Here is a 57,078-nt window from a genome sequence, read left to right as displayed (position 1 = left end):
TGCCCTTGGGCCGCTGGAGTACCACCTCAACAATAAACCGCGGATCATCCATCGGTGCCATACCCACCAGTGAGGCGGTGTATCCGCAGAACCCTGACTTGCCGTCATCACACGGGGATTCGGAGGTGCCGGTCTTGGCGCCCACCCGGTAGCCGTCGATTCCTGCATCCTTGATCTGGCCCTCGGTGACTGCGCTTTCGAGGATGTCCTGGACCTGCTGTGCCGTATCCTCGGACACGATCTGCCGGGGTTCCGCGGCCGGGACCTTTTCCTCCGTACCATCCGACGAGACATAGGAGTCGATCAGGCGCGGCTGCAGCATCACCCCGTTGTTGGCGATGGACTGGAACGCCCGCACGGTCTGCAGGGTGGATTGCGACACACCCTGACCGAACAGGACGGTGTATTCCTGCCGCCCGTCCCACTGCTGCCAGGGCGTCAGGATGCCCGATGCCGTGGCAGGCAGGCCAACGTCCGGGGCTTCGCCAATACCAAACTTCTTCAGCCAGTCGTAGCGCTGTTCCTTGCTCAGGCGCTGCCCTGCCATCACGGTTCCGGTGTTCATCGAGTAGCCCAGGATGCCGGCGAGCGTCCGCTTCTCGGTGCCGTGCGCGAAGGAGTCACTGAAGGTCTGCCCATTAACCGTGTAGGTCGGGTCCAGGGTGAACTCATCCAGCGGGCTTGCCTTGCCCTCCTCGATGAGCGCGGCAACCGTCATCATTTTTTGCACCGAGCCCGGCTCATAAGCCGCGGTGACCGAACGGACGCCGCGATCTTTGGCGGCAACGCGGCCCGGGTCATTAGGGTCCGGGGAGTTGGTGTCCGCCATCGCCACCAGGTTGCCGGTCTTGGCATCCATCACGATGATGACGCCCCATTCGGCGCCGAGTTTGTCCGACTGGCTTTGGATGGCCTGCTGGGCGAAATATTGAAGGTCGGAATTGATGGTGAGCTTGACGTCCTTGCCGTCCTCCGGTGGTGTCAGTTCATCCACGCCCACGGGGATTCGCAGGCCGTCCGCGCCGATCTCGAAGAGCCGTTTGCCGTCCTTGCCCTTCAGGAGCTCATCCTGCGTCTGCTCGATGCCTGCCTGGCCAGTGGCGCCGTCCTGCAGGAAGCCGATGATTCCGCCGGCCACTGAACCGTTGGGGTAGACGCGTTTGCTCACGCCTTCGGTCACAATGCCCGGAATCTGGAGTTGCGAGATCCGGTCCTCGACGTCCGGTTTTACGTCCTTGGCAACAATGTAGTAGGGCTGCTCCCCGGTGACTGCCTCGCGGATGGCGTCCGTTTCCATGCCGAGTGCGGCGGCCAGTTCCCTGAGCCCCTGCTCGCGGCTGACATCCACCAGCTTCTCCTTGGAGTCGTCCAGCCGCTTGAACGTCTCCGTTTTCGTGTTGACCCTTTGGTCCACCACCACGTTGTAGCGGATCACACTGTTGGCCAGCACTGTTCCGCCCGAGTCCAGGATGCTGCCCCGTTCTGCCGGAAGGACTGTCTGCTTCATCCGGCTGTTCAGGGCCGCTTCCGCCATGCCCCCCACGTCGAGCCCCTGCACCAGGAAGAGTTTGCCGCCCACCACGAGCAGGAGCGTCAGCATAATGCCGAGTCCCAGGCGCAAGCGCTTGGTGGCGTTCGGCACCTTGCCGTTTCCTGCCTTGCCGGTCCTCTGCGCCACCGTTATATCCCTTGCTGCTCGACCCTGCTGCCTGTCCAGACCTGCTGTGTTTACTGCCCGGGGACTTTCTGTTCGGGTGCGGGAACGGATCCGCCGTGGAGCTCCACGGCGGGAGCAGCGGGCGTTGCCGGCGTGGCAGGAGCACCGGCGGCAGGCGCGGACGGAGCTGCAGGCCGGGGTGCTTCCCGCGAAGGCGCCTCCGGGGCGGCCGCTTTCGAGGCCGCTGCGTCAGCCACGGGAGATTCCGCTTCTGCGGGTTTCCGGCTCTGCAGCGGTTCGCCCTTGCTGGCCGGCGGAACCACGATCAGCTGCCCGGCAACTGCGGGCGCAGGAATAACCGCCCCCTGCGCACCACCCTTAACTGCCGGCGTCGCTTTGCCTGTCACGGAAAGGGTGGACAGGTCGATCTGGCCTTTGACGGTGGAGGCCACCATCCCCAGCTCGGAGGCCTTTGCCGCCAGGTTCTGGGGTGCCTCGAAGTTCTGTACCTGCTGGGTGAGGTCCTGGTTTTGCTTGGTGAGCGTGCTCTGCCTGGCGCGCAGCTCCACCAACTGGTACTGGGCAGTGGAGACTGAGATGTTCAACACCAGCACGGCGACCAGCGCCACGGCCAGCATGGCGAAGCACAGCACCACGAAAGGTGCCCGCCGTTTGCGGGGTGCGGTGCGCACTACCGACAGCGGCGTGCGGCCCTTCCGCCGGTCACCCGGGGTGCGTGCGGGCAGGGCAGTACCCGCCGCCGAACTGCCGGAAGCGGCGGGAAAGTTCTTGACGGCAGCGGTGCTCATGCAGCTCTCCTGGCTCTGATTCTTTCCGCCGCGCGCAGCCTTGCTGACGCAGCGCGGGGGTTCTCGGCGAATTCGACGGCGGTGGGCACCTCGGTGCCTTTAGTGAGGACTTTCAGTTCCGGCTTGTGTTCTTCCAGCTCCACCGGGAAGCCGAGCGGAGCGGATGACCTGGAACGCGCCTGCAGGACGCCCTTAACGATCTTGTCCTCCAGTGAGTGGTAGGACATCACCACGATCCGTCCGCCCAGGGCCAGGGAGCCAACGGCGGCAGGTACGGCGCGCTCAAGAACGTCGAGTTCCTCGTTGACCTCGATCCGCAATGCCTGGAAAGTGCGCTTGGCAGGATGCCCGCCGGATTTGGCCGCTGAGGCCGGAACCACTGAGCGGATCTGTTCCACGAGTTCCCCCGTGGTGCTGAAGGGCTTGCTGGCCCTGGCGGCTACGATCCTGTTGGCAATGCGCCCGGCGAACTTTTCCTCGCCCCACTTCCGGATGATCCTGACGAGGTCCTCTTCGCTGTAGTTGTTGACCACGTCAGCAGCGGTCTGGCCACGGCTGGTGTCCATCCGCATGTCCAGCGGCGCGTCGAAGGAGTAGGCGAAGCCACGTTCGCGTTCGTCCAGCTGGAGGGATGACACGCCGAGGTCCATCAGGATCCCGTGAACCTCGCGAACCCCGAGGTCCTCAAGGACGTCTTCAATCTCGTCATAGACGGCATGTACGAGGTCTGTCCGCGCTGCAAAGGGAGCCAGCCGCTCACCGGCCAGGGCAAGGGCTTCCTCATCCCGGTCAATTCCGATGAGGTGCAGGTCCGGAAAGCGCTGCAGCATGGCTTCGGAGTGGCCGCCCATGCCCAGGGTCGCGTCCACTGCCACCGGCGTTTCACCCCTGAGCCTGGCAACTTCGAATCCGGGGGCCAACAAATTAATGCACCGTTCCCGCAGGACCGGCACATGGCGTTCGGACGTGGGCTTTGGGTGTTCGTTCATGCCTCGTCCTTTCTCGCCGTCGCTGTCACCTTGATGCTTCTTGGGCCAGATCCCCATCCGCGCCTATCGCCCTGCCGGCCTGGCTCCGGGGAAGTTGAGCCAGGATGGCCGGCCGATGGGCGGCTGGAGATCTCATCCAAGAAACTGCCTGCTGTCCCTGCCCGGAATTCACAGAATGCCCGGGATGGGGTCATCAGTTTCAGAAAAGGCTGTTTCCTTCTCCGCAAGGTATTCATTCCAAGCCTGGGCGTCCCAGATCTCGGCGCGGGATCCGGCGCCTATCACGGCAAGTTCCCTGCCGAGGCCTGCATATTCCCGGAGCGCCGGTGGAATGGTCACGCGCCCCTGCTTGTCAGGTACCTCGTCCGAGGCTCCAGAGAGAAAGACGCGAATGTAGTCCCGAGCCTGTTTTGAGGAGATTGGCGCCTCCCGCATTTGCTCATGGACCCGTACAAATTCCTTCTCGCTGAAGACGTAGATGCAACGTTCCTGGCCCCTTGTGAGCACCAGTCCGCTGGCAAGTTCCTCGCGGAACTTGGCGGGGAGAATGATCCGCCCCTTTTCATCCAGACGCGGCGAGTGAGTGCCCAGAAACACTGGCCCACCGCCTGTCCGCTGTCAGGAACTGCACATCCCCTATGTTGCAACCACCCTCTTATGCCCTCCACATTACTCCACTTTCCCCCACAGTCAACGCAAACGCGTCCTTTAGGAAAGCTCATTGTGGGAAAAGTGGCCCGAAAAGACGCGGATATTGGCTGGTGGTGGAAAATGGAGGCTTTTTTGCGATCCCCGGCGCACTGCCGGCAGCCCTGGTCAGAACAGAACAAAGAAAAGGGCGAATTTTACGCCCGCCTCCTGGCAGCCCATGAATGGAGCAGCCTTAAAAGCGAAAAGACCCGCCACGGGCGGGTCTTTTCGCAAGTTGCTCTTTGAAGGGGAGCGAAATGGAGGCAGGTGAAACCAGCAGGAAAAGCTGCAGCGTTAGGGCTCGCCCCTCCGCCGTTCATCCCATCGTTCTTCAAGGCTGCTCATGAAGGAGCTTCTCTGCTTGCCCGGCTTCCGGCCCGCCTTCGCTCCTGTCTTCGCGGCTGCAGCACTGCTCCGCATGGTGGCGAAGTAGACACCGCCGCCCATCACCACGAAGCCAAGTACGCCTACGAAGATGTTTTGGAGAGTGACACCCACGAGCAACAGGAAGACGCCAGCCAGGGCACAGAGAACGCCAATCACCACGTGCCTCGTGGACCATGAGCGCCCCGGGTCTGAACCCATGGAATTCGCGAACTTCGGGTCGTCCTCGTGAAGCTGCTTCTCCAGCTGCTCAAGCAGCTTCTGTTCGTGCTCCGACAGCGGCATCACGACCTCCTTTTGTAGGCCAACGTCCGGGCTGATCCCAGCCACAACTTCTGCTCCGTTAACGGCTGCTGTGCCTAAGAGGTTCCCGCTCCGCCTGCAGTGGCGAAAGTCGGTAACCCGGCATGCCGTCGCGGGAGCGGGAGCATGTCCAAGAGGGTCCGGCAGTAAGTCCAGTCACTCGAAAACTATGTATATCTAAGGATAGTTTGTTGGGGGCTGTTCTGAAAGACGGCAATGACTTTCCCGGATGCCTCCAGCCCACCCCTCGAGCGGCCTCTATTCAGAGGTATTTCCGGGTCCCATAAGGCGGGCGGGCAGGACCGACTTGCCGAACTTGCGGCTGACTGCATCCAGCGCCTGCTCAGCGGCGCGCCAGTTCTCGTCCCGGCGGTCGATGCTGAGCTGCAGCGATGTCCGGGCTGCTTCTTCAAGCTGTTCAGCCCGTACCCCTACTAGCCGGACGGTCATGGCCCGCTCCCCCACGGACTCCAGCAGCTGCAGCACCACCGCGTAGATCAGCTGCGCACTGTCCACCGGTGTCTGGAGGGTCCGGCTGCGGGTGATGGTGGAGAAATCCGCAAACCGGAGCTTGAGGGCCACGGTTCGGGCAACCGTTCCTGCCGCGCGCAGGCGTGCGGCAGTCCGGTGCGACAGGCGCAGGAGTTCACGGTGCAGCAAGGCGTCATCAGCGGTGTCCACGGCAAAGGTTTCCTCCGCTCCGATGCTCTTCTCCAGCCGGATGGGAGTGACAGGGCGTGGATCTATCCCCCAGGAAAGCCGATGGACGTGTTCCCCTGTTGCACCCAGCATCTTCTTCAGCGCGGGCACCGGTGTTGCTGCCACATCCGCAACCGTCCTGATGCCCATCCTTGCCAGCACGTCCGCGGTTTTTGCGCCTACGCCCCAGAGGGCGCCGACAGGAAGGCTGTGAAGATAGGGCACAGTTTCATCCGGGCCGATGAGGAGCAGTCCGTCCGGCTTGCAGCGGGTGGAAGCGATTTTCGCCACGAACTTCGTTTCCGCAATGCCCACAGAGGCGGTAATGCCCAGCTCCGAGGCGACCTGCCGCCGGATCATCTCCGCAATGCCCCGGGGCGGCCCGAGCCGGCGTATGGCGCCGGTGACGTCAAGGAACGCTTCGTCCACACTGAGGGGTTCCACGAGTTCGGTGACGGATTCGAAGATGCCCATCAACTGCGCTGACACCTCGTAGTACAGCTTGTGCCGGGGTTCAATGATGACGGCCTGGGGACACATGCGGGCAGCGACGGCCATCGGCATTGCCGATTTCACTCCGAAGGCCCGGGCTTCGTACGAGGCAGAGAGAACCACGGAACGCTCCGCCGGGAAGCCGACAATCACAGGCCTGCCACGGAGCTCAGGACGTGTCCTGAGCTCAACCGATACAAAGAAGGCGTCCATATCCACGTGCATTATGCACTTGCGCCTGCGTCCCGGAAGACGTGCTCCGGGTGGCTCGTTCTTCCCTTCAGGCCCCACGGCTGCAATCCTATCGGTTCCGTGATGTCTAGACTGGAGGCTGAATCCGGCATCACTACCAGGAGGAAATCCCTGTGACGGTCTTTGGAAACCCCAGGCAAGCAGCTTTGGCAGTTCTTGCTGCCGGTGCGGCTCTGGCCCTTGCAGCCTGCAGTCCAACACCGTCGGGAACCACTGACACGTCAGCTCCAGCTTCCGCGTCCGTTCCGGCAACCGCCGGATCCAGCATCACCGCGTCCCCCAGCCCCTCGGCATCGCCCAATACGTCGGCTACGGTCGGCGCTGTAGTGGAGGGCTTTCCGCAGCAGCTTCTTCCGCTCATGCCGGGCTCGACCGTTGTGTCCAGCAGTTTTGATAAGGCATCCGCCCCCGCCACGGCCGCACTCGTGGCCAGCATCACTGCCCCCACTGCATCAATCATCGACTTCTACACGAAAGCGCTGGAGGGTCAGGGCTTCAAGGCGGTGCCCGGTGAGGCCGTGGGAGCAGTGGCTTCGAAGGACTTCGTCCGGGGGGACAGCGAGACTGTAAATCTTTCGGTGGTTGAAGCAGCAGGAGTTGCCACCTTCACCATCGGCGCCAACGTGGCAGCTGAGTCAGCCAAGTGACGGGAGCAGAACAACTGAGGGACGAGCAGGCAGACTTCGTCGCAACAGTTGCCGGCGAACTGACCGCGTTCCTCTCTTCGCGGCAGTCGACCATGTCCACCATCTCCCCGGACATCGAGCCGATCATGGGTTCCATCTCAAATCTGGTGACGGGTGGCAAGCGACTCAGAGCCCTGATGTGCTACTGGGGCTGGCGGGGGGCAGGTGGAGCGACTGCCGCGCAAGAGGTGGTCACTGCCGGGGCAGCCCTGGAGCTGTTCCAGGCCGCTGCCCTGATCCACGACGACATCATCGACCGTTCAGACACCAGGCGGGGCGGACCAAGCGTCCACCGCCGCTTCAGCCAGTTGCACAGCTCCCGGGGCTGGGCGCTGGACAGCGAACGGTTCGGCCAGGCGGCGGCCATCCTGGCGGGGGACCTCTGCCTGTCCTTCAGCGAGGAAGCCTTCACGGAGATAGGCGAGCGGGCGGCGGCGGGCAGCAGGGCAAGGCTGATCTTCAACCTCATGCGGGCTGAGGTCATGGCCGGCCAGTACCTGGACATTCTCGAAGAAGTCGCCGGTCCCGTCCGGGACCGTGCCGGTGCCGTTTCCCGGGCGCAGGCCATCATCCGCTTCAAGTCCGCCAAGTACTCCACAGAACATCCGCTGGCTCTGGGCGGAGCCCTCGCCGGAGCCCCGGACGAGCTGCTGCGGGGCTACTCCGCCTTCGCCCTGCCTTTGGGTGAAGCTTTCCAGCTCCGCGACGACGTCCTGGGCGTCTTTGGCGACCCGCAGACGACCGGCAAGCCGGCCGGGGATGATTTACGGGAAGGGAAACGCACAGTCCTGATTGCCCTTGCCCTGGACCATGCCTCGGCTGCCGAAGCGGCCTTTATTGACACCAGGCTCGGCAGCCCCGATCTTTCCGAAGGCGATATCCAGGAGCTCCGGCGGATCATTGAGGAATCCGGGGCATTGGCTGCCACAGAGGTGCTTATTAACGAATTCGGCGCCGCTGCCTTCGACGCACTTCAGGCCCTGCCAGTGGAGGAATTGCCGAAAACCGCTTTACGGAGGCTGGCTGAAGCTGCCGTCAGCCGAGCCTCCTAGCCGGAAGTGATGGGTCGCGAATTGATGGAACGGCAGAATTCCAGCCGTGCAATTACCAGGCCAGAGTTTGCGCCCTGCGCCTGATTTCCGTTTTGCGGCCTTCCCGCAAAGCATCAATAGGGCGGCCGCGCAATGATTCGTCAGGTGTAAAGAGCCACACGACCAGATCCTCGTCGGAATAGCCCGCATCGGCCAGGACAACGATGGTTCCCTTGAGGCTGTCGACAACCTGGCTGTCCTGGATGAAGTCAGCAGGCACCGAGCGGATATTCCGTTCGCCCACCCGCAGTGCCACCAGGGCGCGTTCATCAATCAGGCTGTGCACCTTAGTGATGGACACATTCAACAAGTCCGCGACGTCGGGCAAGGGCAACCATTCGCCCACCAGGTTTTCTACGTTACTCACGCATCAAGGTTGCCACGCTGCGCGCCCCGCCGCCTAGTCGGACCCTTTATGGGGTTCAGCGGCATACCGGACACTCCCGCAATTCTTCCTTGCGTCCATTACGCGAATTCTTGTGCTATTCCGCAATATATGAGAGATTCTCATTGACCACTTTTGTAACAGCAATAACAGCAGTAACACTAGTATCAGTGATGACAGCGGCATCCCCGCCCGCGCCCGCAGTTGAGAAGAGGATTCTTTCCATGTCGATGTCCCGCTCGTACAAGCAGCCCCCCAAGCCGAGCCTGCCCATGCTCGCCGCCACCACGGCAGCATTGCCAGCGGTTGTCCTGTCATCACTGGCCCTGGCCCAGCCGGCTGCCGCTGAGCAGCCCGCCCGCGCCATTCCCGGAACACTTGCCGCAGCCATGAAGGCACAGGCTGTCAAGGCGACCGGCGGGGTAATTCCCGCCTCCTCGGTGTCCACGTCCATCCCCGCGTCCCTGCGGCCGGCAAAGCCGCAGGTACCGGCGGACTACACCATCGCCCGTGGCGACACCATCAGCGCCGTCGCAGGGAAGTTCGGGCTGAGCACTGCCGAGGTTCTCAAGCTGAACAACCTCCAGCCGAACACCATCATCTACCCTGGCCAGAAGATTAAGCTGCCGGGTACGGCTGGTGCTGCACCTGCAGCCCCGTCCGCAGCGCCGGCGCCGGCAGCACCGGCGCCGGCAGGCACAGCCACCTACACCGTAAAGCCGGGTGACACGCTGGGCGGCATCGCAGCCCGGCATAACGTAGCTCTGTCAGAGGTGTTCGGCTGGAACAACCTCAACATGCGCTCCATCATTTACCCCGGCCAGAAGATCAAGGTCGGCGGGGGAAGCACTGCTCCGGCGGCCGCTCCGGCTCCAGGGAGCCTGGCCTCCACATCCAAACCGACTGCACCGGCACCGGCCAGTCCGGCGCCTGCTTCCGGTTCCTACACCGTCAAGGCCGGCGACACTCTCTCTGCCATCGCCTCCCGCCACGGGGTCAAGCTTTCCGAGCTGCTCTCCGCAAACCGCCTGAGCATGACCAGTACCATCTACCCGGGCAACAAGCTGGCCATCCCCGGAACCTCCGGTGCAGCGCCGCAGCCCGCGGCATCGGTGACTCCTTTGGTTCCCAGTTCTTTCCTTGGGTTCAGCTATCCGGCCGCTGTGGTCAGCTCCGCCAACCAGAACAAAGCACTTCTGAACGCTTCCCCTGTGCCTTCCCGCGCTGAGATGCGGAACATCGTGGCGGACACCGCCCGCAGGATGGGCGTGGAACCTTCACTCGCCCTCGCTTTCGCACACCAGGAATCCGGGTTCGACCAGCGCGCGGTATCCCCTGCTAATGCCATCGGAACCATGCAGGTCATTCCGAGTTCGGGCCAGTGGGCATCGGACCTGGTGGGACGGAAACTGAACCTCCTGGATCCCTACGACAACGCAACGGCCGGGGTGGCGATCATCCGCCAGCTGCTCGCCACCAGCAAGGACAGGGATACAGCCATAGCAGGCTACTACCAGGGCCAGTACTCCGTGAGCAAGTACGGAATGTACGACGACACCAAGGCCTACGTCGCAGCCATCAAGGCCCACCAGAAGAACTTCGGCTAGGCCTCCCGCCCGCTGGCGGCCAGCACCATGGACACGGGTCCGGACCGGTATTGGTTCGGACCCGTTTCGCTGCGGGGACTAGGATCGTAGGGTGCAGGAACACGTGTCAGACCCCCTTCTGGGAACGCTGGTGGACAACCGGTACGCCGTCAGGTCCAGGCTGGCCCGGGGAGGCATGTCCACCGTTTACCTGGCCACTGACCAGCGGCTGGACCGGGATGTGGCATTGAAGGTACTGCATCCACACCTGTCCGCAGATGAAAACTTCCTGGGCAGGCTGGGCCGGGAAGCGAAGGCAGCAGCAAGGCTGTCGCATCCGCACGTGGTGGGCGTCCTTGACCAGGGGAACGACGGCCACACCGCCTACCTGGTCATGGAGTACATCAAGGGCCACACTCTGCGTGACCTGATCAACGAAAAGGGCGCGCTCCCGCCCCGCTTGGCCCTGGCGCTGATAGATCCAGTGGTTGAAGGACTGGGCGCTGCACACGCTGCCGGCTTCATCCACCGCGACGTCAAACCGGAAAACGTCCTGATTTCCGACGACGGCCGGATCAAGGTCGGCGACTTCGGGCTCGCTCGTGCGGTCACCACTTCCACCAGCACCGGCGCCTTGATTGGTACCGTTGCCTACCTCTCGCCGGAACTCGTCCTGGGACAACCGGCCGACGCCCGCAGCGACATCTACTCCGTCGGCATCATGCTGTACGAGATGCTCACCGGCCAGCAGCCCTTCATGGGCGAGGTGCCCATCCAGGTGGCGTACCAGCACGTCAATGGAACAGTTGGCCCGCCCTCCGTCCTGGTCCCCGGGCTGGCGGGCGAGGTGGATGAGCTGGTGCAGTGGTGCACCGCCAATGATCCGGAGAACCGGCCGGTGGACGGAAACGCACTGCTGCAGGAACTGCGGCACATCCGGACCAACCTCACGGACGCGGAACTCGACCTGCATCCGCCGGCCGCTGCTGCCGGGGGTGCGGGTGCGGGTGTTGCAGGATCGGGGCTTCCGGCGCAGCGCGAGCCGCAGCCGCAGCGGCAGGCAAATCCGCCACGGCAGCCCCAGGACGCGGCGCCCATCCCGGGCTTCGCCAGCCCAAACCACGCCGCCCAGAGTCCCACGGAGGTCATCGGCAGGCCGAACAACCCCACCACCGTCCTGCCCTTCGGCAAACCGGCTGCACCCCCATATCGGCCATCGCCTGGACACTCCTCTTCGGGGGACGGTCCACCCGGACAGTTCCCCGGTGCTTCCCGGCACGCGCTCACGCCGCCGGGGGACGAGACAGAAGTTCCCTGGGCTCCTCCGCCTCCCGCCCGGTTGGGCAAGCGCGCGCAGCGCAAGGCGGACAAGGAAGACGAACGGGCCCGGGCCCGGGCCGCGGCAACGCCCTCAAGAACCCTCAGGGAGGGCAGCCCGCGCCGAAGGGGTGTCCTGTGGGTGGCAATCCTCATTATTGCCGCCCTGTTGGCGACGGGTGCCGGGTGGTTCTTCGGAATGGGTCCAGGCTCCGCCGCCACCATCCCCCCGGTGGCGAACAAGACGGTGGCGCAGGCGCAGCAGCTTCTCAGCGATGCGGGGTTCCGGTCCACCACCAGCGACGTCTTCGACGACGACGTACCGTCAGGTCTGGTGGTGGGCAGCGAGCCGGAAGCAGGTACGGAAATCCGCAAATTCCAGCCGATATCCCTCTTCGTGTCAAAAGGTCCCCAACTGTTCCCCCTGCCGGAACTGTCCGGCGGCACCCTGGAGGAAGCCAAGAACGGCCTCAATGCAGCGGAAATGGCGCTCGGCACCGTAACCGAGCAGTTTAACGAAGAGGTGCCCGCGGGCATCGTCCTCTCGCAGGACCCGCCCCCAGGCACGCCTGTCCGCCATGGCACGCCCGTCAGCCTGGTGGTGTCCAAAGGCCCCGAGCCCATACCCGTGCCCTCCGTGGTGGGCCAGGACGAGGATGACGCCGTCGACGCCATCGAGGCGGCAGGACTTGAGGCGGAGGTGGCACGCGAAGAAGTCTTCAGCAGGGGTGTCCCCGAGGGGGCGGTGGTCAGCCAGAATCCGGCCACCGGAACACTCACTCGGGGCGGCACCGTGACACTGACCATTTCAAAGGGACCACGGATGGTGGAGGTCCCCAGTTATATCGGCAGACAGGCCGCGGAGGCCAGGAGGGCGCTGGAGAACCTGGGCTTCCAGGTCCGCGTGAACAATATCCTGGGCGGCTTCTTCGGAACTGTCCGGGACCAGGACCCGGTGGATACGGAAGTGCCGGAAGGTTCAGTCATTACCCTGACGGTGGTGTAGGCGGGCAGACCGCCTGCACCACCGTCAGGGGCGTGAAGTGCGGTATCAGTGCCGGGCGAGGGCGCCGGCCACCAGGAAGGCCATTTCCAGCGACTGCATATGGTTCAGCCGCGGATCACAGACCGACTCATAGCGGTCCAGGAAGGCGTCCTGGTCGATCGGGTCAGCGCCGCCGAGGCACTCCGCCACGTCATCCCCCGTCATCTCCACATGCAGGCCGCCCGGAACCGTGCCCAGCGCGTGGTGTACTTCGAAGAAGCCGCGCACTTCGTCAATGACGTCGTCGAAGTTGCGTGTCTTGTAGCCGTTCGGGGACGTGACGGTATTTCCGTGCATGGGGTCGGTGACCCACAGAACCTGGGCACCGGACGCCGTGACTTTTTCGACGACGGCGGGAAGCTTCTCGCGGATGTTGCCTGCACCCATACGGGTGATGAAGGTCAACCGGCCCGGCTCACGCTCGGGGTCCAGCTTGTCAATCAGGCGAAGGGCGTCGTCACCGGTGGTGGACGGGCCCAGCTTAACGCCGATGGGGTTCCGCACCCGGGACAGGAAGTCGACGTGGGCGTGGTCCAGCTCCCTGGTCCGCTCCCCGATCCAGAGGAAGTGCGCCGACGTGTCGTACGGGAAGCCGGTGCGGGAGTCGATCCGGGTCAGGGCCCGCTCGTAATCCAGCAGCAGGGCCTCGTGGCTGGCAAAGAACTCAACGCGCTTCAGTGCCTCGAAGTCAGCACCGCAGGAATCCATGAACTTGATGGCCCGGTCGATGTCGCGGGCCAGTGATTCGTAGCGGGCGTGCGCCGGGTTCTCGGTGAAGCCCTTGTTCCACTGGTGCACGGAGCGCAGGTCGGCAAAGCCGCCCTGGGTGAAGGCCCGGATCAGGTTCAGCGTGGCAGCGGAGGTATGGTACGCGCGGAGCATGCGGGCGGCGTCGTGGCCGCGGGACTCCGGAGTGAATTCGTACCCGTTCACGATGTCCCCCCGGTAGGCGGGGAGCGTGACCCCGTTACGGGTCTCATCGTTGGACGAGCGGGGCTTGGCGAACTGCCCGGCCATCCTGCCCATCTTGATGACGGGCATGGCCGCACCATAGGTAAGCACCACCGCCATCTGCAGGATCGTCTTGACGCGGGCGCTGATCTTGTCCGCGGTCGCGGCCTCGAACGTCTCGGCGCAGTCCCCGCCCTGCAGCAGGAACGCCTTGCCCTGGGCAGCAGCAGCAAGCCGCTCGCGGAGGATGTCCACCTCACCGGCAAACACCAGCGGAGGGAGGATGGAAAGTTCCTTCACGGAAGCGTCAAAAACTGCCCTGTCCTGCCAGCTGGGCTGCTGCGAAATGGGAAGGTCCCGCCAGTGGTCAAGTCCGGGATAGTCGGCTGCTCCGCTCTGGGCGGTGCTGGACAGCGAAAAGACGGGTTTTGCAGATAGCTCAGTCACCATCTAAGACTAACGGTCGTACAGGTCCCCGTGACACCGCACCGTCACGCTGCAGGCCGACGGCGTCACAACAGCGGGTGCAGGCGGCCTTACTACCCTGCGGCGGCAGCCCCGCCGTCGTCCTTGGAGCCCTGCCCGGCAGCGGGGCGGTCCTGCCCTCCACTGGCCGCTGTGCCCTCGGCAGGGGCGGGCGAAGCGAGCGGTTCAGCTGCCGCTGCCGGTTCCACCGGCTTGCCTGCCAGCCTCAGCTTCACCACCGCCGCGTACTCATCCACGTATTCCTGCCCGGAGAGCCGCATCAGTTCGAACATGATCTGGTCGGTGACTTTCCTCTGGACGTCGCGGTCCTCCGCCTGGTCCCGGTACCCGCTGAAGTCCAGCGGTTCGCCGAAGATCATGCCGATCCTGCGGATGTTGGGCAGCCGCTTCCCGATGGGTTGCACCTTGTCCGTGCCGATCATGGCCACCGGTATCACTGGCACGCCGGCCTGCAGCGCAAGCCTGGCCACTCCTACTTTGCCGCGGTACAGCCTGCCATCGGGGCTCCGGGTGCCTTCGGGGTAGATGCCCAGCAGCCCGCCGTGGTTGAGGACCTCCATGCCCGCACTCAACGAGGCTGCCGAGGCGGCGCCCCCGGACCTGTCCATCGGCAACTGGTTGGTCAGGCGGAAGAACGCCGCTGTCAGCCTGCCTTTAATGCCTGTGCCAGTGAAATACTCCGACTTGGCCAGGAAGACCACGGGCCTGTGGACCATCAGCGGCATAAAGATGGAATCGGAAAACGACAAATGGTTGGAGGCGATGATCGCCGCGCCCTCCGCCGGGATATTGTCCAGGCCCTTGACCCAGGGACGGAAGAGAAGCTTCAGCACAGGACCCAGGAAGATCCTCTTCATGACCCAATAGAACACGTAAGAACCCTCTCCGGAAGACGGCCCCCGGTCCCAGCGTCGGGCCTGGCCAGCAGTTCAATGCAACCCTACTCTAGTGAGATTTGTCCGGAACAGTGACACGATGGAGGCATGAGCGAAAGCAGCAACCCATCCCCTCCTGCCGCTTTCAGCTACCAGGGCCATGGACCGAATGCAGGAATTGGCGTGGCCATTTGCCACGGCTTCACGGGAAGCCCCCTCAGCGTCCTGCCGTGGGCAGAGCACCTCGCCTCGCAGGGTTATGCCGTGACCGTGCCCCTGCTGCCCGGCCACGGAACCGACTGGCGCCAGCTGGCCAGGACCCGTTGGAGTGACTGGTACCGCAGTTTCGAGGCCGCCTACCTGGAACTTGAGGCGAGGACGGAAACGTGTTTCGTGGCTGGACTGTCGATGGGCGGCGCCATTGCGCTGCTGGCTGCCTCCCGGCATGACGTTGCCGGAGTGTCCGTGGTCAACCCGGGCCTGACCTTCTACGACCGGCGCGTCCGGGTGGTTGGCGTGCTCAAGTACTTCCAGCGCACTACGCTGCCCATCCAGGAAGAGCAGCCGACTGCGGCAGTAACCTATGACGGCGACTATTCCCGTACCCCCCTGGCAGCAGTGCACGAGCTGAGGAAGCTCTTCGCGGCCGCGGCCCGCGCGCTTCCCGGCATCACCGCCCCGGTCCAGGTCTTCAAGTCCCGCACCGACGCGGTGGTTCCGCCAACATCCCTGGCGTTGCTCCGAAAAGGGCTCGGCGCGCACCTCACTGAAGTGGTGGACCTTCACAGCAGCGGGCACGTGGCTACTCTGGACGTGGACGCGCCGGAGATCTTTGCGAAATCCAGCGCCTTTTTCCACCCCCTCGCCCGCCAAAAGACAGCATTGGAGACGCGATGACCTCAAGCCTGGACCACAGCCCGTTCAGCAGTACTTTCGCTGGCGCGGGACCCCGCATCGGGGTGGTTCTCTCGCACGGCTTCACGGGAAGCCCGCACGGGCTGCGTGATTGGGCCCAGGCTTTGGCAGCAGCAGGGTTCGCCGTGCGCATGCCGTTGCTCCCCGGCCATGGAACCAGCTGGCAGGAACTCGCACGCACAAGGTGGCAGCAGTGGCACGGCGCCCTTGACGATGCTTACCTTGAGCTGGATGCGGACTGTGACTACGTCTTCTCAGCCGGGCTCAGCATGGGCGGTGCCCTGGCGCTGCGGATTGCAGCCACCCGCCCCGTGGCTGGTGTGATCCTGGTTAACCCGGCCCTGGTGATCGATGATCCGCGGGCGCCGCTCGCCGGAATCCTGAAGCTGGTCATGAGAAGTACGCCGGCCATTGCCAACGACATCCTTAAGGAAGGGATGGACGAGGGCGCTTATCCACGGACCCCGGTTGCCGCGGCGCACGAATTGAACAAGATGTTCCGGGATACCCTGCGGCTCCTCCCCCGGGTCACTGCACCGGTCCTGGGCTACCGCTCTACGGTGGACCACGTGGTGTCCCACTCGAGCCTGGCGGCGCTGCAGCGTGGGCTCACCCACGCTCCCCTGGAGCTGGTCCGGCTTGAAAACAGCTACCACGTTGCCACCCTGGACCATGATGCCGGCCGGATTTTCCATGGCTCGGTTGAATTCATCCGTCAGATCGTCTCCGGCGCAAACCCCCATCAAGCAGCTGCAAGTGCGGTACCGGACCTGGAGGTCACATCCCATGAACAGGCCTGACCCCGGCTCCCCGGACCAGGGCGCCAACCAGGACGACGCTGTATGGCTGGACCTCGTCGCGCGGCTCGAATCTGATTCATCTGCGCCAACCATGGGCGCCGAAGCTGACCCCGATGAAGGGCCGCGCCAGGACGCCCCAGGGCCGGGCAACCGGCCTGCTGCCTTCCGGGACTTCGACCCCCTGGGCCTGGCCGGAGCGGCGCCTTCGGAAATGTCCGCGGCGGAGCGGCAGGCGTCAGCGGACGGCGCCGGCTCCCACCCAGCGGCAGGAGGCGCCCCTGCCGGCCCCCGCGACTACGACGTGGACGAGGAAGAGGGCGCATTCGTCCCCGAAGAACCGCCGAGCCTGGCCGGCACGGAACCGCTGACCATGCTCGCCTGGCTCGCCGCCGTGGGCGGCCCCGTGGCGCTTCTGCTGTCAGCGATGTTTTGGCGTTCGGCACCGCTGCTTGCCATTGTGGGCATTGTTGCGGTCTTCGTGCTCGGGACCGTTTACCTGATCATGAAGCTGCCGCAGGAAAAGGACGAGAACGACGACGGGGCCCGGGTGTAGCGGCCTGGCTTCCCCCGGGTGCACCACCAGGCAGCGCGGCGGTACATTTGCGTCGGCCAGGTCAGCGCCGCGTCCGGCTGCTGACCCTGGACAGGTCGGCAGCACCAATCAGCCCGGCATTCGGGCCAAGGGCCGCCAGCTGGATCCCGGCGGCGGGGCGGAACCCCCGTCCCGTCAGGTTACGGGCGAAAGCCTTTCGGGCCGGCTCCACCAAGAGGTCCCCCGCCGAGCACAGGCCGCCGCCGATGACGAAGAGCCCGGGATCCAGCGCCGCAGCGAGGTTGGCGAGGCCAAGCCCCAGCCACTCTCCCACTTCCTCCACCAGCTCACGGGAGGCTGCATCACCTGCCAGAGCCAGTTCAGTCACGATGGCCCCGGTTATTGCTTCCGCCCGGCCGCCCACGGCGGCAAGCAGGTCCTGGGCCACCGGGGAGTCGGCACGCGCCAGGATCCTGGCTTCACGCCCCAGTGCGTTCCCTGACGCATATTGCTCCCAGCAGCCGCGGTTTCCGCACTCACAGCGGTGCCCGCCGGGCACGATAATCTGGTGTCCGAACTCGCCGGCCACCCCGAACCGGCCGCGCTCCACCCTGCCGTCCATCACCATGGCACCCCCGATGCCGGTACCCAGCGTGATGCACACCAGCCGGTCTTCCCCCTGCCCCGCTCCAAAGCGCCATTCGGCCCATGCCGCCGCGTCGGCGTCGTTGGCCAGGAGCACCGGCCGGCGGAGGAGCTGCTGCAGGTTTGCCCTCAGTGGTTCGTTGCGCCAGGCCAGGTGCGGACTGAAAAGCACCGTGCCGCCGTCGAGGTCCATCCACCCGGCGGCGCCGATGCCCACCGACCAGATCCGGTGCCCCTTGCCGAGTTCTTCAACCAGCTCCACGATAACCTGCTCCACAGCCCGGGGATCGCGGCCTGGCGTCGAACGCCGCGCCTCGCTGAGGATCCTGCCGTCGGCATCCACGACGCCCGCGGCCACCTTGGTGCCGCCGATGTCTATTCCGATAGCCAGGCCCTTGCGGCCGAGGCGCAGGTGCTGGCGGAAGCCCTCGCCGCGCTGTGCGCGGGCCCGGCGGGGGGCTGGCCGCCTCCGCCACGAGGCAGGTCTTGTCAGTGGCCCGGCCTGCTCGCCGGGAGGCGGTGCGTACATAGTTCCCAATTCTAGATGGGCGGGTTTCCCCGGGCGTGCTGCCTGCCGGAGATGCCTGCCCGAGATGCCGCAGCACCGTTGACGGCGAAGTTACCGCTAAGTAACTTTAGAGCCTGCACGGTTCCGCACTGGCGTACTAGTCTTTAGGCATACCCCTGTGCGGGACCTCGGATATCAAAGGAGCTATAGTGCGTGAATTCAGTGTTCCGCCTCTTGTTGTTGTCCCACCGGAAACCAACATCACCGACCTGGTGCTGCGGCAGGCAACCAAGGCAAGCAACCCGGCGCTGTTTTCACGTCTGGATGCTTCCGGGTCCTGGCAGGACATTTCCGCCACAGATTTTCTTGCCGACGTCAGGGCACTGGCTAAGGGGCTCATGGCCAGTGGAGTAGGTGCCGGCGACCGCGTGGGCATCATGTCGCGCACCCGCTACGAATGGTCCCTGGTGGACTTTGCCATCTGGTTTGCCGGCGCCGTTTCGGTCCCCATCTATGAAACGTCCTCACCGTCGCAGGTTGCTTGGAACCTCGGTGATTCCGGCGCGGTAGCCGCTTTTGGCGAGGCAGCACATCATGAGGACGTCATCCGGCAGGCTGTGACAGCGGAGGCCCTGACCTCGCTGGAGCACATTTGGCAGCTGGAGGGGAAGGGACTGGATGCCCTCCGCGAAGCCGGCCGCGGGGTCAGCGATGACGATCTCGAGGCCCGCAGAAAGGGTGCCGGGCTTGGCGATACAGCCACCATCATCTACACCTCCGGCACCACCGGCCGCCCCAAAGGCTGCGAACTCACCCACGGGAATTTTGTGGAGCTTTCGGACAACGCCCTGGCCATCATCGGTGAGATCGTCCACGAGAACGCCAAGACCATCATGTTCCTGCCGCTGGCACACGTCTTCGCCCGTTTCATCTCAGTCCTTGCCATGGCGGCCGGCACCACCGTGGCGCACACGCCGGACATCAAGAACCTCCTCAGCGACCTGCAAAGCTACGAGCCGACGTTCATCCTGGCCGTGCCGCGCGTCTTCGAGAAGGTCTACAATTCTGCCCTGACCAAGGCAGAGGATGGCGGCAAGGGAGCCATTTTCCACAAGGCAGCCGATACGGCGATCGCCTTTTCCAAGGCCCGCCAGGAGGGCCGCGTCGGACTCGGCCTCAAGCTGCGCCACGCCCTGTTCGACAAACTGGTCTACAGCAAATTGCGCGCCGCGATGGGCGGTCACGTGGCCCATGCGGTGTCCGGCGGCGGACCCCTGGGCGAGCGGCTGGGCCATTTTTTCCAGGGCATCGGCCTGCAGGTCCTCGAAGGCTACGGCCTGACCGAAACCACTGCTCCCATCTCCGTCAACACACCATCCCGGATCAAGATAGGGTCCGTGGGCAAGCCCCTGCCCGGCAATGCGGTCCGGATCGCCGACGACGGCGAAATCCTCGCCAAGGGCGTGTGCGTCATGCGCGGCTACTACAAGAGGCCTGACCTCACCGCCGAGACGTTCGACGACGGGTGGTTCCGCACCGGGGACATCGGCCGGCTCGATGACGACGGCTTCGTATGGATCACCGGGCGCAAAAAGGAGATCATTGTCACCGCCGGCGGCAAGAACGTGATTCCTGCCCTGCTGGAGGACCAGATCCGGGCTGACGCCCTGGTGTCACAGGTGCTGGTGGTCGGCGACAACCGGCCGTTCATCGGCGCGCTGGTCACCCTGGACCAGGAGGCGCTGCCCGGCTGGCTGCAACGGCACGGCCTCCCGGCCGACACCACCCTTGACGAAGCCGCCAACAACCCGGTGGTCAAGGCGGCGGTCCAGGACCTCATCACGGCCGCCAACACGTCGGTATCCCAGGCTGAAGCTATTAAGTCCTTCCGGATCGTGCCTGCCGAGTTCACCGAGGCCTCGGGTCACCTGACGCCGTCCATGAAGGTCAAGCGCGCCCAGGTGATGAAGGATTTCGAGACGATCATCGAAGAGATGTACGCAGCCCCCCGCTCCTGACTGCCTCCGGAGCAGTCGGTTCCGCTGTCCTCTGCGTGCTATTCCCCACGCCCCGCTGAGGCCGCTTCGCGGCGAGCGGGGGCGCAGGGCCCCTTTTACGCACGCTGCCGGACAGCGGAACCGACTGTAGCCCTTGTTTGGTCCGGCAGCGGCGCCTGTTTGGAAAGGGAAAGGGTCCTCGCACTGAACTGCTGTTCAGTGCGAGGACCTTTCGTTGTCTTACTCTGCGCCCGTGATTACTGTTCGACCACCAGCAGCAGGTCGCCGCCTTCCACCTGCTCCACCGAGGAGATGGCGAGCCGGGAGACTTTGCCGGCCACCGGCGTCGTAATGGATGCCTCCATCTTCATGGCCTCGATCGTGGCCACGGTGTCACCCGCCTTGACCTCGTCACCGGTCTTGACTGTCACCGTGACAGCGCCGGCAAACGGCGCCGCGACATGTCCCGGCTGGGCCGGGTCTGCCTTCTCGGCGGCTTTGACGTTGCTGACCACTGAGCGGTCCCGCACCACTACGGGACGGGACTGGCCATTGAGGGTGCACATAACGGTGCGCATGCCCTTTTCGTCCGGCTCGGACACCGCTTCAAGGGAGGCGATCAGCCGCACGCCCTTCTCCAGCTGGATCTCATGTTCCTTGCCCCGCTGCAGGCCGTAAAGGTAGTCGCGGGTATCCAGGACGGAGATGTTGCCGTAGGTTTCCACGCTCTTCAGGTAGTCCTTGGTGGGTCCCTCGAAGAGGAGCCGGTTCAAGGTGTGCTGGCGGGTCCTGGAATCGGACTTCAAGGCGGCACTGTCCTCGGCGCTGAGTTCCACGTCTCGGACCTTCACGCTTCGGCCCTGCAGCGCTTTGGTGCGGAAAGGCTCCGGCCAGCCGCCCGGGGGGTCGCCCAGTTCGCCGGAAAGGAATCCGATGACCGAGTCCGGGATGTCGTACTTCTGCGGGTTCTCCTCGAAGTCCGCGGGATCGGCGTTCAGGCCCACCAGGTGCAGGGCGAGGTCGCCCACCACCTTGGACGACGGCGTGACCTTGACCAGGTGGCCCAGGATCCGGTCTGCAGCGGTGTACATGTCCTCGATCGCTTCGAACCGCTCCCCCAGGCCAAGGGCCATGGCCTGCTGGCGGAGGTTGGACAGCTGGCCGCCCGGGATCTCGTGCTTGTAGACGCGCCCAGTGGGGCCGGGCAATCCCGACTCGAACGGTGCGTAGACGCGGCGGACCGCCTCCCAGTAGGGCTCAAGGGAGCTGACGGCATCCAGGCTCAGGCCGGTATCCCGCGGAGTGTGCGCCAGGGCTGCGACCAGTGCCGACGCCGATACCTGGCTGGTGGTTCCGGCCAGGGATGCGGCGGCCACATCCACGGCGTCCACGCCTGCGTCGACGGCAGCCAGGAGGGTTGCCAGCTGTCCTCCCGCGGTGTCATGGGTGTGCAGGTGGACCGGCAGGTCGAAGCGTTCCCGGAGGGCTGCCACCAGCTTGGCCGCAGCTGCGGGACGCAGCAGGCCTGCCATGTCCTTGATGGCCAGGATGTGTGCCCCGGCGTCGACGATCTTCTGCGCCAGCTCCAGGTAGTAGTCCAGCGTGTACAGCGTTTCTTTGGGGTCCAGCATGTCGCCGGTGTAGCACAGCGCCACCTCGGCGACGGCGGTGCCGGTGGCCCGGACGGCCCGGATGGCAGGTGCCATCTGGCTCACGTCGTTGAGGGCGTCGAAGATCCGGAAAATGTCGATGCCCGTGGCGGCTGCCTCGTTGACGAACGCTTCGGTGACCTCCTCCGGGTAGGGCGTGTAGCCCACCGTGTTGCGGCCGCGCAGCAGCATCTGGATGCAGACGTTCGGCATCGCCTCGCGCAGCGCTGCAAGGCGGTCCCAGGGGTCTTCACCGAGGAACCGCAGGGCCACGTCATAGGTGGCGCCGCCCCATGCCTCCACGGACAGCAGCTCCGGCATCAGCGCGGTCACCGCGGGTCCGGCCGCCACCAGGTCACGTGTCCGGACACGGGTGGCCAGGAGCGACTGGTGCGCGTCCCTGAACGTGGTGTCCGTGACCGCCACCGGGTTCTGTTCGCGCAGTGCCCTGGCAAAACCCTCCGGGCCTAGCTCAAGGAGCCTCTGCCGGGAGCCCGGCCTGGCCTCCCTGTCCTTGACGGACGGAAGCTTGCTCGCCGGGTTTGAGTGCACGGTGAGTTCACCGTTGGGCTTGTTGACCGTGACGTCGGCCAGCCAGGTAAGGAGCTTGGTGCCGCGGTCCGCGGAGACCCGGGCCTTCAGCAGCTGGGGACGTTCGTCGATGAAGTTGGTGGCGACGTCGCCGGCGATGAAGTCGGCATCGTCCAGCACCGCCTGCAGGAAGGAGATGTTGGTGGAAACACCGCGTATGCGGAACTCGGCGAGGGCGCGGCGGGCGCGTGCCACTGCTGCGGGGTAGTCCCTGCCGCGGCAGGTGAGCTTGACCAGCATGGAGTCGAAGTGCGGGCTGATTTCGGCACCCGAGTACACGGTGCCGCCGTCGAGCCGGACTCCCGCGCCGCCGGCCGAGCGGTAGCCGGTGATCTTGCCAACGTCGGGCCGGAAGCCGTTGGCCGGGTCTTCGGTGGTGATGCGGCTCTGCAGTGCCGCGCCCCTGAGACGTACGCTGTCCTGCGAGAGGCCCAGGTCGGCGAGGGTCTCACCTGAGGCGATGCGCATCTGCGCCTGCACCAGGTCGACATCGGTGACTTCTTCCGTGACCGTGTGCTCCACCTGGATGCGCGGGTTCATCTCAATGAAAACGTGCTGGCCGGCGCGTTCACCGACGGTGTCAACGAGGAATTCCACGGTGCCGGCGTTGACGTAGTTCAGGGCCTTGGCGAACTTGACGGCGTCCCGGTACAGCGCCTGCCGGATGCCTTCATCAAGGTTGGGGGCAGGGGCAATCTCGATCACCTTTTGGTGGCGCCGCTGGATGGAGCAATCCCGCTCGAAGAGGTGCATCACGTTACCCTCGGCATCGGCCAGGATCTGCACCTCGATGTGCCGCGGCCGCAGGACTGCCTGCTCAAGGAACATGGTGGGGTCGCCAAAAGCGGCGTCCGCCTCGCGCATCGCGGACTGCAGGGCTTCCGGCAGCGCTTCGCGGGTGTCAACCCGGCGCATGCCGCGGCCGCCGCCGCCGGCGACGGCCTTGGCGAAAATGGGAAAGCCGATCTCGTCAGCTGCCGCCAGGAGTTCGTCCAGGTCCTTGGAGGGAGCGCTGGACTTCAGGACAGGCACACCGGCGTCACGGGCGGCTTTGAGCGCTGCCACCTTGTTGCCGGCGAGTTCCAGCACTTCAGCCGGCGGACCGACGAAGGTGATGCCGGCTGCCTTGGCTGCGCGGGCCAGGTCCGGATTCTCGGAGAGGAACCCGTAGCCGGGGTATATGGCGTCCGCGCCGGACTCCTTTGCCACCCGCACTACTTCCTCAACATCCAGGTAGGCCCGGACGGGGTGGCCTTCCTCGCCGATCAGGTAAGCCTCGTCGGCTTTCTGGCGGTGAATCGAGTTTCTGTCCTCATGGGGAAAAACGGCAACGGTCTTGGCACCAAGCTCGTAGCCGGCACGGAAGGCCCTGATCGCGATTTCGCCGCGGTTGGCCACCAGAACTTTGGAAAACATACTTCTCCTGCATCATTGCGGGTGGATCGGTGAGTGGTCACAGTGTCTAGGACCTGCAAGGACAAACACAAATCTTTGTGGCCACGGTCACAGATTTTCCCGTCATGTCCCGAACCCTTCTGCCGGTCCGGGCGTAAACCGCCCCCCGCAGCACAGTCGGTGCCATGCCGACGCCCAATAAAGCAGGATTCGCCGACGCATCAACATATGATGAGTGGGGCGGCAGGACCGTCCGGCTTCGGCACTGCCGGAGCAAACATTACCCCCAACACGGCATCCGGCGTTAGGTTTTGGTCTCTCAAGTGCAAGTAGTCAGCATCAGCAGCCTCAAGGGTGGAGTCGGCAAGACTTCCGTCACCACAGGATTGGCGTCTGCGGCGCTGGCCGCAGGCATCAGCACGCTGGTGGTGGACCTTGATCCCCACGCAGATGCCACAACCGCCTTGGGCGTGCAGCCCGGGGATCAGCTGGATATTGGCAGGATGCTGAAGAGCCCGCGGCGGGCGAAACTGGCGGAAAACGTGGTGGGCAGCAGCTGGACGGCCAGGGCACAGACCAACGGTTCCGGCCCCGCCGTCCTGGATGTCGCCATCGGCTCCGCCTACACCGGCATCTACGACCGGCCGGATCTTGGCCGGCGCGACCTTCGCAGGCTGTCCTCGGTGCTTGCCACCGGGGGCGACTACCAGCTTGTCCTGGTGGACTGCCCGCCTTCCCTCAACGGCCTGACCCGGATGGCCTGGTCTGCGAGCGACAAGGTGGCTCTCGTTGCCGAACCTGGTTTGTTCTCCGTGGCCGGGACGGAGCGGACCATGCGGGCCATCCAGCTTTTCCGCCAGGAGTTCGCCCCCAACCTCTCACCCGCCGGGATCGTGGCCAACCGCGTGCGGACCGGCTCTTCCGAACACACCTACCGCCTCGCCGAAATGGAGTCCATGTTCGGGGACCTTTTCCTGAACCCCCGCATTCCCGAGCAGGCGAACTGGCAACAGATCCAGGGCGCTGCCCATCCGGTGCACCACTGGCCCGGGGATTCAGCGAAGTCGGCTGCGTCCCTGTTTGATGAGCTGCTGGCCAACCTGATGGCGGCGGGGAACGGGCTTCGAAGCCGCGCCAGGTAAATGGTCTCGACAACTTAACAAAGCAGGAGCCGCCCCCGTATGGAGGGCGGCTCCTGCTGTTAGTTTTTCAGTTCCCGGGACTCAGCCGGTCTTGCGGGCAGCCCGGCGCTTGCTCAGTTCGTCATCCGGAAAGGACTGTTCGGCTGCATGTTCGCTGGGCAGGGAAGCCAGGCTGCCTTCCACTTCACGCCACACCCTTCCGACGGCGATGCCGAAGACGCCCTGTCCGCCCTGCACGAGGTCGATCACCTCGTCGGCGGAGGTGCACTCGTAGACGCTCGCGCCGTCGCTCATCAGGGTGATCTGGGCAAGGTCCTCGACGCCGCGTTCGCGCAGATGCTCCACTGCGGTGCGGATCTGCTGCAGCGATACTCCTGTGTCCAGCAGCCGTTTGACCACCTTGAGGACAAGGATGTCGCGGAAGCCGTACAGGCGCTGCGATCCGGACCCGGCGGCACCGCGGACTGCGGGCTCCACCAGGCCGGTGCGGGCCCAGTAATCCAGCTGGCGATAGGTGATGCCGGCCGCCTTGCACGCAGTGGGGCCGCGGTAGCCCGCGTCCTCGTCCAGCACGGGGAGGTCCTCGGTAAACAGGAGGCCCTGGGCACCGCTCGCGGGCACAGCAACACCAGCCGTGGGCTGCTTCAGCCCGCCTGCTTCGCCTTTGGGACTCACCTGGATCCTCCTTGTCATACGCTCCCGGGGAATTACTGCAGCAGCCGTGCATGAAGGCCATGCATGTAATTTTCGCGGGGCGCACTTTCCAGTGTGACTTGCGCGGCTGCCGTAAGCAATGGGAACTCGATACTTCGACGTTAGGCCTGGCGGCCTGCAAGGTCAAAGACCCTGCAGGCTTTCACGGGGCGTGTCGAAAGATTCAGCCTTAACTTTAACCTTAACGTGACCTTTAGCCGTCGAAGTCCTCGGGTTCCACATCGTCCAGGAACTCCCGGAAACGCCGCAGTTCCCGCTCTTCGTCCACGGTGGGGCCGGGCTCGGTGTCCTCACCCTCATCATGCTCGGTGATGCGCACCCCCGCCTCATCCATGACGGAGTCCGCGCACCAGATCCGGCATTTTGCGCGCAAGGCCACGGCCAGCGCGTCCGATGCCCGGGAACTCACGGTGGTGCCGTTTTCGAACTGGAGCTGGCCGTAGAAGATGTTGTCCTCGACCGCCACGATGTTCACGCTGACCACCGAATGCCCGAGGGACTCCACCACGTCGACCAGGAGGTCATGCGTCATGGGGCGGGGCGGGACCACGCCCTGCTGGGCCAGGGCGATGGCGCTGGCTTCCGGTGTCCCGATCCAGATGGGAACGTGCCGCTCCCCATGCATTTCCCGGAGCAGGACCAGGGGCTGGTTGGAAGGCAGTTCGATGCGAACGCCTACAATCTCGACTTCAATCATCAGATGTCCATGCGTGAGATGTGGTCCTGCACCAAGGCCCGGTGCAGGGTGAGGCAAAGGTCGCTGATTTCACGGGCAGCCTCAGCTGCCCGTGCCTGTGATGCCGAGTCCTTCCGGGACGCCAGCGGTGCCACCGCACGTTCCACCAGGCCGAACTCGCGTTCCGCAGCCGCCTGGAAGGGGCGGAGGTGGCGCGGTTCCAGCCCGTGGCTTTCCAGCTGGACGCAGGCGCGGGCCACCTGGAGGGCGTGCTCGTCGAACTGGCCGTTGCTGTGGCTGATCAGGCCGAAGCTCAGGAGCGACTGCAGCAGCGGCACACTGGCCCCGGATTCGGTCCGAAGCTGTTCCTCGCTGAGTTTGCGCCCACGGTTCTGCAGCTCGGCAGCCAGTTCATCGGAAACGATACGGGGGGAAACAACGACGCCGGGCGGCAGGTTCTCCGGCCTCTCGCCCCTGTCGATGGCATCAAGGTAATCCTTGATGACTTTCAGGGGAAGGTACTGGTCCCGCTGCAGGGCAAGGACAAAGCGGAGCCGCTCGACGTCGCCTTCTGAATACTGGCGGTATCCGGCCGGCGTACGGCGGGGATTAATCAGCCCTTTTTCCTCAAGGAACCGGATCTTGGATGCGGTCATGCCGGGGAAGTCCCCGCTGAGCTGGGCGAGGACTTCCCCGATGTTAAGGACTTGGGGTCCCCGGCGTTCCGGTTGTGCCATTGCCACAGGCAGTGGTCCCGGGTTCAGCCGCGGCCTGCAGCGCCGGCAGGGCTGAGGTAGAAGGTAAGGCGGAACTTGCCGATCTGAACCTCGCTGCCGGACTTGAGCTCCACCCTGTCCACGCGGTCGTGGTTGACGTAGGTGCCGTTCAGGCTGTTCATGTCCACCACTTCGAAGCTCCGCGCCGTGCGCCGGAACTCAACGTGCCGGCGGGAAACAGTGACGTCATCGAGGAAGATATCGGCGTCGGGGTGGCGTCCCGCCGTGGTGACGTCGGAGTCCAGCAGGAACCGGGCGCCTGCGTTGGGGCCGCTGTGCGCAACCAGCAGTGCCGATCCCGCCGGGAGGGCCTCAACCGAGTTGCGCTCTTCGGACGAGAGCTTGGGGGCGATCGTGGGCTCATCCCTCACCGGGGTGAGATGGATCGAGGTGGTCTCCGACGCCCTGGCCGCACCCGAGCCGTATTCCCCGTCGGCAGGGTTCTGTGTGTGGCCAGCCATGGACTCCTCCTCTTCCCGCTGCCGCCCTCAGGCGTGCAACCAACATATGCCGTCCGGACCTGCAACGCGGGCCCGGTACCGGCCGCCGATCCGGCCGCTGACGTGCGAAGACATTCTGTCTGCGCGGCGGTGCCGGACCGGAATTACCGGTTAGCTTTAGCCTACCTGCTGTTCGTACTCCGATGCACTGAGCAATGACTCAACGGCGTCAGCTTCGGCCAGCTTGACCTCGATAAGCCACCCGTCCCCGTAGGGATCCGAGTTGATGAGCGCCGAATCGGTGTCGAGGGACTCGTTCCGGGCCACCACTTCCCCCGTGACAGGTGCGTAAATGTCACTGACGCTCTTGGTGGACTCCACCTCGCCCACCACTTCGTTCGCGGTGATTCTGGTGCCGACCTCGGGCATCTGGGCATACACAACATCCCCCAGCGCGTCCTGGGCAAAATCGGTAATGCCCACCCGTACCACGCCGTCGGCATTGGGGGCGGAGACCCACTCGTGTTCGGCGGTGTAGGACAGGTCTTCGGGAATGTTGCTCATCAGGGGCCTTTCATCGGGTCGAACACCAATGTCAACGCGGCCCGGGAAACGGGCCGCGTTGAAAGTATAGGCACAACTGCCGAAGCCGACGCCTGCGTTTCTGACAAGATGGACGCATGAGCGAATGGGCGGTTGGCGGGCACGGAAGACACGGCAGGTAGCGGATGCCTGAGCTGCCCGAAGTAGCCGGCCTGGCCGGGTTCCTTGCCGGCCACCTGCAGGGAACAGTGGTGTCAAAGGTACAGATCGTTTCCTTCGCCGTGCTGAAGACTGCCGATCCTCCGTTCACAGCCCTTGAGGGCCGCACGGTCACCGGCGTGAGGCGTTTCGGGAAGTTCATCAGCATCGACACTGGTGCAGTTTCCTTCGTGTTCCATCTTGCCAAGGCAGGCTGGATCCGCTTCACGGACTCCCCCACTGATGCCCAGCTGAAGATGGGCAAAGGCCATATCGCTGCGCGCCTTGCCTTTACCGGCGCTGACGGGCCGCGTGGTTTCGACCTTACCGAAGCCGGCACTAAGAAGAGCCTGGCCGTCTACGTGGTGCGCGATCCGCAGGAGGTACCGGGCATTGCCACCCTGGGACCGGACCCGTTCGTCGAGGCGTTCGACGCCGACATGCTGGCGGAGATCCTGGCCGGAAGCTCCCAGCAGATCAAGGGGCTCCTGAGGAACCAGGGCGTCATTGCCGGGATCGGCAACGCCTACAGCGACGAAATCCTGCATGCGGCGCGGATCTCCCCCTTTGCCACCGCGAAATCCCTGGACCGGGATACGGTGCAGGTGCTGTACGACGCCATCCACAGCGTTCTGGGCGCGGCGCTGGCTGAGGCAAAGGGCAAGCCGCCCAAGGACCTGAAGGACACCAAGCGGAGCCTCATGCGCGTACACGCCCGGACCGGGCAGCCGTGTCCCGTCTGCGGGGACACGGTGCGGGAAGTCTCCTTTGCCGATACCGCCTTGCAGTACTGCCCCACCTGCCAGACAAAAGGGAAGATCCTGGCGGACCGCAGGACCTCCAGGTTCCTGAAGTAGGCGGGCATCCGGGCTGCCCAAAGGACCAACGACAGAAGACACGAAAAAGCGGAAGCGCCGGAGTGAGTCTCCGGCGCTTCCGCTTTTTGGTCGGGCTGACAGGATTTGAACCTGCGACCCCTTGACCCCCAGTCAAGTGCGCTACCAAGCTGCGCTACAGCCCGCTGGTCCGCCGTTCTCCGCTGAGCTTGATCCACGAATCGCTCCGGGATTTCCACCAGCAGTCCGGCCGAACCACCTAGAAGAGCTTACACGATCCCGGAGGGTGCCTGTGACACTTTCCGGGATTCGGCGCCCTGGTGTGTCGGAATTAACGCTTCCTGCCGCGCTTTTCCCGGACACGCATGCTGACTTCAATGGGAGTGCCTTCGAAGCCGAACGTTTCCCGGAGCCGGCGGGTGATGAAGCGCCGGTAGCCGGGGTCCAGGAACCCGGTGGTGAACAGTACGAACTTCGGCGGCCGGGAGGAGGCCTGGGTGCCAAAGAGGATACGCGGCTGCTTGCCGCCCCGGACCGGGTGCGGGTGGGCGGCCACGAGCTCGCCAAGGAAAGCATTGAGCCGCCCGGTGGCGATGCGCTTGTCCCAGTTCTCCAGGGCAAGGTCCAGGGCAGGAACCAGCCGGTCCTTGTGCCAGCCTGTCTTGGCCGAAATGTTGACCCGGGGCGCCCAGTTCACGTGGGCGAGGTCCTGCTCGATTTCACGCTCGAGGTAGCGCCGGCGTTCGTCGTCGAGCAGGTCCCATTTGTTGAACGCCAGCACCAGGGCGCGCCCTGACTCGATGGCGAGCTGCAGGATCCGGACGTCCTGCTCGCTGAGGACTTCGTCCACGGCAAGGAGTACGACGGCGACCTCCGCCTTCTCGAGCGCGGCCTGCGTCCGGAGGGAAGCGTAGAAATCAGCGCCCTGGGCCATGTGCTGGCGGCGGCGGATACCTGCGGTGTCCACGAACCGCCAGGTGCGTCCGCCGAGCTCAATGAATTCGTCCACGGGATCACGGGTAGTGCCGGCAGTGTTGTCCACCACCACGCGCTCCGTACCGGCCAGCTTGTTCAACAGCGATGACTTGCCCACGTTGGGGCGGCCGATCAGTGCGACGCGGCGGGGACCGCCGGAACGCTCCACACCCTCGATGGTGGAGAATTCCGGAAGCACGTCCATCACGTGGTCGAGAAGATCAGCGACGCCGCGGCCGTGCAGTGCCGATACCGGGTAGGGCTCGCCGAAGCCGAGGCCCCACAGCACAGCTGAATCAGCTTCCTGGGCAAAGTCGTCAACTTTGTTGGCCACCATGATGATGGGCTTCCTGCTGCGGCGCAGCATCTTCATCACGCCTTCATCGGTGGCAGTGGCGCCGACAGCCGAGTCGACAACGAAGAGGACCGCGTCCGCGAGCTCCACCGCCATCTCGGCCTGTTCCGCCACCCGGGCGTGGATGCCGCGGGCGTCGTGCTCCCACCCGCCGGTGTCCACCAGGGTGAAGTTCCTGCCGTTCCAGTTGGCCGAGTACATTACGCGGTCGCGGGTAACACCCGGGGTGTCCTCCACCACGGCTTCGCGGCGGCCCAGGATGCGGTTCACCAGTGTGGATTTACCGACGTTCGGGCGGCCAATGATGGCCAGGACGGGGTCGAGCCTGACGGGTCCCTCGAACTCCTCGTCGCCGTACCCGCCGCTGAGCAGGGCGGCGTCGTCCTCGTCGAGGTCGTAGTCCTCCAGGCCTGCCAGGAGGGACGCCGCGCGGAGCTCCGCTTCCTCGTCGTCAATAGCCGCCAGCCGTTCGGCCACCTGGTCCGTGCCCGTGGGCGTGTAGTCGTCTTCGCCGGCGCCGGAGTGGCCGGGAGTTTGAGTCGTATCGCTCATTGCACTGTCCTTAGTGGTCATCTGCCGGCGTCCCGGCTACTGCTGTTAAATCTTTGGGGGCTTCTGCATACGGCAAGGGCTGCCCGCTGAGTTGGATGGAGTCCTGGACGTGGCCCGCCAGCGCTGCGCGGATTTCCAGCGCCGCCCTGTCCATTGAAGCACGGCCGCTTTCCCCTGCACCGCGGGCAAGGGTGAGGGCCTTTCCGAAGCTGACATGGAAGCGCCGGCCCGGAGGTGGCACCGAGTCCAGATGCTCGTTGCCGCGGCGGGTGCCCAGGATGGCAACGGGCACCACAGGCGCGCCGGTATTGAGCGCCAGCCACGCAACACCTCCATTGATGCCCGCCGCTTCCCCGCTCCCCCGCGTCCCTTCCGGAAGAATCCCGACGCAACGGCCGGCGTCGAGCACTTGCTTACAGCGCTGCAGCGCCGCACGGTCACCGGAACGGTCCACCCGCAGCTGGCCGGAGGCGGTCAGCACCCCGCCCAGCAACCCCTTGAACATCTCCTGCTTGACCAGGATGTGCATGCGCCGGGGCGCGGCACCGAACATGACGGGCCCGTCCAGGAAGCTGATGTGGTTTCCGGCGAAGATCACCGGCCCGCCGGTGGGCACATTCTCCGTGCCCGTGACGGTGGTCCGGTAGACCACATGGTCGAGGATCCAGCCCACCGGCCTGCTCCAGGCCATGGTCCAGCCGGACGGAATGTCCGCCTGACGGTCAGTCACGGTTGAGGACCTTCGTCACGATCACCAGCGCTGCGGCAACGGTCTGTTCAAAATCGAGGTCCGACGAGTCCAGCGTGACCACGCCGGAAGCTGCCTTCGTGAAATTCACCACTGCCGAGTCCTTGGCGTCGCGGTGGGTTACCTGCGCCGCGAGTTGCTCCGCATCCTGCGTGCCGCCGAGCTGGATGCCGCGGCGGCGCAGCCTGGCTTCCTCGCTGGCGGTCAACAGCATGCGCACCTCGGCCCCCGGCGCGACAACGGTGGTGATGTCCCTGCCTTCCACCACCATGCGGCGGTGGTGCTTTTCAATCAGTTCCCGCTGCCGGCGGATGAGCTCCGTCCTGGCTCCCAGCGTGGTGGCCACCGCGCTGACGGCGGAGGAAATGGCGGGCTGGCGGATGGCGTCGGTGACGTCGACGCCGTCCACCCGGACGTACTCCTCCAGCGGACTGGTGCTCAGTTCCAGGACCAGGTCCCTTGACGCCTGCTCCACGGAGGCGGCGTCCTCGAGGTCAATGCCCTCTTCAACGCAGTACCACGTCAATGCGCGGTACATCGCTCCGGTGTCCAGATAGGCCAGCCGGAGCCTGCGGGCAACTTCCTTGCTGACGCTGGACTTGCCGGACCCCGACGGGCCGTCGATGGCAACCACCAGCGGCCGGCCGAGGCGCAGCGCGGGCATGGTATCGAGAAGTTCCTGTGTCATTACTGAAGTACCCGCCATCCGCGGTCGTTTAATGCTTCGATCAGGTGGTCGTGCTTGTTGGGCAATACAGACAATTCCACCATGCCAACGTTCTGTCCGGACGAATGGTCCAGCCGCAGGTCTTCAACGTTTACCCCGATTTCACCAATCTCGGTGAGGAGCCGGGCAATCTGCCCCGGCATGTCATCCACCAGGACCGTCAGCCAGGAATAAGCCTGCGGCGGACCGCCGTGCTTACCGGGAATCCGCGCCTGGCCGGCGTTGCCCTCACTCATGAGCTGCGCCAAATCCAGCCTGGCACCCGGAGCCGTGGGCTGTTCCAGCGTCCCGATAAGCCGGTTGAGGTCTTCCCTGACACCGTAGAGAATCTGGACAACCTTTTCAGCGTTCCCGCCGAGGATCTGCACCCAAAGCGTAGGGTCGCTCGCGGCGATCCGCGTGACATCCCTGAGTCCGTTGCCCGCGAGGGACAGCGCATGCAGCGGAGTCCCCTGCAGCCGGCTGGCCAGCAGCGACGACATCACCTGCGGCAGGTGGGACACCAGGGCCACTGCCTCGTCATGTTCGTCCGGCGTGAACTGCGAAACCACAGCCCCCAGGTCCGCGGCAAGCGACCGGGCTGCCTGGAGGGCTGCACCCGAGGTCTCCTCGGATGGGCACAGCACCCACGGCATTGACGTGAAGAGCTCGCCCCGCGCCGCCACCGGCCCTGATTTCTCCCGTCCGGCCATGGGGTGGGTACCCACGTACCGGGAGAGGTCGGCCCCGCCGGCACGCAGCCGGGCGAGGATCTCCGCCTTGACGCTCGCTATGTCCACCACCACGGAGTCCGGGTAGTCGGACAGTGCTCCTGCAACTACGTCAGCGGTCACGTCCGGAGGAGCGGCGACCACCACCAGCTGGGGAGTCCTGCCGCCCAGCTCTGCGAGCGGCCGCCCGGCCCCGATGTCAACCGCCACTGCCTGGTTGGTGGGCGAGGGGTCGGACAGGTAGACCGGCACTCCCCGCCCACGCAGGCCCAGGCCGATGCTGGTACCAAGCAGGCCGGTGCCGATGACCACCACCGGACCATCCAGGTGCCCGCGGCCCTGGCTTTTGAAGGCGGACATGCCTCAGAGTCCTACGGATGCCAGCAGATGGCCGACTTCCTGCTTGCCGAGGTTGCGGATGCTGCCCTGGCGCTGGTCCCCCAAACCGATGGGACCCACCTTGACGCGGACAAGCCGCTGTACCGGGAATCCGACGGCGTCGAACAGGCGGCGGACAATGCGGTTCTTGCCTGAGTGCAGCACCACCTCGATCAGGACGTGACCCGGGGTTGAATCGACCAGCCGGAAAGAGTCGACGGAGGCAAAACCGTCCTCCAACTCCACACCTTCCTTGAGCTGGGCACCGATGCCGTGCGGGAACGGGCCACGGACCTGCACCAGGTAAGTCTTGGGCACTTCATAGGAGGGGTGCGTGAGGCGGTTGGCGAGCTCGCCGTCGTTGGTCAGCAGCAGCAGGCCTTCGGTGGCGACGTCGAGGCGGCCCACGTGGAAGAGCCGCTCGCCCTTGTTCTTGGTGTTCTTGAGGTAGTCGCTGATGCAGGGGCGCCCCTCCGGGTCCTCCATGGTGGAAACGACGCCCTTGGGCTTGTTGAAGACCATGTACACGAGGTTCTCGTCCAGCTGGATCCGGAGTCCGTCAACGTGGATGACGGCAGTCTTTGGATCCACGCGGACACCGAGTTCGGTGACCACCTGGCCGTCAACTTCCACCCGGCCCTCTGCAATCATCTCTTCGCAGACACGCCGTGAGGCAACACCAGCCGAGGCCATGACCTTCTGCAGGCGGACGCCGTCGGCATCATGGAGCTCGGACTGGGGGACGTCGCCGCGCTGCCCCTTTTTGCGGGACGGCTTCCGCAGCGGCCCCAGGTTCTGGCCAAACCGTTCGCTCCCGAAGGCCCGCGAGGCAGCGGTGCCGGGCGCCCCGGTGCGTGGCTTGGGTTTGGGCGCTCCCGGCGTTCCCGGGGCTTTCTTTGCGCCTGGCTTTCGTGCGGCCGCCTTACGCGGGGAACCCTTCGCGGACCTTTCAGCGGCAGGACGCCCCGGCTGGGTTCCTGCCTGGTCCGGGTCAATAAAGCGTTCCTCCCGCGGCTTGGGCGCCCGGTGTGGACGCTCGCCGCCGAACGCGCCGCCCTTGGCCGCGCCGCCCCGGGAACCGCCGCCCGGAATGTTTTTGCGTCCGGAGCTGTTGCGTCCGGAATTGCTACGTGGTGAACCCTGGCGTCCCGCCTGTGTCATGACCCGTCCTTCGACATATTGACCGGAAAGGTGTCCAAGGACAACCTTAACCAGCCGTGCAGAAATAATCTGCCCTGATAAATACTCTTGCGTGCAGCCGGGCGAACCCTGGCTACAAGCCTTCCGCATCGTAGAACTCGGCAATGCCGTCCAGTCCCGGAAGATGTGGAGACAATTGCGGCAACTCGGCCACCGAGCCGATCCCCATCCGTTCCAGGAAATACGACGTGGTCCGGTAGAGGAGGGCGCCGGACTCGGGGTCTGTTCCCGAGTCCTCGATCAGCCCGCGCTGGGCGAGAGTCCGTACGACGGAGTCGACATTGACTCCCCGAATTGCGGCTACCCTTGCCCTGGAAACGGGCTGACGGTATGCGATCACAGCCAGCGTTTCCAAGGCAGCCTGGGTCAGCCTGGCCGTCTGGCCCTCCAGGACATATTTCCCCACAATGTCCGCGTAGTCGGCCCGCGAATAGATCCGCCAGCCGCCAGCGATGTTCCGCAATTCAAAACCCCGGGGGCTGGAGCCGAAACCAGCAGGGCTGGCGTGATCCATATCCGGGGCTTTAACAGTATAGCCGTTATACTCGCGCTGAAGTTCGGCCAGCAGCGAGCCGACTGTTTCAACGGTGAGGTCCAGGCCGGCAGCAAGTTCCTCTTCTGTGGCGGGTTCGTCGATGACCATGAGGACAGCCTCAAGGGCCGCCTTGGCTCCGCCGGGACGGTCGGGTGGGTGCGGCCCGCCCGGAGCGGGCTGTCCTGTCTGCCCGTCCTCCGCAGCATCCTTCGTCACAACTGCTCCTCGAATTCTTCGCTCAGGTTTTCGGCCGACCACTGCCGGCTGTCGGCGGTCCAGTGGACCGCGAGGTCAGCCAGCGGTGACAGCTGGTCAAAGGAGACCGCCCTGTCCCGGAACAGCTCCAGCAGCGCCAGGAAGCGGGCAACCACCACCAGGGTGGATTCGGCGTCGGCGATGATGGCCCGGAAGGTCAGCGGTGATTCGCGCTGCAGCCGCAGCGCAACAAGTTCGGCCTGCTCTTTGACGCTGACAGTGCCGCCGTGCAGGTGGCCGAGTCCGACTTCCGTGGGCTTTGGCGCTTTGGGCCGGAGTGCTGCCTCGGCCAAAGCGGCAAACTGTTCCGGCGTGTGTTTCCACACGAGTTCGGGAAGCATGGCGGCAAAGTGTTCCTCAAGGGCCACCTGGCGGGGGAAGCGCTGTGCTTCCTGGTGCAGGGTTTCGCCCAGGAGGCGGGCAACCTGCCTGAAGGCCTTGTATTGAAGCAGCCGGGCGAACAGCAGGTCCCGCGCCTCCAGCAACGCGATGTCCTCCTCGTTCTCCACTTCCCCGGCAGGGAGGAGCCGCGCAGCCTTGAGGTCCAGCAGCGTGGCAGCGATCACCAGGAATTCGCTGGCCTCATCCAGGGCCCATTCGCCACCCTCTTCCTGCAGCTTCCGGATGTACTTGATGAATTCATCGGTCACCGCGGCGATGGCCACCTCGGTGATATCCATCTGGTGCTTGGCGATCAGCCCGAGCAGGAGGTCGAACGGTCCCGTGAAATTGGCCAGCCGCACCTCGAAGCCGGGCTTGGAGTCGGCCACGGCGTGGCTAGGGTGCGCCGCCGCGCGAGATCAGCTCTTTGGCCAAGCGGCGGTAGGCGTCTGCGCCCACATGGTTTCCGGCGTAGCTGGTGATCGGTTCCGCAGCCACCGTGGCGTCTGCGAACTTGATCGAGCGCTTGATGACGGTTTCGAAAACCTTGTCCCCGAAGGCTTCCACGAGGCGGGTGATGACCTCGCGGCTGTGGAGTGTGCGGGCGTCGTACATGGTGGCGAGCACCCCGTCCACCTGAAGGCGCGGGTTGAGCCGGTCCTGGACTTTGTCAATGGTTTCCACGAGCAGCGCCACGGCGCGGAGGGCGAAGAACTCACAGATCAGCGGAATGATGACGCCGTGCGCGGCGGTCAGGGCGTTGACGGTCAGGAGTCCGAGGGAGGGCTGGCAGTCGATGAGGACGACGTCGTAATCGTCTTCCACCTTCTTCAGGGCGCGGTCCAGGACCTGTTCGCGCGCCACCTCGTTCACGAGCTGGACTTCCGCAGCGGAGAGGTCGATGTTGGCCGGCAGCAGGTCAACATTCTCGACGCCGGTCTGGTGGATTGCCTCACGGATGTCCACCTTCCGGTCCATGAGCACGTTGTAGACGGTGAGGTCCAGCTCGTGCGGGTTGACCCCAAGCCCTGCGGACAGCGCGCCTTGGGGATCGAAGTCGACCAGGAGCACGCGTCGGCCGTACTCGGCCAGCGCCGCGGCGAGGTTGATGGTGGAGGTTGTCTTTCCGACGCCGCCCTTTTGGTTCACCATGGCGATGACGCGGGCCGGACCGTGGGAGGACAGCGGCGCGGGTTCCGGGAACTCCCGGTACGGGCGCCCGGTGGGGCCCATCACCGCGTTGTCCAGGTCAAATTCCGTGCCCTCCAGAGTTGCTGAACCCTGTTCGCTGCTCACGTATTTATCCACACTTTCAATGACGGTGATTTCCTGCCGCTGGTTGCCAGCGCCGTTCCTTCTTCCTACCAAGGTTACAGGGACCGACACGGGAGTCGAGGGAACTTGACTTTCCGCGGATGTTGAGCCTTGACCCTCTAGCTGAGGTAGAAGGTTATTGCTTCCCGGAATAAAACAGAACCGCCCCCGGCGGGGCCGGTGGCGGTTCTGCGGGCTGTGACAGCCGAGGCTACACGGGGGCGGAGACGGCCTTTTCAGCTTCTTCCTTCGGTGCCACCTCGCCGTGGTGGTGGGCGAGCATGGTGGCTTCGTCAAAGGGTTCCTCGCCGGACAGGACGCTGGCGACCTGGTCGCCGTCGATCTCCTTGACCCAGGTGCCGATCAGGACGGTGGCTACGGCGTTGCCGGTGAAGTTGGTCAGGGCGCGTGCCTCTGACATGAACCTGTCGATGCCCACGATCATGCCCACGCCGCCCAGCAGCTCCGGCTTGTGGGCCTGCAGGCCGGCAGCGAGCGTGGCAAGGCCGGCGCCGGTGACACCGGCTGCACCCTTGGAGGCAATGATCATGAAGATCAGCAGGGAGATCTGAGCGCCGAGGTCCAGCGGGGTGCCCATGGCGTTGGCAACGAAGAGGGAGGCCATGGTCAGGTAGATGGCGGTGCCGTCGAGGTTGAAGGAGTAGCCGGTGGGCACCGTGACGCCGACAACGGGCTTGGAGACACCGAGGTGTTCCATCTTGGCGATCAGGCGGGGCAGGGCAGCTTCGGAGGATGACGTGGAGAAGATGAGGAGGTATTCGCGGCCCAGGTACTTCATCAGCTTGAAGATGTTGACGCCGGTGACCACCTTGAGCAGTCCGCCCAGGATGATCACGATGAACAGTGCGCAGGTGATGTAGAAGGCGGCCATCAGGGTGAACATGCTGACGATGGCCTGGACGCCGGTGGCTCCCACGACGGCGGCGATGGCACCGAAGGCACCCACGGGGGCCAGCCACATGATCATGATCAGGATCCGGAATACGAGGACCTGGCCGTGGCCGATGGCCTTGAGGATGGGAGCGCCCTGCGGGCCCATCTTCTGCAGCGCGAAACCGACGAGGATGGCTGCAAAGAGGGTGGGGAGGACAGGAATATCTCCGGGAATGATGCCGAGGAGGAAGGCAACGGTGCTGTCTACTTCCGCCTTCTTGGACGGATCGTACGGAGCAAGCTTCAGGCCCTCGCCTGGGTGGATGAGGTTGCCCACCACCAGGCCGATGCCGAGCGCAAACGTCGACATCAGGACGAAGTAGCCAAGCGCCAGGCCGCCCACCTTACCCACGGTCGCCGCCTTGGCAATGGAGCCGATCCCCAGGACGATGGTGCAGAAGATAACCGGTGCGATCATCATCTTGATGAGCTTGATGAACCCGTCGCCAAGCGGCTTGAGGGACTTGCCAACCTCGGGGAACATCAGGCCGACCACGGCACCGAGGATGACGGCGGCGATAACGGCGATGTAGAGGTAGTGCGATTTGTCGATGCCCTTGCGCCGCGCTTTCACGGTGTCAAGCGACTCTCCTCGTTGAGAAGCCATGATGTGTCTCCTTATATGGATAATCTGATAGACGCTGCGGCACAGTCTCTGGGCTCAACACGTCCTCCGGTGTGACATCCATCATTAGGCACCCCGTGATCCAGCTCACCGTTGCGTTCATATTGGTCGCGGCACACATTCGGCTGCTGAAGGTGCTGGGAGGTACTGATGATCCATCCGTGGAGTATCGCCCGTCGGCTGTTCGTGGCGAACCTGCTGATCGTGGTGGTGTTCATCGCCATTGTCGGCACCGCAACCTACGTCGATGCCCGCGACCGTACCTATGAGGAGGCCGGTCGGCGCATGGCCGGGATCGCCGCATCCATTGCTGCCAACCCGCTGGTGCTCCAGGCAGCAGTGGCCCCGGATCCGGCGTCCCTCCTCCAGCCTTACGCCCGGGACGTCATGGCGGCGGCAGACGTCGACTTCGTCACCATCATGGCGCCGGACAGGACCCGCTGGACGCATCCGCGCGATGAGGAGATCGGCCGCCCCTACATCGGTTCCGTTGACGAGGCGCTGAAAGGTGGACAGCTCACTGAAGTGACGGCCGGCACCCTGGGCCCGTCAGTCCGCACCATTGTTCCGGCCAAGGATGAAGCGGGCGGGGTAAAGGCACTGGTCGCGGTCGGAGTGACAGTCCGCACAGTGGACGTGGCCTTCGCCGGACGCCTGCCTGCCCTGCTGGCGGTGGGACTTGCCCTGCTGGTGGGAGGTTCGCTTGCCTCCTGGTTCCTGGGCAGGTATCTGCGTGGGGTCACCCGAGGGTGGGGGCCGGAGCAGCTCTCGCAGCTGTTCGCCTATTACGAGTCTGTGCTGCACTCGGTGCGGGAGGGGCTGATCCTTATCGATACGAAGGGCCGTGTGGTGATGTACAACGACCAGGCCGCCGAACTGCTGGGCCTCGAAGGTGCCGGCAGCAAGGATCCCACCCGGCCGCCGTCACTGGCGGAGCTGCCCTTGGAGGAGGAGCTCCGGGACCTGTTCGAGTCCGGGCGGCCGGCCAAGGACGAAATTGTCCTCACCGGTTCCCGGGTCCTGGTGGTCAATCAGGGACCGGCCAAAGGTCCGGAGTACTCCGGCAGCCGCGGCAGGACGGCGGTGCCGGTCTACGGCACAGTGGCTACGCTCCGCGACCGGACGGAGATTGAGGCCCTGGGCAATGAGCTGGAGACCATGCGCACCCTGTCGGGGGCGTTGCGCGCCCAGACGCATGAACATGCCAACCGGCTCCACACCATGGTTTCACTCCTGGAGCTGGGCCGGACCCAGGAAGCCCTGGACTTTGCCACCCGGGACCTGCAACTGAGCCAGCAGCTGACCGATGAGATGGTCAGCTCCGTGGACGAGCCGGTCCTGGGCGCGCTGGTGGTGGGGAAGGTGGCCGAAGCGCATGAACGCGGCGTCCAGCTTGATGTTTCCACGCAGGGTACCGGTACGGTGGCGGGAGTAGCGGTGCAGGACCTGGTAACGATCCTGGGCAACCTGCTGGACAACGCGATCGATGCTGCCGCCGAAGCTGCTCCGCCCCGGCGCGTGGAACTGAGTGTCGAGTCGGACGAGGAAGGGCTGGACATCGCCGTTCATGATTCCGGGGCTCCAATCGACGCCGGAGCGGCCGAGAACATCTTCCGTCACGGCTTCAGCACCAAGCCCTCCGGCCCCGGCGGTCGGGGCATCGGGCTGGCGCTGGTCCGGCAGGCCGTGCAGCGGCTCGGGGGTACATTGACCATTAACGGACGGCGCGGAGCGAAGTTTGAAGTGTTTCTTCCCGCAGCGGTGTCCCCGCAGAAGGAGCAAACTCCGTGAGCAACATCCGGGTCCTCGTCGTGGAGGACGAAGCGATCGCCTCGGCAGCCCACGCCGCCTATATCGGGCGCCTGCCGGGCTTTGAGCTGGCCGGAAGCGCGCCGGACGGCCAGTCGGCCCTTCGCCTGCTGGGAGAATTTTCGGCCGCAGGCAACCCGGTGGAGCTTGTCCTCCTGGACATGAACCTTCCGGATCTCCACGGCCTGGACATCGCACGCCGGATGCGGGCTGCCGGCATCCTGGCTGACATCATCGCCATCACTGCAGTCCGGGAGCTGGCGATTGTCCGGAGTGCAGTGGCCATCGGCGTGGTCCAGTACCTGATCAAGCCGTTTACGTTTGCGACCTTTGCGGACAAGCTGGAAAGTTACCGGCAGTTCCGGCAGCAGCTCGCAGGCGCGGACGCGGGATCCGGAAAGGCCGGGGCGTCCCAAAGCGAAGTGGACCAGGCCTTCGCCAGCCTGCGGGCGCCCTCGGAACTCCCCCTGCCCAAGGGACTCTCGGTCTCCACATTGGGCTCGGTGCAGGACTTCCTCAGGCAACAGCGTGCTGCCGTTTCCGCCACGGAAGTCATGGACGCCCTGGGCATGTCCCGCGTCACTGCCCGCCGTTACCTGGAGTACCTGGCCGATGCCGGGACGGTTTCCAGGACCGCCCGCTACGGAACGCCCGGCAGGCCCGAGAACGAGTACCGCTGGAGCGGGCGATGACCCCTTGACGGGGTGCTGGCTTCGGCAGCCGCACCTACCAGTGTCGGGGGGAGGGCGCCCATCAGCTGCTCGATCAATCCGGCATCTTCGACGGTTGGCGGCACGTGTACTCCTGCGGCGGGAATTTTCGGCATGTAGATGACCACGCGGCTGTTGGTACCCATCAAATTGCACCCTGTCCACGACAACGTGATGCCGCAATGCTCGCCCGCACCCTGGCTGGAACAAGAGTTTTGTATACAAAAGTTGGAGGAGGCGGCACGTTTCTTCCACATGCTGGCCAATTCGGAGCTCAATGTATACAGTGGGAGCATTCATCCAGAGGAGGTAACGATGCGCGCCAGCGACAGGGCCTACGCCGCTTTGCGCGACGACATCACGGAGTGGCGCCTCCTGCCGGGCACTGTGCTGGGGGAAGTGGAGCAGTCCCAACGCCTTGGCGTCTCACGCACTCCGCTGCGGGAGGCGCTGGGCCGGCTGACGGCAGAAGGACTGACGACGACGGCGGGCGGCCGCGGCGTCGTCGTCACTGCTGTGTCACTTGAGGACATCGACGAACTCTTTGAACTTCGCGAAACCCTGGAGCGCAGGGCCGCAGCCCTGGCCGCGGAACGGGGCGATTCCGCCGTCTTCCTCCAGCTCCAAAAGGAGCTCCTCGAGGCGCCCGCCCTCATTGACGGCACGGACACCGGGCGGCATGCCTACTACGAGCTCGCGGGTCGCCTCGACGCAGCCATCGATGCCGCAGCATCCAACTCCTACCTCGCCCAGGCCATCCGCGGCCTGCGCGTGCACCTCGTCCGCGTGCGCAGGCTCGCTGCCGACGACGCCCGGCGCCTCACTGCCGCCGCGGCCGAGCATGCCGCCATCGCGGAAGCCATCGCCGGTCGCAACCCCCGGCTGGCTGAAGCGGCCACCACCCTGCACCTGCACCGCAGCCTCTCCCACGTCAAGAACACCCACACGCCCCACGACAAGGAGCACCATGGTTAAGGAACACCACGTCCGCGTTTACAAGAGCGAGGAAAGCCTGCCCCGCGAGGAGCAGCTCGCGTACAAGATCGCCAAGGTGGCCACTGATCCGGTCGCAGTCAGCCCGGAGGTCACAGAGATGGTGATCAACCGGGTGATCGACAACGCCTCGGTGGCCATCGCCTCCCTGAACCGCAGCCCCATAGTCTCTGCCCGGGCCCAGGCCCTTGCGCACGGCCCCAGCACCGGCGGCCAGGGCGCCAGGGTCTTTGGCATCGGCGAGCGCGTCTCGCCCGAATGGGCGGCATGGGCGAACGGGGTTGCGGTGCGGGAACTGGACTACCACGACACCTTCCTGGCCGCCGATTACTCCCACCCCGGCGACAACATCCCGCCGATCCTTGCCGTCGCCCAGCACGTTGGTGCAAACGGTGCCGACCTGGTGCGGGGCATCGCCACCGGATACGAGATCCAGGTGAACCTGGTGAAGGCGATCTGCCTGCACAAGCACAAGATCGACCATGTAGCGCACCTTGGCCCCTCGGCAGCCGCCGGCATCGGCACCCTGCTGGGGCTCGACGTCGAGACCATCTTTCAGTCCGTGGGCCAGGCGCTGCACACCACCACCGCGACCCGGCAGTCGCGCAAGGGTGAGATCTCAACCTGGAAAGCGCACGCGCCCGCGTTCGCAGGCAAGATGGCGGTGGAGGCCGCGGACCGCTCGATGCGCGGGCAGACCTCCCCCGTGCCGATCTATGAGGGCGAGGACGGGGTGATCGCCTGGCTGCTGGACGGCCCGGACGCGTCCTACCTGGTACCGCTGCCGGAGGCCGGGGAAGCGAAGCGCGCCATCCTGGACACCTACACCAAGGAGCATTCCGCTGAGTACCAGGCGCAGGCGTGGATCGACCTCGCCCGGAAACTGAACCGGGAGCACCCCGAAGCCACCGATCCCGCCAACGTGAAGTCCGTCCTGATCAGGACCAGCCACCATACGCACTACGTCATCGGCTCCGGCGCCAATGACCCGCAGAAGTACGATCCCACGGCAAGCCGGGAAACCCTGGACCACTCCATCCCGTACATCTTCACCGTTGCGCTGCAGGACGGGTCCTGGCACCACGTGGATTCCTACTCCCCCGAACGCGCCGGCAGGCCGGACACAGTGGACCTGTGGCAGAAGGTGTCCACCGAGGAAGACCCCGAGTGGACACGGCGCTACCACTCCCTGGACATCTCGGAGAAGGCCTTCGGCGGGTCAGTGGAAATCACCCTCGCGGACGGCACGGTCATCAGGGACGAAATCGCCGTGGCGGACGCCCATCCGCTGGGTGCCCGGCCCTTCGGACGGGCACAGTACATCAACAAGTTCCACACCCTGGCCGCCGGCCTCGTGGAGGAAGCCGAAATCGGAAGGTTCCTCGCCGCCGTCGAACGCCTCCCGGAACTCGCAGCAGGGGAACTTGACCAGCTGAACATCACCGCCGCCCCCGGCGTGATCGACCTTGGCGCTGCCCCCAAAGGACTGTTCTGATGCTGTACTCCAAGGTCACGCCCGAACAGAAGCGCATCCGGTTCCGGGAACTCCTGGCCTCCGGCAGCATCCAGCAGTTCCCCGGCGCGTTCAACCCGCTTTCGGCCCGGCTCATCGAGGAAAAGGGGTTTGGCGGCGTCTATATCTCCGGCGCGGTGCTGGCCAATGACCTTGGCCTGCCGGACATCGGGTTGACCACCCTCACCGAGGTGGCCACCCGAGCCGCGCAGATTGCCCGCATGACCGACCTGCCGGCCATCGTGGATGCGGACACCGGCTTCGGCGAGCCGATGAATGTTGCCCGCACTGTCCAGGAGATCGAGAACGCGGGCCTGGCCGGGCTGCACATCGAAGACCAGTTCAACCCCAAGCGCTGCGGCCACCTGGACGGCAAGAACGTGGTGGACCTGGAGACCGCCACCAAGCGGATCAGGGCTGCTGCGGACGCGCGCCGGGACCCCAACTTCCTGATCATGGCGCGGACGGACATCCGCGCGACGGATGGCCTGGCTGCAGCCCAGGACCGGGCGAAGGCACTGGTGGAGGCCGGAGCGGACGCGGTTTTCCCGGAGGCGATGGCCTCGCTGGAAGAGTTCCAGGCCATCCGGGACGCCGTGGACGTCCCCATCCTGGCGAACATGACGGAGTTCGGAAAGAGCGCCCTCTTCACGGTTGAGCAGCTGGCGGCGGTGGGCGTGAACATGGTGATCTATCCGGTCACACTGCTCCGTAGTGCCATGGGCGCTGCTGAGCGTACGCTGGACTCGATCAAGGCTGAGGGAACGCAGGAGGCACAGGTGGGCAGCATGCTGACCCGTGCGCGGCTGTATGAGCTCGTTGACTACGAGGCCTACAACCGCTTCGACACCGGGGTATTCAACTTCCAGGTCCCCGGGAAGCACTAGAAGGACCACCGCCGGCTCCGGCCGGTATCCGAAAGGCGACAGGAACAAGGGAGTTTCAGCATGGCTGAACAGGACATCAAAAAAGGTCTCGCCGGCGTCGTAGTGGATTACACGTCCGTCTCGAAAGTTAACCCGGACACCAACTCGCTGCTGTACCGCGGCTATCCTGTCCAGGAGCTCGCCGCGCGGTGCAGCTTCGAGGAAGTGGCCTACCTGCTCTGGAACGGCGAACTGCCCACCGCAGAACAGCTGGCGGAATTCACCGCACGGGAACGGGCCGGGCGGGCGCTGGACCCGGTGGTCAAGCAGGTTATCGATGCCCTGCCCGCCAGCTCGCACCCGATGGACGTGTGCCGGACAGCGGCCTCGGTGATGGGAGCCCGGCACCCGCTGACCGGCGACTCCTCACGCGAAGCCAACATGAAAAAGGCAGTCGACCTGTTCGCAGCGATGCCGGCAGTGGTGGCCTACGACCAGCGCCGCCGGCACGGGCAAACCGCTGTGGAGCCCCGTGGGGACCTGGGCTACTCGGCCAACTTCCTGTGGATGGCCTTTGGCGAGGAACAGGTGCCGGAAGTAGTGGAGGCCTTCAACGTCTCCATGATCCTTTACGCCGAGCACAGCTTTAACGCCTCCACCTTCACCGCACGGGTTATCACGTCGACGCTCTCGGACCTGCACTCGGCGGTCACCGGGGCCATCGGGGCGCTGAAGGGCCCGCTGCATGGCGGAGCCAACGAGGCCGTCATGCATACCTTTGACGAGATTGGGATCCGGCCGGAGGAGTCGCTGGAGGAAGCAGCCGCCCGGGCGAAAACCTGGATGGAGAATGCCCTTGCCCAGAAGAAGAAGGTCATGGGCTTCGGCCACCGCGTCTACAAGCACGGCGACTCGCGGGTGCCCACCATGAAGGCGGCCCTGGACAAGATGATTGCGCACTACGGCCGGCCGGAACTCCTGGGCCTGTACCAGGGCCTCGAGGCCGCCATGGATGAGGCCAAGGCCATCAAGCCCAACCTCGACTATCCCGCCGGGCCCACCTACCACCTGATGGGGTTCGACACCGAGACGTTCACGCCCCTGTTCGTGGCCAGCCGCATCACGGGCTGGACGGCGCACATCATGGAGCAGCTGGACTCGAACTCACTGATCCGGCCGCTGAGTGAATACGTGGGCCCGGAAGAGCGCCATCTCCCCTAGGTGCCGCTAACCAAGGAAGTACGACGGCGCCCTGACCACCCCGGTGGGCCCGGCCGCCGTCGCTTTTCGCGTGTTAGGAGAGGAGGCTTTCGGAGGAGGCAACCGCTTCGTTGTCGTCATCCATGGTGACTACGATGTTCACCCTGCCGCCTTCCAGGATCACCGGCAGCCAGTGGTCGGCGTCCTGCCACATCCGGTCCACGGGCAAGGTTGCGGTGTCGAACCAGGCGGGAGCGATCTCGGCGCTTTCGATGGGTTCGCCCTCCCACTTCACGGTGGTGAACAGCCGGGTGTCCATGTTCCACTCCGGCCTGGCAGGAAAGACAAAGCGCACCACGCCTGCGTCCCTGAGGTCCTCGTGCCGGATACCGACACCGGCTTCCTCCCGCACCTCGCGGACGGCGGCTTCCGCATCGCTTTCCCCCGGTTCCACGTGGCCGCCGATGCCCACGATCTTGCCGCGCCCGAAGCCGGTTTTCTTTAGCCCGAGCAGGACCTGGGAGACCCCGTCCACCTCGCGGAGCAGGAAGCACAGCGCCACTGCAGCGGCAGCCATGCTCAGCCCAGCGCCCGGGGATGGGCCGCCGCGTAGATCTCACGGAGCGTGTCGGCCGTGACCAGCGTGTAGACCTGGGTGGTGGTCACCGAGGCATGCCCCAGCAGTTCCTGGACCACCCTTACATCGGCTCCGCCTTCGAGCAGGTGCGTGGCGAACGAATGCCTTAGGGTGTGCGGGGACACGTCCTTGGTGATGTTTGCCTTGTCTGCCGCTGCCTTCAGGATGGTCCAGGCACTCTGGCGGCTGATCCGGCCGCCGCGGGCGTTGAGGAACAACGCGGGGGTGCCTTTTCCCTTGGCGGCCAGCAGCGGCCGCCCCCGCACCAGGTAGGCGTCAAGGGCCCTGGCACCATAGGAGCCCAAAGGTACCAGCCGTTCCTTGGACCCCTTGCCGAAGAGACGCACGATGGCGGGTCCGGACTCGGCGGCGTCGAGGGAAATGTCATCCACGTCCAGGCCGACGGCCTCGCTGATCCGGGCTCCCGTGGAGTACAGGAATTCCAGCAGGGCCCGGTCCCGCAAACCCGTGGCCGTGTCCGTTCCGGCTGCTTCAAGGATGCTGGTCACTTCATCCACGCTGATGGCCTTGGGCAGGCGCTTGCCCGGCATGGGCGGATGGACCTCGCTTGCGGGATCGGCAGGTGTGTATCCTTCCAGCGCCCAGAACTTGTGGAGTCCGCGCACCGCGACCACCGTCCTGGCCGCGGACCTGACGCCCAGGGCCGAGCCGCCGTCGGACCCGTCCGAAAGCGCCCGGACGTAACCCGTGACGTGATGGCGTGTAATCTCCCCAGGACGCCTGCAGCCAGCCGCTGCAAGGTACCGGGAGTAGCGGGCAAGGTCCCGCCGGTAGGCGGCCAGGGTATTTGCTGCCAGGCCCCGCTCCACGCCCATGTGCTGGAGGTAGTCCGTGATGCCGCGGTCGATGGCAGACGGGGCCGCTGAAGGGGCGGCACCGGCGGCCCCGGCCTCAGGAAGTGCTTCAACCGGGGCTGCAGCTTCAGCGGACGGAGCCGGACCCATCAGCGCTGGCTGGGGTGCGCCGGCCAGGGTGCGTCCGCTGGGCGGAGCCCGGCGTACCCTGTGCTGCGCGCGGCAGCGGCGGCAAGGATTCCGACGACGGCAGACGGGTTATGGAGGCGGCCCGCCAGCACGGACTCCACGGCGTCATCCAGGCTGATCCAGTGGAACTCGATCTCGGCTTCCTCATCCGTCCGCTCGTGGCGTTCGTGGTGCGGTACTTCCACCAGGTCCCGGGCAAGGTAAATCCGGATGGCCTCGCTGGAGGACCCCGGCGAATTGAAGAAGTCGGCCAGGACGTTCCAGGTGCCGGCTGCCAGGTCCGCCTCTTCGGCGAGTTCACGCGCCGCGCCCACTACGAAGTCCTCGCCCTCGATGTCCAGCAGTCCGGCCGGGATTTCCCAAAGGTCCATGCCCACGGGGTGCCGGTACTGCCTGAGCAGGAGGATCTCGCCGTCGTTGTTCATGGGGAGGACCGCCACGGCACCGGGGTGCTCGATGTAATCCCTGGTGAGGGCTTCGCCTGTCTCCTGCAGTTGAAAGCTGTCGCTGACCACATCCCAGATCCGGCCTTCGTACACCTTCTCGGTAGACAAAAGACGGCGTGGGCTCGGTGCATCCGAAACCTGGACTACATGGGTGGCTTCGTGGGTACCGGGCATCGCGCCGTCCTTTTTCTGTTGTGCAGGAACTACTTAGCCGCTACCGTACCCGACTCCTCCGCCTGCGCAGCAGCGGGGGCAGCCGTGTCGGAGCCCGTCTGGTGGTTGAGGGCTGCCTTGACCAGGCCGGAAAACAGCGGGTGCGGACGGGTGGGCCGCGAGCTCAGTTCGGGGTGTGCCTGGGTGGCCACGTAGTACGGGTGGACGTCGGCAGGCAGCTCGACGAACTCCACGAGCTTGCCGTCCGGGGACGTACCGGAGAAGACGAGGCCTTCGGCGGCAATCTGCTCGCGGTACTTGTTGTTGACCTCGTAGCGGTGGCGGTGCCGTTCGCTCACGGTGGTCTTGCCGTAGGTTCCAGCGATGACGGAACCGGCGTCAAGCTTGGCTTCGTAGAGGCCCAGGCGCATGGTGCCGCCCAGGTCGCCGCGGCCCTCGACGAATTCCAACTGCTCTTCCATGGTGGCAATGACCGGGTACTTGGAATCGGGCTCGAACTCGCTGGAGGAGGCGCCTTCCAGGCCCACCACGTTGCGTGCATACTCGATGACCATGCACTGCAGGCCAAGGCACAGGCCCAGGACGGGCAGCTTGGTCTCGCGGGCGAATTTCAGCGCGCCCAGCTTGCCCTCAAGCCCGCGAATGCCAAAGCCCCCCGGCACGCAGATCGCATTGACGCCGTCGAGCGCCTGGACGGCACCGTCGCGGGTTTCGCATTCGTCCGACGGGACCCAGCGGATCTTGACCTTGGTGTCGTTGGCGAAGCCGCCGGCGCGCAGGGCCTCGGTCACGGACAGGTAGGCGTCCGGCAGGTCGATGTACTTGCCCACCAAAGCGATTTCCACATGGTGCTTGGGGTTGTGGACTGCCTCGAGCAACCTGTCCCAGCTGGTCCAGTCCACATCCTTGAAGGGAAGGTCCAGTGCGCGCACGATGTAGGAGTCCAGGCCCTGGGTGTGGAGGGTCTTGGGAATGTCATAGATGCTGGGAGCGTCAGCGGCGTTGACCACGGCGTCGATGTCGACGTCGCACATGCGCCCGATCTTCTCCCGCATGGCGTCAGGCACCTCACGGTCGGAGCGGATCACGATCGCCTCGGGCTGGATACCAATGGAGCGCAGCGCAGCGACGGAATGCTGGGTGGGCTTGGTCTTCAGCTCCTGGGACGGTCCGATGTACGGGACCAGCGAAACGTGGAGGAAGAAGACGTTGGTCCGGCCGATGTCCTGGCGGACCTGGCGGGCCGACTCCAGGAACGGCTGGGACTCGATGTCACCCACGGTGCCGCCGATTTCCGTGATGATGACGTCCGGGGCGTTCTTGCCTTCGGCGGGCAGGCGCATGCGGCGCTTGATCTCATCCGTAATGTGCGGGATCACCTGGACGGTGTCGCCAAGGTATTCGCCGCGGCGTTCCTTGGCGATGACGGTGGAGTACACCTGACCCGTGGTCACGTTGGCCGAGCCTTCGAGGTTCTCGTCGAGGAAGCGCTCGTAGTGCCCGATGTCCAGGTCCGTTTCGGCGCCGTCGTCGGTGACGAAGACCTCACCGTGCTGGAAGGGGTTCATGGTGCCCGGATCCACGTTCAGGTAGGGATCGAGCTTCTGCATAGTTACAGACAGGCCACGCGCACGCAGCAGATGACCGAGGCTTGATGCCGTCAGTCCCTTACCGAGCGAGGACGCCACACCACCGGTCACGAAGATGTGTTTGGTCGTCTTGGATGAACCCGGGAACCGGGAATTTACACGGGAATTTGATCGCTGCACCACGGAATTCGAGCTTATCATCAAATGGACCTTTCACGGATCGGGAACTTCTCCCCCAAACGTTCCAGTGTGCAGCTAGGCCGGCCCGCCGGGCAAGCGGTCTCCCCCGCCCGGACCCGTGGCAGCCGGTCCCTCAGGCGCCCTGCGGCAGGAGTTTAGCGTCGTCCAACAGTTCCCGGGCGTGGGCCTGCGCGGACTCCGAGTCCTCCTGGCCGGCCAGCATGCGGGCCAGTTCGCGGACCCGTTCCGGCCCGTCCAGGAGGCGCACATCACTGGAAGTGAACCCGGTGGCGGTGCCGCCGTCGGCCCCCCGGACCGATGTCTTGGTGACAGTGATGTGCTGGTCTGCAAAGGCCGCCACCTGCGGCAGGTGCGTGACCACCAGCACCTGGACGTGGCGTGCCAGCATGGCGAGCCGGCGGCCGATTTCGACGGCGGCGCGGCCGCCCACTCCGGCGTCCACCTCATCGAAAACAAATGTGGGGACGGGGTCCACTGCAGCAAGCACCACTTCGATGGCCAGCATGACGCGGGAAAGTTCGCCACCGGACGCGCCCTTGCCGAGCGGCCGGGCGGGCGCTCCGGAGTGCGGTTGGAGCAGGAAGCTGATGTCATCGGCGCCGTGGGGTGCCAGTTGGCCGGCGGAGTCGATGTTGATCACGAGGGTGGCGTCCGCCATGGCCAGCGCCTTGAGTTCGGCGCTGACCCTTGCCGAGAGGTCCTTCGCGGCTTTGGCCCGGATTTTGCTGATGGCCGCGGCCTGCTTCTGCAGCTCGACCTCTGCCTTGACTACCTCGGCGTCCAGTGTTTCGATCCGGGTTGAGTCGTCCTGCAGCTCGTCGAAGCGCACACGGGCGTTTTCCGCCCAGACCAGGACTTCGTCGATGGTCGGGGCGTACTTGCGGACCAGCTTGGCCAGGCTGGCCCGCCGGTCCTCAATTTCCGCAAGCCGCTCGGGGCCTTCGGAATCTAGTCCGGCCTGGTAGCTCGCCAGCTCGGTGGCGATGTCGTTCAGCAGGAAGCCAACCTCGGCCAGCCGGGCGGCAGCGGAACCGAGTTCGGCGTCGTGCTCTGCCACGTGTTCCAGCGTCCGCTTGGCGGCGTCCACCAGCGTGGTGGCGTCGCCCGCTTCCCCGAAGTCCTCGGCGATGAGGGCCTGGTGGGCAGCGCTGGCGGCAATCCGCAGCTCTTCGACGTTGGCAAGCTTTACAGCCTCGGCCTTGAGCAGCTCGTCCTCCCCCGGCTGTGGATCCACCTCATCGATCTCCGCCAGGGCCTGCTCCAGTGATTCCGCCTCCCGGAGCCGGTCCCGGGCGGCGCTGCGGAGGGTGTTGAGCTCGGCCTGGCTGGACTTCCAGTGGCTGTACAGGTCCTGGTAGGCCGCCAGCGGGTTAGCCAACGTTTCGCCGGCAAACTTGTCCAGGGCACCGCGCTGTGCGGCTGCCCCCTTGAGCCGGATCTGGTCCGACTGGCCGTGCACCACCACCAGCGTCTCGCCGATTTCGGCAAGGACACCCACGGGGGCGGCCCTGCCGCCCAGGAAAGCACGGCTGCGCCCGTCCGCGCCCAGGCGGCGGGCAAGAATCAGTTCCGCGCCGCCGTCGAACTCTTCCGCCTCGGCCCCTGCGTCCACTGCCCGCGCAACGGCGGGATGGCCGGCGTCGAGCTTGAGCACTGCCTCGGCTGTGGCGCTTTTTGCGCCGCTGCGAACAGCGCCCGCGTCCGAGCGGGCGCCCAGCAGGAGTCCGACGGCGGTCACCACCATGGTCTTGCCCGCGCCGGTCTCGCCGGTCACCACGCTCAGGCCCGGTCCCAGCGGCAGCGTTGCGTCGGTGATGACGCCCAGATCGCGGATTCTCAGTTCTTCAAGCATGACTTCACTTTGCGGTTGAGGGATCGGAATCTACATCGGGCAGGCCAGCGTGCGGCACCTGGAGCGGTGGCATGGGCCGCGGCGTCCTGACAACAGGGATCGGGCCGGTGTGCACGGACTCCGCCTTGGGAACCGGGCCCCGCCAGCCGTGGATGGGCAGCTCGAACTTCCGTACCAGCCGCGCGGAGAACGGGGTCTGATGGGTACGGGCGAGCCTTACCGGAGTAACGGATTTCGTCACTTCCACCCGGGCGCCGGGCGGCAGATCCACCGAACGCCTGCCGTCACACCACAGCACGCCCTGCGCGGCGGTCCGGCCCAGGACCTCGACAGCCAGCCGGGACCGCGGCGAAACCACCAAGGGTTTGGCGAAGAGGGCGTGGGCGCTGATGGGAACAATGACCAGTGCTTCCACCTCGGGCCAGACCACCGGACCGCCGGCGGAAAATCCATAGGCCGTGGACCCGGTGGGAGTGGCGAGCACAATGCCGTCGCAGCCAAAGGACGTGAGGGGACGTTCGTCCACTTCGGTGACCACCTCGAGCATGCGCTCGCGGTTGGCCTTCTCAATGGCGGCCTCGTTCAGCGCCCACGTGTGCCAGATCTTTTGGCCGCGCACCCACACCTGGACGTCGATGGTCATCCGCTCTTCCACCGTGTACTCGCGGCTGGCGATCCATTCAACGGTCTGCGCCAGGTCCGCCCGCTCGCTCTCGGCCAGGAAGCCCACGTGTCCCAGGTTGACACCCAGCAGCGGCACGTCCACTTCCCGTACCAGTTCAGCCGCGCGGAGAATGGTGCCGTCACCGCCAAGGACCATGACCAGTTCAACGTCGGGAAGCTGGACATGGTCGTGGAGGACCTCGACGGGCTGGGCCAGGTGGCCGAAAAACCGCTCCATGTCCCCGAGTTCCGATTCCTGCATCACGGGAACAATGCCCGAGGCATGCAGGAGGGCGCACGCCTCCCAGGCGGCCTTCAGTGAATCCTCACGGCCGGTATGCGCGAGGACCAGTACACGCCTGCTCATCAGGTTCCGCTCTCTAGTGGTTCGGCCAGATACGTCCGAGCAAGGCAGCGGCCGCTGCCTCCCGCTCTTCGATCTTAGGCAAGTCTTGGCTGATCCTGCGTTTTATCCACAGGAAGTATTCAACGTTTCCGTCCTGGCCCGGCAGCGGACTGACCGCCAATCCACACAGGTCCAGCCCGGCGTCGAGCGCTGCCTTGGCTACTTTCTCCACCGCCAGCCGGCGCTCCCGCTCCGACGTCACCACTCCGGTGCGACCCAGCCGGTCCTTGCCGATCTCGAACTGGGGCTTGACCATCAGTACCAGGTCCCCGCCGGGTTCGGTGCACTGTGCCAGCGGCTGGACCACCAGGGTGAGGGAGATGAAGGACAGGTCAGCCACAGTGAGGGCTGCGGCTCCTCCTATCTCTTCGGGAGCCATGTAGCGCACGTTAAGTCCTTCGTGGACCTCTACGCGCGGATCTTCCCGCAGCTTGGGCACCAGTTGGCCGTGCCCGACGTCGACCGCCACCACCTGCGCGGCACCGCGCCTCAGGAGGACGTCGGTGAAGCCGCCGGTGGAGGCGCCGGCGTCCAGGCACCTTTTCCCTTGGGCGGAGATCCCGGGGAATGCGTCCAGCGCTCCGGCCAGTTTGTGTCCCGCCCGGCTGACGTAGGTGTCCTGTTCGTCATGCCGGACGGCGAGATCCCTGTCCTCGTCCACCTGGAATGATGCCTTGGCCAGGACCTGCCCGGCGGATGTGACCTTTCCCTCCGCAATAAGGGCGGCTGCATGCGTGCGCGACCGGGCGAGGCCGCGCGCTACCAGGGCCTGGTCGAGGCGCACGGGCATCAGGCGCCGCCGTTCGCTGGGTTGCCGGCGGCCGCGTCGGTGTCCGTAGGATGGCTGTCTGCCGGATCGCTGTTGAGGGCTGCCAGCAGCTCGTCGTGAACGTCGTTATAGGCACTTTCGTGCTCCGCCACGGGGACCCGCGGCAGGGACCCAAGCCGGGCCAGTGCCTGTGCCACGACCGGGTCGCTGACATTTACATCGCCGGTGTCAGGCCATTCCGGGGAGGGCTGGGCTGCTGCATTGCCAGGTTCGGTCAGCTCAGTCATTCCACCAGTCTAGTGATCAAGCCAAACGAGTTTGGGAGCTTGGGACGCGGCGGCGCCGGGGGTGGCCGCCCACCACGCCGCACATGCTGCCCGCCAGGAGTTGAGGTTGTCCTGGCTGCCAATGATGCCCACTGCGCCGTTGGCTACGCGTGCCGTGGCGTCGCCGCACGTGTAGGTGCCGTCGTCGTAAGTGACCTTCGGGTATGCGGTGTGCAGCTCCGCCAGTGAACTGATGATGTAGTCCGGGCGCTCGGCGGCGCGGGCAGCCAGAATGGTCTGGCGGGTGTCGACGCCGGTCAGGACTGCCACTGTGGCGAAGCCTGCGTTGTTCCCGCCCAGGATGTCGGTGTCCAGCCGGTCTCCGACCACCAGCGGCCGCTCTGCGCCCAGGCGCTTGGCTGCGGAGTGGAAAAGCGGTGCTTCCGGTTTTCCTGCCACCCGCGGGGTCTGTCCTGTCGCAGCAGCGACGGCAGCCACCAGTGTGCCGTTTCCCGGGGCGATACCGCGTGCCTGCGGTATGGACATGTCGGTGTTAGTGGCAACCCAGAGAGCCCCTGCATTCAGCACGTACGTGGCTTCGGCCAGGTCCTTCCACCCAATCTCCGGGTTGAATCCCTGGACCACCGCTACCGGGTCCTCGCCTTGGCTGTAGACAGGCACCAGGCCCACGAGTTCGATCTCCGCGGCCAGTGCCGGACTGCCTGTGATGAGGACCCTGGAGCCCGGGGCCAATTCACCGGCAAGGAGCTCGGCGGCTGCCTGCGAGGAGCTGACCACCTGGTTGTTCTCGGCCGGCGCGCCGAGTTCCCTTAGATGGGCAGCCACCTGGGCCGGGGACCGGGACGCGTTGTTGGTCACGTAACCCAGCCCGATGCCAAGGCCTTCGAGCTGTTTCAGGGAGTCAACCGCACTGGGAATGGCGTGCGGCCCGGCGTAAACCACACCGTCCAGGTCCGCCAAGAGGGCATCGAACAGCGAAATCAGGGGAACGTCAGCCATGCGTCAGTCTTCCCGCCGGTCCTGCTGGTCTCCGTTGGCGTATTCCACACCCTCTTCCGGCTCCTGGCCGGTTCCGCCATCGTCGGTGCTGCTCGCGTCGGACTCCAGCTCATCCGGCTCCACCGAGTCTTCGTCCGACTCTGCGTCGTCGGAGACGAAGTAATCCCCCTCCTGGTCGTCAATGCTTGCGTCCTGGGCTTCCGCGGTCCCATCAGTTGCAGCTTTTTCGCCCGCGTTGGTGCCTGCGGCTGCAACCGGGGCGGCGTGCGGGGTTCCGGATGCCGTCGACGCCCTGTCAAGCAGGCGGCGGCGCTCGGCTTCCTCCCTGGCCTCTTCCTCTTCGTCCCAGCCGAGGTCGATGATGTCGGGCTCTTCGTCGACGCCCTGGCCCAGTGCGTTTTCGGCCACCACTGCCTGCTTCCGCCATTTCTCGGCTTCGGCTTCGCGGCCCACGGCCGCGAGGGCATCAGCGTAGGCACGGAAGAGGCGGGGGCTGTAGGAGAACGCCCGGTTGATGTCCAGCTGCGGGATTTCCAGTTCGGCTACAGCGGCATCCAGCTGCCCGAGGTCACTCCTGGCGCCTGCCGCGACGATGGCGAGCTCGGCCTTGCCGGGGGCGTCCAGGTCCTGGGCTTCCTCAGAGCGTGCAACGTCAAGAGCACGGTCTGGCCGGCCAAGTCCACGCTCGCAGTCAGCCATGACCGGAAGGTGGACGTTGGAACCGCTGATGCGGCGATAGGTCCGGAATTCGCGCAGTGCCTCGCCATAGTGGCCGGCCGCGTAGGCCGTGAGGCCTACAGCTTCGCGGACTGCGGCAAGCCTCCCGCCGCGCCGGCTCGCAGCCAGGGCATGCTGGAAGGCCAGCTCCGGTTCCTCATCGATCAGCCGGCCTGCCATAACCAGATGGCGGGCAACCCACTCTGCGCTCTTCGATTCGAGGGTCTTGATCTGGTGCTGCGTTGCGCGGTCCAGTTCCTTGCCCGTAACGTCCTCGTCGATCTCCGGCGACCGCTCCCGATCCGGGCGGTTCGCGCTTCGGAGGTCGCGTACATTCGGCACGCGGGCGGGACGGTCTTCCTGGCGGTCCCGCCCGAAAGTGCGGGGCCCTGAATCGCTGCGGGCTGCGTCACCGCGCCCCGGGCCACGGTCAAAACTCCGGGGTGCACGGTCCTGACGGTCACCGCGGCCGGCCCGTTCACTCCGCTCGCTCCGGTCACCAAAGGGCTTGCGGTTTTCGCCCCCGCCGAAGCCCCGGCGGTCACCCTCGCCGTCACGGCGCGGACGGTCACCGTAGGGCTTGTTTTCACGGTCACCGAACGGCTTACGGTCACGATCCCCGAGCGGCTTACGGTCACGATCCCCAAAGGACCGGCGCTCTCCCCCGCCGAATCCGCGCCGGTCACCCTCGCCGTCACGGCGCGGACGGTCACCGTAGGGCTTGTTTTCACGGTCACCAAACGGCTTACGGTCACGATCCCCGAACGGCTTACGGTCACGATCCCCAAAGGACCGGCGCTCTCCCCCGCCAAATCCGCGCCGGTCACCCTCGCCGTCACGGCGCGGACGATCACCGAACGCACGCCGGTCGCCCTCACCGTCACGGCGGGGACGGTCGCCGTAGGGCTTGTTTTCGCGGTCACCGAACGGCTTACGGTCGCGGTCACCAAAGGACCTGCGTTCTCCGCCGCCGAACCCGCGCCGGCCTCCCTCGCCGTCGCGGCGCGGACGATCACCAAAAGACCTGTTTTCCCGGTCACCATAGGGTTTGCGGTCACGGTCCCCGAAAGGTTTACGTTCCCCGCCTGCCGACGAACCCCTGGATGTGTCATTGTTGTCCCGGTTGCCGCGGGATCGGAATCCGCGGGGATCGCCGCCGGAGTTGTTGTTTCCGCGGTACGCGCCGCGTTCGTTGCCGCCCCGGTTGCCCCCGTTGTGCTCAGCCATGTGGATTCCTCCTGTTGTGAGCCGACCACTGGCGCAACTGCAGCCGCTCGTATCCGTGTTTCGTTTTCCTACGCAACCCGAAATCAAGCGCTTCGAAGTCCGTACATCTTCATCAATTCTAGTGGAGTCACCCCGACCAACAGGACGATGGATAGCCCGGACCACGGCATCGTGGTCATCTTCACACCCGACGCTCTCCCATGTCCTGCAGCCTCTCCCCGGACGCTCAATCAGTTGATGTGTGTTTTCCTGC

The 57,078-nt window shown here is 65.3% G+C and carries 52 protein-coding genes and 1 tRNA gene (1 of these 53 only partly in view); 17 read left to right on the top strand and 36 right to left on the bottom strand.

Annotated elements, in window-relative coordinates; translation table 11 throughout:
• From FDW84_RS16455 to mraZ, 4 genes are all read right to left on the bottom strand, one after another.
• Positions 1-1,678, bottom strand: the 5' portion of a protein-coding gene (locus FDW84_RS16455) for a peptidoglycan D,D-transpeptidase FtsI family protein (RefSeq protein WP_138610583.1). The gene continues 119 nt to the left of window position 1, outside the view; 1,678 of the gene's 1,797 nt are visible here — the first part of the coding sequence; its start codon is at positions 1,676-1,678; its stop codon lies beyond the left edge, outside the window.
• 50 nt (positions 1,679-1,728) lie between these two features.
• A complete protein-coding gene (locus tag FDW84_RS16450; RefSeq protein WP_138610582.1) occupies positions 1,729-2,466 on the bottom strand; it encodes a cell division protein FtsL in 738 nt (245 codons plus the stop codon).
• Positions 2,463-3,455 carry a 16S rRNA (cytosine(1402)-N(4))-methyltransferase RsmH gene (rsmH, locus tag FDW84_RS16445; protein WP_138610581.1) on the bottom strand — a complete coding sequence of 331 codons (993 nt, stop codon included), beginning with the start codon at positions 3,453-3,455 and terminating at the stop codon, positions 2,463-2,465. The genes FDW84_RS16450 and rsmH overlap by 4 nt, the downstream gene beginning before the upstream one ends.
• A gap of 168 nt (positions 3,456-3,623) precedes the next feature.
• A complete protein-coding gene (gene mraZ / locus FDW84_RS16440) occupies positions 3,624-4,052 on the bottom strand; it encodes a division/cell wall cluster transcriptional repressor MraZ (RefSeq protein WP_138610580.1) in 429 nt (142 codons plus the stop codon).
• A gap of 126 nt (positions 4,053-4,178) precedes the next feature.
• On the opposite strand from mraZ, the gene FDW84_RS16435 reads away from it, so the two are divergent.
• Positions 4,179-4,391 carry a hypothetical protein gene (locus tag FDW84_RS16435; protein WP_138610579.1) on the top strand — a complete coding sequence of 71 codons (213 nt, stop codon included), beginning with the start codon at positions 4,179-4,181 and terminating at the stop codon, positions 4,389-4,391.
• Between the two features lie 48 nt (positions 4,392-4,439).
• Here the strand turns inward: FDW84_RS16435 and FDW84_RS16430 are convergent, their stop codons facing one another.
• Entirely contained in the window at positions 4,440-4,814 is a 375-nt protein-coding gene (locus tag FDW84_RS16430; protein ID WP_138610578.1) for a DUF3040 domain-containing protein, read from the bottom strand.
• Between the two features lie 276 nt (positions 4,815-5,090).
• Positions 5,091-6,248: a DNA polymerase IV gene (gene dinB, locus FDW84_RS16425; RefSeq protein WP_138610577.1), complete on the bottom strand. Its 1,158-nt coding sequence runs from the start codon at positions 6,246-6,248 to the stop codon at positions 5,091-5,093.
• A 140-nt stretch (positions 6,249-6,388) separates the two neighbouring features.
• On the opposite strand from dinB, the gene FDW84_RS16420 reads away from it, so the two are divergent.
• Positions 6,389-6,922, top strand: a complete 534-nt coding sequence (locus FDW84_RS16420; protein WP_138610576.1) for a hypothetical protein — start codon at positions 6,389-6,391, stop codon at positions 6,920-6,922.
• Positions 6,919-8,013 (top strand): polyprenyl synthetase family protein, encoded by a 1,095-nt coding sequence (locus FDW84_RS16415; protein WP_138610575.1) that lies wholly within the window; start codon positions 6,919-6,921, stop codon positions 8,011-8,013. The genes FDW84_RS16420 and FDW84_RS16415 overlap by 4 nt, the downstream gene beginning before the upstream one ends.
• A gap of 52 nt (positions 8,014-8,065) precedes the next feature.
• On the opposite strand, the gene FDW84_RS16410 is transcribed toward FDW84_RS16415, so the two are convergent.
• Positions 8,066-8,419 (bottom strand): Rv2175c family DNA-binding protein, encoded by a 354-nt coding sequence (locus tag FDW84_RS16410; RefSeq protein ID WP_171046815.1) that lies wholly within the window; start codon positions 8,417-8,419, stop codon positions 8,066-8,068.
• 242 nt (positions 8,420-8,661) lie between these two features.
• On the opposite strand from FDW84_RS16410, the gene FDW84_RS16405 reads away from it, so the two are divergent.
• Together FDW84_RS16405 and FDW84_RS16400 are read left to right on the top strand one after the other, a co-directional pair.
• Positions 8,662-10,044 (top strand): lytic transglycosylase domain-containing protein, encoded by a 1,383-nt coding sequence (locus FDW84_RS16405; RefSeq protein ID WP_138610573.1) that lies wholly within the window; start codon positions 8,662-8,664, stop codon positions 10,042-10,044.
• 91 nt (positions 10,045-10,135) lie between these two features.
• Complete coding sequence (locus FDW84_RS16400) at positions 10,136-12,346, top strand: Stk1 family PASTA domain-containing Ser/Thr kinase (protein ID WP_138610572.1); 2,211 nt, start codon at positions 10,136-10,138, stop codon at positions 12,344-12,346.
• Between the two features lie 45 nt (positions 12,347-12,391).
• On the opposite strand, the gene FDW84_RS16395 is transcribed toward FDW84_RS16400, so the two are convergent.
• Both FDW84_RS16395 and FDW84_RS16390 read right to left on the bottom strand, forming a co-directional pair.
• Entirely contained in the window at positions 12,392-13,786 is a 1,395-nt protein-coding gene (locus FDW84_RS16395) for a class II 3-deoxy-7-phosphoheptulonate synthase (protein ID WP_138610571.1), read from the bottom strand.
• A gap of 89 nt (positions 13,787-13,875) precedes the next feature.
• Complete coding sequence (locus FDW84_RS16390) at positions 13,876-14,694, bottom strand: lysophospholipid acyltransferase family protein (RefSeq protein WP_138610570.1); 819 nt, start codon at positions 14,692-14,694, stop codon at positions 13,876-13,878.
• A gap of 111 nt (positions 14,695-14,805) precedes the next feature.
• Between FDW84_RS16390 and FDW84_RS16385 the strand changes: the two genes are divergently transcribed.
• The 3 genes from FDW84_RS16385 to FDW84_RS16375 are packed head-to-tail and all read left to right on the top strand — an operon-like array spanning position 14,806 to position 16,965.
• Positions 14,806-15,594 carry an alpha/beta hydrolase gene (locus FDW84_RS16385; protein WP_138610569.1) on the top strand — a complete coding sequence of 263 codons (789 nt, stop codon included), beginning with the start codon at positions 14,806-14,808 and terminating at the stop codon, positions 15,592-15,594.
• The gene (locus FDW84_RS16380; protein ID WP_138610568.1) at positions 15,591-16,412 is read left to right on the top strand and encodes an alpha/beta hydrolase; all 822 of its coding nucleotides are present in this window, start codon (positions 15,591-15,593) and stop codon (positions 16,410-16,412) included. The genes FDW84_RS16385 and FDW84_RS16380 overlap by 4 nt, the downstream gene beginning before the upstream one ends.
• A complete protein-coding gene (locus FDW84_RS16375) occupies positions 16,399-16,965 on the top strand; it encodes a hypothetical protein (protein ID WP_138610567.1) in 567 nt (188 codons plus the stop codon). Before FDW84_RS16380 ends, FDW84_RS16375 begins: the two co-directional genes overlap by 14 nt.
• A 61-nt stretch (positions 16,966-17,026) precedes the next feature.
• On the opposite strand, the gene FDW84_RS16370 is transcribed toward FDW84_RS16375, so the two are convergent.
• The gene (locus FDW84_RS16370; protein ID WP_138610566.1) at positions 17,027-18,118 is read right to left on the bottom strand and encodes an ROK family glucokinase; all 1,092 of its coding nucleotides are present in this window, start codon (positions 18,116-18,118) and stop codon (positions 17,027-17,029) included.
• Positions 18,119-18,306: 188 nt separating this feature from the next.
• Between FDW84_RS16370 and FDW84_RS16365 the strand changes: the two genes are divergently transcribed.
• Positions 18,307-20,115, top strand: coding sequence for an AMP-dependent synthetase/ligase (locus FDW84_RS16365; RefSeq protein ID WP_138610565.1), 1,809 nt, complete (start codon positions 18,307-18,309; stop codon positions 20,113-20,115).
• Positions 20,116-20,351: 236 nt separating this feature from the next.
• On the opposite strand, the gene FDW84_RS16360 is transcribed toward FDW84_RS16365, so the two are convergent.
• Positions 20,352-23,750, bottom strand: coding sequence for a pyruvate carboxylase (locus tag FDW84_RS16360; protein ID WP_138610564.1), 3,399 nt, complete (start codon positions 23,748-23,750; stop codon positions 20,352-20,354).
• Between the two features lie 302 nt (positions 23,751-24,052).
• Here FDW84_RS16360 and FDW84_RS16355 point away from each other — a divergent pair, with 302 nt between their 5' ends.
• A complete protein-coding gene (locus FDW84_RS16355; protein ID WP_138610563.1) occupies positions 24,053-24,871 on the top strand; it encodes a ParA family protein in 819 nt (272 codons plus the stop codon).
• 81 nt (positions 24,872-24,952) lie between these two features.
• Here the strand turns inward: FDW84_RS16355 and FDW84_RS16350 are convergent, their stop codons facing one another.
• The 5 genes from FDW84_RS16350 to gcvH all read right to left on the bottom strand — a co-directional run bounded on the left by FDW84_RS16350 (position 24,953) and on the right by gcvH (position 28,041).
• Entirely contained in the window at positions 24,953-25,546 is a 594-nt protein-coding gene (locus FDW84_RS16350) for a MerR family transcriptional regulator (RefSeq protein ID WP_138135017.1), read from the bottom strand.
• Between the two features lie 232 nt (positions 25,547-25,778).
• Positions 25,779-26,282 (bottom strand): bifunctional nuclease family protein, encoded by a 504-nt coding sequence (locus tag FDW84_RS16345; protein WP_138135016.1) that lies wholly within the window; start codon positions 26,280-26,282, stop codon positions 25,779-25,781.
• Positions 26,282-26,998 (bottom strand): transcriptional regulator FtsR, encoded by a 717-nt coding sequence (locus FDW84_RS16340; protein WP_138610562.1) that lies wholly within the window; start codon positions 26,996-26,998, stop codon positions 26,282-26,284. Before FDW84_RS16340 ends, FDW84_RS16345 begins: the two co-directional genes overlap by 1 nt.
• 23 nt (positions 26,999-27,021) lie before the next feature.
• Entirely contained in the window at positions 27,022-27,498 is a 477-nt protein-coding gene (locus FDW84_RS16335) for an FHA domain-containing protein (RefSeq protein ID WP_138135014.1), read from the bottom strand.
• Positions 27,499-27,654: 156 nt separating this feature from the next.
• Positions 27,655-28,041 carry a glycine cleavage system protein GcvH gene (gene gcvH, locus FDW84_RS16330; protein WP_138610561.1) on the bottom strand — a complete coding sequence of 129 codons (387 nt, stop codon included), beginning with the start codon at positions 28,039-28,041 and terminating at the stop codon, positions 27,655-27,657.
• A gap of 164 nt (positions 28,042-28,205) precedes the next feature.
• On the opposite strand from gcvH, the gene FDW84_RS16325 reads away from it, so the two are divergent.
• Entirely contained in the window at positions 28,206-29,075 is an 870-nt protein-coding gene (locus tag FDW84_RS16325; protein ID WP_138610560.1) for an Fpg/Nei family DNA glycosylase, read from the top strand.
• A gap of 87 nt (positions 29,076-29,162) precedes the next feature.
• Here FDW84_RS16325 and FDW84_RS16320 read toward each other — a convergent pair.
• The 10 genes from FDW84_RS16320 to FDW84_RS16275 all read right to left on the bottom strand — a co-directional run bounded on the left by FDW84_RS16320 (position 29,163) and on the right by FDW84_RS16275 (position 38,745).
• Positions 29,163-29,239, bottom strand: a tRNA-Pro gene (locus tag FDW84_RS16320).
• Positions 29,240-29,385: 146 nt separating this feature from the next.
• Positions 29,386-30,936 (bottom strand): ribosome biogenesis GTPase Der, encoded by a 1,551-nt coding sequence (gene der / locus FDW84_RS16315; RefSeq protein ID WP_138610559.1) that lies wholly within the window; start codon positions 30,934-30,936, stop codon positions 29,386-29,388.
• Positions 30,937-30,946: 10 nt separating this feature from the next.
• On the bottom strand, positions 30,947-31,627 hold the full coding sequence (locus FDW84_RS16310) for a lysophospholipid acyltransferase family protein (RefSeq protein ID WP_138610614.1): 681 nt from the start codon (positions 31,625-31,627) through the stop codon (positions 30,947-30,949).
• Between the two features lie 31 nt (positions 31,628-31,658).
• Positions 31,659-32,372, bottom strand: a complete 714-nt coding sequence (gene cmk / locus FDW84_RS16305) for a (d)CMP kinase (protein ID WP_138610558.1) — start codon at positions 32,370-32,372, stop codon at positions 31,659-31,661.
• Positions 32,372-33,481, bottom strand: coding sequence for a prephenate dehydrogenase (locus tag FDW84_RS16300; protein WP_138610557.1), 1,110 nt, complete (start codon positions 33,479-33,481; stop codon positions 32,372-32,374). The genes cmk and FDW84_RS16300 overlap by 1 nt, the downstream gene beginning before the upstream one ends.
• 3 nt (positions 33,482-33,484) lie before the next feature.
• Positions 33,485-34,660 carry a pseudouridine synthase gene (locus FDW84_RS16295; protein ID WP_138610556.1) on the bottom strand — a complete coding sequence of 392 codons (1,176 nt, stop codon included), beginning with the start codon at positions 34,658-34,660 and terminating at the stop codon, positions 33,485-33,487.
• Between the two features lie 112 nt (positions 34,661-34,772).
• A complete protein-coding gene (locus FDW84_RS16290; RefSeq protein WP_240721563.1) occupies positions 34,773-35,450 on the bottom strand; it encodes an SMC-Scp complex subunit ScpB in 678 nt (225 codons plus the stop codon).
• Entirely contained in the window at positions 35,447-36,259 is an 813-nt protein-coding gene (locus tag FDW84_RS16285; RefSeq protein ID WP_138610555.1) for a segregation and condensation protein A, read from the bottom strand. The genes FDW84_RS16290 and FDW84_RS16285 overlap by 4 nt, the downstream gene beginning before the upstream one ends.
• Before the next feature lie 7 nt (positions 36,260-36,266).
• Positions 36,267-37,166 carry a ParA family protein gene (locus FDW84_RS16280; RefSeq protein ID WP_138610554.1) on the bottom strand — a complete coding sequence of 300 codons (900 nt, stop codon included), beginning with the start codon at positions 37,164-37,166 and terminating at the stop codon, positions 36,267-36,269.
• A 229-nt stretch (positions 37,167-37,395) separates the two neighbouring features.
• Positions 37,396-38,745 carry a cation:dicarboxylate symporter family transporter gene (locus tag FDW84_RS16275; protein ID WP_138610553.1) on the bottom strand — a complete coding sequence of 450 codons (1,350 nt, stop codon included), beginning with the start codon at positions 38,743-38,745 and terminating at the stop codon, positions 37,396-37,398.
• Positions 38,746-38,913: 168 nt separating this feature from the next.
• On the opposite strand from FDW84_RS16275, the gene FDW84_RS16270 reads away from it, so the two are divergent.
• The 6 genes from FDW84_RS16270 to FDW84_RS16245 all read left to right on the top strand — a co-directional run bounded on the left by FDW84_RS16270 (position 38,914) and on the right by FDW84_RS16245 (position 45,875).
• A complete protein-coding gene (locus FDW84_RS16270) occupies positions 38,914-40,554 on the top strand; it encodes a sensor histidine kinase (protein ID WP_138610552.1) in 1,641 nt (546 codons plus the stop codon).
• Positions 40,551-41,264, top strand: coding sequence for a response regulator (locus FDW84_RS16265; RefSeq protein WP_138610551.1), 714 nt, complete (start codon positions 40,551-40,553; stop codon positions 41,262-41,264). Before FDW84_RS16270 ends, FDW84_RS16265 begins: the two co-directional genes overlap by 4 nt.
• Before the next feature lie 333 nt (positions 41,265-41,597).
• Positions 41,598-42,257 (top strand): GntR family transcriptional regulator, encoded by a 660-nt coding sequence (locus tag FDW84_RS16260; RefSeq protein ID WP_138610550.1) that lies wholly within the window; start codon positions 41,598-41,600, stop codon positions 42,255-42,257.
• Entirely contained in the window at positions 42,250-43,770 is a 1,521-nt protein-coding gene (locus FDW84_RS16255) for an MmgE/PrpD family protein (RefSeq protein WP_138610549.1), read from the top strand. The genes FDW84_RS16260 and FDW84_RS16255 overlap by 8 nt, the downstream gene beginning before the upstream one ends.
• Positions 43,770-44,675, top strand: a complete 906-nt coding sequence (prpB, locus tag FDW84_RS16250; RefSeq protein ID WP_138610548.1) for a methylisocitrate lyase — start codon at positions 43,770-43,772, stop codon at positions 44,673-44,675. The genes FDW84_RS16255 and prpB overlap by 1 nt, the downstream gene beginning before the upstream one ends.
• A 60-nt stretch (positions 44,676-44,735) precedes the next feature.
• Complete coding sequence (locus FDW84_RS16245; protein WP_138610547.1) at positions 44,736-45,875, top strand: bifunctional 2-methylcitrate synthase/citrate synthase; 1,140 nt, start codon at positions 44,736-44,738, stop codon at positions 45,873-45,875.
• Between the two features lie 73 nt (positions 45,876-45,948).
• Here the strand turns inward: FDW84_RS16245 and FDW84_RS16240 are convergent, their stop codons facing one another.
• The 10 genes from FDW84_RS16240 to FDW84_RS16195 all read right to left on the bottom strand — a co-directional run bounded on the left by FDW84_RS16240 (position 45,949) and on the right by FDW84_RS16195 (position 56,825).
• Complete coding sequence (locus FDW84_RS16240; RefSeq protein WP_138610546.1) at positions 45,949-46,431, bottom strand: 8-oxo-dGTP diphosphatase; 483 nt, start codon at positions 46,429-46,431, stop codon at positions 45,949-45,951.
• Between the two features lie 2 nt (positions 46,432-46,433).
• The gene (gene xerD, locus FDW84_RS16235; RefSeq protein ID WP_171046814.1) at positions 46,434-47,456 is read right to left on the bottom strand and encodes a site-specific tyrosine recombinase XerD; all 1,023 of its coding nucleotides are present in this window, start codon (positions 47,454-47,456) and stop codon (positions 46,434-46,436) included.
• Entirely contained in the window at positions 47,456-48,115 is a 660-nt protein-coding gene (locus FDW84_RS16230; RefSeq protein WP_138610545.1) for an NUDIX domain-containing protein, read from the bottom strand. Before FDW84_RS16230 ends, xerD begins: the two co-directional genes overlap by 1 nt.
• Before the next feature lie 29 nt (positions 48,116-48,144).
• On the bottom strand, positions 48,145-49,905 hold the full coding sequence (locus tag FDW84_RS16225) for a CTP synthase (RefSeq protein WP_138610544.1): 1,761 nt from the start codon (positions 49,903-49,905) through the stop codon (positions 48,145-48,147).
• A gap of 112 nt (positions 49,906-50,017) precedes the next feature.
• On the bottom strand, positions 50,018-51,757 hold the full coding sequence (gene recN, locus FDW84_RS16220) for a DNA repair protein RecN (protein WP_138610543.1): 1,740 nt from the start codon (positions 51,755-51,757) through the stop codon (positions 50,018-50,020).
• A 4-nt stretch (positions 51,758-51,761) separates the two neighbouring features.
• Entirely contained in the window at positions 51,762-52,787 is a 1,026-nt protein-coding gene (locus tag FDW84_RS16215) for an NAD kinase (protein ID WP_138610542.1), read from the bottom strand.
• Positions 52,788-52,800: 13 nt separating this feature from the next.
• A complete protein-coding gene (locus tag FDW84_RS16210) occupies positions 52,801-53,616 on the bottom strand; it encodes a TlyA family RNA methyltransferase (RefSeq protein ID WP_138610541.1) in 816 nt (271 codons plus the stop codon).
• Positions 53,616-53,882: a hypothetical protein gene (locus FDW84_RS16205; RefSeq protein WP_138610540.1), complete on the bottom strand. Its 267-nt coding sequence runs from the start codon at positions 53,880-53,882 to the stop codon at positions 53,616-53,618. The genes FDW84_RS16210 and FDW84_RS16205 overlap by 1 nt, the downstream gene beginning before the upstream one ends.
• A 9-nt stretch (positions 53,883-53,891) precedes the next feature.
• Positions 53,892-54,881: an HAD-IIA family hydrolase gene (locus FDW84_RS16200; protein ID WP_138610539.1), complete on the bottom strand. Its 990-nt coding sequence runs from the start codon at positions 54,879-54,881 to the stop codon at positions 53,892-53,894.
• Positions 54,882-54,884: 3 nt separating this feature from the next.
• The gene (locus FDW84_RS16195) at positions 54,885-56,825 is read right to left on the bottom strand and encodes a tetratricopeptide repeat protein (protein WP_138610538.1); all 1,941 of its coding nucleotides are present in this window, start codon (positions 56,823-56,825) and stop codon (positions 54,885-54,887) included.
• Between the last annotated feature and the right edge of the window lie 253 nt (positions 56,826-57,078).

Source organism: Pseudarthrobacter sp. NamE5 (assembly GCF_005796225.1).
Lineage (GTDB): Bacteria > Actinomycetota > Actinomycetes > Actinomycetales > Micrococcaceae > Arthrobacter.
The sequence above is the reverse complement of the archived record's forward strand: the minus strand, read 5'-3'. Positions and strand labels throughout refer to the sequence as shown.

Coding starts and splice junctions, on each gene's coding strand:
- FDW84_RS16450 (WP_138610582.1), bottom strand. CDS start 2,466: ATGAGCACCGCTGCCGTCAAGAACTTTCCCGCCGCTTCCGGCAGTTCG.
- rsmH (WP_138610581.1), bottom strand. CDS start 3,455: ATGAACGAACACCCAAAGCCCACGTCCGAACGCCATGTGCCGGTCCTG.
- FDW84_RS16430 (WP_138610578.1), bottom strand. CDS start 4,814: ATGCCGCTGTCGGAGCACGAACAGAAGCTGCTTGAGCAGCTGGAGAAG.
- dinB (WP_138610577.1), bottom strand. CDS start 6,248: ATGCACGTGGATATGGACGCCTTCTTTGTATCGGTTGAGCTCAGGACA.
- FDW84_RS16405 (WP_138610573.1), top strand. CDS start 8,662: ATGTCGATGTCCCGCTCGTACAAGCAGCCCCCCAAGCCGAGCCTGCCC.
- FDW84_RS16395 (WP_138610571.1), bottom strand. CDS start 13,786: ATGGTGACTGAGCTATCTGCAAAACCCGTCTTTTCGCTGTCCAGCACC.
- FDW84_RS16385 (WP_138610569.1), top strand. CDS start 14,806: ATGAGCGAAAGCAGCAACCCATCCCCTCCTGCCGCTTTCAGCTACCAG.
- FDW84_RS16380 (WP_138610568.1), top strand. CDS start 15,591: ATGACCTCAAGCCTGGACCACAGCCCGTTCAGCAGTACTTTCGCTGGC.
- FDW84_RS16375 (WP_138610567.1), top strand. CDS start 16,399: ATGAACAGGCCTGACCCCGGCTCCCCGGACCAGGGCGCCAACCAGGAC.
- FDW84_RS16370 (WP_138610566.1), bottom strand. CDS start 18,118: ATGTACGCACCGCCTCCCGGCGAGCAGGCCGGGCCACTGACAAGACCT.
- FDW84_RS16360 (WP_138610564.1), bottom strand. CDS start 23,750: ATGTTTTCCAAAGTTCTGGTGGCCAACCGCGGCGAAATCGCGATCAGG.
- FDW84_RS16345 (WP_138135016.1), bottom strand. CDS start 26,282: ATGATTGAAGTCGAGATTGTAGGCGTTCGCATCGAACTGCCTTCCAAC.
- FDW84_RS16340 (WP_138610562.1), bottom strand. CDS start 26,998: ATGGCACAACCGGAACGCCGGGGACCCCAAGTCCTTAACATCGGGGAA.
- FDW84_RS16335 (WP_138135014.1), bottom strand. CDS start 27,498: ATGGCTGGCCACACACAGAACCCTGCCGACGGGGAATACGGCTCGGGT.
- gcvH (WP_138610561.1), bottom strand. CDS start 28,041: ATGAGCAACATTCCCGAAGACCTGTCCTACACCGCCGAACACGAGTGG.
- FDW84_RS16325 (WP_138610560.1), top strand. CDS start 28,206: ATGCCTGAGCTGCCCGAAGTAGCCGGCCTGGCCGGGTTCCTTGCCGGC.
- der (WP_138610559.1), bottom strand. CDS start 30,936: ATGAGCGATACGACTCAAACTCCCGGCCACTCCGGCGCCGGCGAAGAC.
- FDW84_RS16310 (WP_138610614.1), bottom strand. CDS start 31,627: ATGGCCTGGAGCAGGCCGGTGGGCTGGATCCTCGACCATGTGGTCTAC.
- cmk (WP_138610558.1), bottom strand. CDS start 32,372: ATGACACAGGAACTTCTCGATACCATGCCCGCGCTGCGCCTCGGCCGG.
- FDW84_RS16300 (WP_138610557.1), bottom strand. CDS start 33,481: ATGTCCGCCTTCAAAAGCCAGGGCCGCGGGCACCTGGATGGTCCGGTG.
- FDW84_RS16295 (WP_138610556.1), bottom strand. CDS start 34,660: ATGACACAGGCGGGACGCCAGGGTTCACCACGTAGCAATTCCGGACGC.
- FDW84_RS16275 (WP_138610553.1), bottom strand. CDS start 38,745: ATGGCTTCTCAACGAGGAGAGTCGCTTGACACCGTGAAAGCGCGGCGC.
- FDW84_RS16270 (WP_138610552.1), top strand. CDS start 38,914: ATGATCCATCCGTGGAGTATCGCCCGTCGGCTGTTCGTGGCGAACCTG.
- FDW84_RS16260 (WP_138610550.1), top strand. CDS start 41,598: ATGCGCGCCAGCGACAGGGCCTACGCCGCTTTGCGCGACGACATCACG.
- FDW84_RS16255 (WP_138610549.1), top strand. CDS start 42,250: ATGGTTAAGGAACACCACGTCCGCGTTTACAAGAGCGAGGAAAGCCTG.
- prpB (WP_138610548.1), top strand. CDS start 43,770: ATGCTGTACTCCAAGGTCACGCCCGAACAGAAGCGCATCCGGTTCCGG.
- FDW84_RS16245 (WP_138610547.1), top strand. CDS start 44,736: ATGGCTGAACAGGACATCAAAAAAGGTCTCGCCGGCGTCGTAGTGGAT.
- FDW84_RS16240 (WP_138610546.1), bottom strand. CDS start 46,431: ATGGCTGCCGCTGCAGTGGCGCTGTGCTTCCTGCTCCGCGAGGTGGAC.
- xerD (WP_171046814.1), bottom strand. CDS start 47,456: ATGGGTCCGGCTCCGTCCGCTGAAGCTGCAGCCCCGGTTGAAGCACTT.
- FDW84_RS16230 (WP_138610545.1), bottom strand. CDS start 48,115: ATGCCCGGTACCCACGAAGCCACCCATGTAGTCCAGGTTTCGGATGCA.
- FDW84_RS16225 (WP_138610544.1), bottom strand. CDS start 49,905: ATGATAAGCTCGAATTCCGTGGTGCAGCGATCAAATTCCCGTGTAAAT.
- recN (WP_138610543.1), bottom strand. CDS start 51,757: ATGCTTGAAGAACTGAGAATCCGCGATCTGGGCGTCATCACCGACGCA.
- FDW84_RS16215 (WP_138610542.1), bottom strand. CDS start 52,787: ATGAGCAGGCGTGTACTGGTCCTCGCGCATACCGGCCGTGAGGATTCA.
- FDW84_RS16210 (WP_138610541.1), bottom strand. CDS start 53,616: ATGCCCGTGCGCCTCGACCAGGCCCTGGTAGCGCGCGGCCTCGCCCGG.
- FDW84_RS16205 (WP_138610540.1), bottom strand. CDS start 53,882: ATGACTGAGCTGACCGAACCTGGCAATGCAGCAGCCCAGCCCTCCCCG.
- FDW84_RS16200 (WP_138610539.1), bottom strand. CDS start 54,881: ATGGCTGACGTTCCCCTGATTTCGCTGTTCGATGCCCTCTTGGCGGAC.
- FDW84_RS16195 (WP_138610538.1), bottom strand. CDS start 56,825: ATGGCTGAGCACAACGGGGGCAACCGGGGCGGCAACGAACGCGGCGCG.